This window comes from Pseudomonas sp. PA-5-4B (genome assembly GCF_021606215.1).
In the GTDB taxonomy this organism is placed as follows: Bacteria; Pseudomonadota; Gammaproteobacteria; order Pseudomonadales; family Pseudomonadaceae; genus Aquipseudomonas; species Aquipseudomonas edaphica.
This window is the reverse complement of record NZ_WKDB01000038.1, coordinates 1-57,162: the sequence shown is the minus strand read 5'-3', so window position 1 is coordinate 57,162 and position 57,162 is coordinate 1. Positions and strand designations below refer to the sequence as shown.

The window sequence follows — 57,162 nt, the reverse complement described above, 5'->3', positions numbered from 1 at the left end:
GCCAGCAAAAACCATTCCGCATGCCACTCGTTTGGCGGTCGTTTTGGTAGGCGTCGCCTATTTGATCATTATCTGGCTGATCATCGGTGAGGTTGGGTTTGACTCCATCAAGGACGAGGCAGCAATAGCGAAGGGCGGGTTGGTCATTAATTTGTTCACGACTCGTTTGGGTAGCACGATGGCGACAATTGTTTCTCTCATGCTGTGCACCAGCAACTTTTGCTGTTTGTTGTCACTGCATAATGCTGCGACGCGGTATGTTCAAGTTTTGGCCAAAGACAGGCACTTGCCGAATGTTCTTTCACATGTTCATGAAACGAAAAAATCTCCAGCCAATGCAAGTCTGCTTGTGACCGTGCTCGTTGCACTGACCATTATCGTCTCTTCCTCCCTGGGCTATGACGCTTTTGTATTTTTGTTTCCCGTAACGGTGGCATTGTCGACGCTTGGATTGATAGGGCTTCAGACATTTGTCACATTGGGGGTCGTTGTTCACTTCAAAAAAGCCAACGATAAACGGTATTTTAAAACGTTACTCAGCCCACTCATCGCACTGGCTGGGCTTAGTACTGCCGTTTATCTCATCTACGACAATTACGGCATGCTGACGGGCAGTGAATCTGCCTGGGTCAATGGCACTCCATTACTTCTAGTTGTCTTGTTTCTCTACGGGATAATCAAGGGACGCTTCAGGAAAGCCGACTCGTCCGGAATCAAATGATATAGGCCATGCCTACACCACCGTTAAGCTTGATCCAGGTGGGCTGACGCTTGTTGTCTTTAAAACAATAAACCTCTCGCGGTCGGCGGTTGATGAGCTGTGGGTGCGGGCTTAAGGTTATTTCAAAATAACTCTCGTGACATTGCGATAGAAAGGTAACTAATTGTGAGCGATTTAATTAACGTTGTCGGGCTTGATATGGAACCCGCAAGCTTGATCAAGCACGACCGCGTGCACACCTCGTTGTACACCGACGCCAAGCTGTTTGACATGGAACTGGAAAAGATTTTCTACAGTACTTGGGTCTGGGTCGCGCACGTCAGCGAGATCCCGGAGGCGGGCAGCTACAAAAGCACCTACATCGGTAAGCAGCCGGTGATCGTGGTGCGCGACCGCAAGAAACAGGTCCATGTGCACCTCAACCGCTGCCGCCATCGCGGCGCTACGGTATGCGAACACAAGAAGGGCAAGACCAACAGCTTTGTCTGCCCATATCACGGCTGGAGTTACGCGCTGGATGGTTCACTGCGTGGTGTGCCGAGCCCTGAAAGCTACGGTGATTGCCTGGATAAGGGCGAGCTGCCTCTGGTCAGCCTGCGTGTTGAAGAATATGCGGGCATGCTGTTTGCCACTCTCAAGGATGACATCGAACCACTGGTCGACTTCCTCGGGCCTGCCAAGAAATGGATCGACCTGTTCATGAAACAGGGCGCCGGTTACCCGATCAAGGTCCCAGGCGAGCACCGTTTCCGCTTTCCGGGCAACTGGAAAATCCAGTTGGAAAATACCACAGACGCTTACCACTTCCCGCTGGTTCACAAGTCGTTCCTGGCATCGGTTGATGAGCAAACCCTCAAACTGTTCGACTTCGTTGAAGGGCCGGGTTACGTCGAAGACCTTGGTAACGGGCACAGCGTAATGGTGATGATCCCCGACCTGGTGGATCTTGAAGCCGATCTCGACAAACCGATTCCGGAGCGCTTCGAGGAGCTTGCTGCGCAATTGCGCGAAGACGGTATCGAAGAGCAGCAAGTGCGCCGTATTGTTCGTGCTGTCGGTGGCTCGGGTTTCAATCTTAACCTGTTCCCCAACGTTGCCTGTTCCATGGCGTTTTTCCGCGCGCTGCAACCGATATCGGTGACAGAGACAGAAATTCATCACTCGGTAATCACCATGGACGGCGGCCCTGCTATAGCCAACCGCTACCGCCTGCGTTTGCATGAGCACTTCCAGGGTCCGATGGGCTTTGGTACTCCGGACGATTCCGAAGCCTGGGAGCGTGTGCAGAAAGGCGCCAGTGCTGGCGAAGACCTGTGGATCATGTTGAACCGTGGCCTGCCGGGTGAGATACCGACCGAAGACGGGCTGGTCAGCGACGTAAGCGCCGAGACCGGCATGCGAGCTGCTTACCAGCAGTGGAAAAAGATGATGACGGCAGAGACTAAGTAAATGAACCTGCAATTACTGAACCAAGTCACCGCTTTTATCTGGGCTGAAGGCGACATGCTCGACCATGGCGAATTCGACACCTGGTTGAGCCTGTGGAACGAAAAGGGTACTTACATTATCCCGATCAATCCCAAGGAAGAAGACTTCGAAAACACCCTCAACTACGCCTATGACGATCATCACATGCGTCAGTTACGAATCCAGCGTCTGACCGGAGGTGATTCGATTTCCACCAGCCCGCAGCCGCGTACCGTGCGCACCCTGTCACGTTTTCGTGTGCTGTTCGAAAGCGATGAAAAAGTGACGGTCCGTTGCGCGCAAAACGTGCGCGAGTTCCGTAAGGACTCGCTCAAACATTACAGCGCGGACATCGTCTACGAGCTTGAGCGCGTTAGTGACACTTTCAAAATTCAGCGTAAGTTGATTCGTTTGATCAACGCTGACGACGCACTCGCCGGGATAGGTTATATACTTTAAGTTAACAGTTCGGGTGCCGGAGACGAGGAGTGCCCGCACTGTTTCTGCCGGCTATAAGAGCGGTGCCTTCTGATACTCGCCAAGCGTTTTGATCGGAAGGCACTTTGTCGGGGTTGAACAGGGTCTACTGAGGGTGTCGGTTATAGATTTAAATATCAGTCTCTATAGAAGCGGGTGTTTTCTGTTGGGTCAGCATACTTAAATCTTTAGCCCTTCTTATACGTGGCACAGGCTCTACAGAAAAAGCACGTCAGACTCGATTGTTGTAAAGATAATAATGCTCATGTTAGGCCTGCTAGAGAGGTATTCAAGCAAGCTATCGCGAGGAGGTGAAGATTTAAAAAAACGCAACAGATGTTTAAAACTTAAACTACGCAACTATTAATCGGTAGCTCCCATTGACTACCCCAACGACTGCAGAATCCTGGCGGCATTTAAATGCAGGTGAGGAATAGCCCATTGAATGTATCGCTTAACCCAATAAAAAAAATGGAAATGCAACCATGCGTCGATATTCCCTGCTTCACTTTTGTACCCTCGCTGCACTGTTCAATGCAACAACTCCCGCGGGCGCTTATGAGCTTTTTTCCCGAGATGACACCCATCTCAATGCTAACCTGGATGCGGTTTTTGGCGTTTTCCACAGTCGTGAAAGTTATCCAGCCTCTGGCCGGTTAACACAGGGGGCGTCCTCATGGCGAGAGGGCTACATCAAGTACGGCGTGAGCGGCGATCAGGGATTGCGAGGCGCAGGGACGGCCTATGGTGCCTTCTCACTGGTCAGTTCGGCCACTTGGGGGGACGGGGACGCTGCTGGCTACACAGATGGATCTGAGCGCACCACCAAGATTGAAGATGCTTATTTGGGATGGCGCTCGGGCAACCTAGTTGAAGTCCTTGGCAAAGACGGCATCGACTTTTCATTCGGTCGACAGAATATTGCAGTGGGCGACGGCTTCCTTATTCAGGGCGATGCCTTCAGTGCAGGTCGCGGCCTCGGCGACGGACAGTACAATCGTGGAGGTGCTTTCTACGTGGCTGCCCGCAAAGCGTTCGATAAGACAGCCGTGTTGCGCATTGGCGGTAAAGAGGGCTGGCGTGGCGATCTGATGTGGCTTAAATCCGATAACCCCTCTCAGGCCAATACCGAGATGTACGTCGGTACGCTGGAACACGTGGCTGCAGCCGGTACGGTTGGCCTGACGTACATCAATACCACGAAAATCGCTGAACAGTACGCTTCGCCCCTGCAGCTTGAGCGTGAAGGCATGAAGACCTACAGCGTGCGCGCAGTGGGTAATGCGGGCGTGGAAAAACTGTTTTTGTCGGGTGAATACGCCAGGCAAAACAAACCGAATGCGGCGAATGAGGACGCTTGGTATCTGGAAGCAGGGTGGACCTTTGCTGATGCTCCGTGGAAGCCGAGCGCCAGCTATCGCTACAGCCGCTTTTCAGAGGGTTATGACACCTTGTTTTATGGGACGGGTCGTGGCTACGGCACATGGTTCCAGGGTGAAGTGGCCAGTAACTATGCCGGCCCCTTCAACAATAACGCTCGTATCCAGAATGTTACGTTCAAGGTCAATCCTTTGGAAAGCCTGACCCTCGGAGCCATGTACTTTAATTACGACACCATCGATCGTAACGTGAGTAACACCGATGGTCATGAAATCGACTTGTATGCCGAATGGCGCGTTAATCAGCACCTGACCGTTTTGCCGTTGTTAGGCATCTACCAGCCAGACAAGAGTGCAGAGAAGGGGGGGACGCAGTTGGGTAACAACGATACAAATGTGTACACCCAGTTGGTGTTTGCTACGACATTTTGATACCTGGCAGGTGACTGATGTCACCTGTTTTTGTTCCTCGCCGTTTAGATAAAGTTGTATCCCTGCACACGCCATAGCTCACCGTCGGATCGCCGAGTTTTGCCTGGCAAACGTTCTGTACTTCTTGCGAGATCTAGCTTGATCAAAGAAAAGCATGACGTAAATAACGCAGTCAGCACTAGAAACCGGCAGAGCGTTTCATCCGTGCGCCTGGAATAGTTTCCACTTTTGCTCCTTGGTGGAGGTGCCCTCGTTCCCGAGGGCACCCTTTTTAGACAGCCACTCTTTTTGAGCGGTTCTTGGCCGCTTTATTCTGGGGTCGCGTGGCCCAAGATTATTTCGTCTGGAGCACCCAGGATTTTAGCCCAATCGACTTTCCTGACAGCGTCGCCGCGACATCGCATCATGCCCCAGAATAAAAATCCGACGGTGCTGGAGTATCTCAAGGGGCGCAGCGGGCATATCGTCGGTCTGCTGATGGGGGGCGAGCATCAGCATCAAGGGAAGCAATTTCTCCCATACCGGCGACGGCGACCGGGAGGGCGCCCGTGGGTTCTGGTAGGTGGTGGAAGAAAGCCTGCGCTGCCTGAAACTCCTCTACCTGGTGTTGCGCAGCGCGGCGCCGAACATCGAGCTGGCACACTTGATAGTGCAGGAAGCGGATCTGTCGTTTCGCGAGGCCTATCACATGGTACGTGTGGTGGTGCGCAGAGCCATGGACGCAGGCCTGCTGACGCACCAGATCGACGCCGGCTGTGCTAAAGCTCATTCATGTTCCAGAGCTGCTTTCGCAAGCACCAGACCCTTGGTGGGCTCCGTTTCAAGCGATATCTAACGAGGCGTTGGCATCCTGCGCCAACGCCTTCCTGGTTCATAGCATGCGACGCAGCACGTCTTTGCGCGGGTCCTTGTCGAAAAACCGGTGCTTGAGCGCACCCACCACATGCAGCACGATCAGCGCCAGCAGGGTGTAGGCGAGGACTTTGTGCAGCCATTGGAACACGGCGAACCAATCGTCATTCTTGGGCAGCAGCTCCGGCAAATTAACCCCGAAAAAGAACACGCCGTCGCTCATCGTGTAGGTGCTCGACATGGAGTACCCCATCAAGGGCACGATCACTACCAGCGCATACATTGCACGTTGCGTCAGTCTGGAAAGGATCCGCTCGTACGGTGTCAGTGTCTCCAGCGGTTGCGGAATGCTCGGTGCCCGCCAGCGCAGGGTGATCTGGGTCAGCACCAGCAGAAACGTCAGTAACCCGAAGGATTTGTGCCAGGGGTAATACAGCTCGTATTTGCTCGGCACTTCATCGTTCAGGCCGGTCATGTGCCACCCTGCCCAGAGCAGGCCCAGGACCAGTACGGCACGTACCCAGTGCAATACGCGCAGGGCGGTTGGGTACCGATCTATTGTCGGTTGATCTAATGGGGTCATATAAGGCTCTCCACGGTTCTATGCACGTTTGAAGGGCCACCCTTGTCGAGGGTGGCGCGGTCAGTGCGGAAAGTACGCTCAGGCAGGCAGCAGCACGGTAATCACTTTTTCCTCGGTGTAGGCCAGCGCGCCGCTGAACCCGCCTTCACGGCCGATACCGCTGGTCTTGAGGCCGCCCCAGGGCAGGTTGGCGTCCAGCGGGCTCCAGCAGTTGATGCCCACGGCGCCGGCCTTCACCGCCGCCGCGACGCGGTGCGCGCGCGACAGGTCGGTCGTCCATACCGTGGCCGCCAGGCCGTAGCTGGAGTCGTTGGCCAGGGCGATCGCTTCCTCTTCGCTGTCGAAGGCGATCAGCGTGCCCACGGGGCCGAAGATTTCGTCCTGGGCAATCGCCATGTCATTGCGCGCATGGGCGAAGATCGTCGGCCGCACAAACCAGCCCCGTTCAGGACTCGATACCCCGCCGGCGAGTAGCACGGCGCCCTCGTCGATGCCGAGCTGGATGTAGCGGTTGACGCGCTCGAACTGGGCTTTCTTGGCCACCGGGCCCATCTGGACGCCGGGCTGGCGCGGGTCGCCCACGTTCACCGCCTGAGCAGCCTCGGCCAGCGCCGCACCGAAACGCTCGGCGATGCTGCGCTGCACCAGAATGCGCGAACCGGCGGCGCAGACCTGGCCCTGGTTGGCGAACAGGCCGAGTGCACAGCCGCGCAAGGCGTCGTCGAAGGACGCGTCGTCGAACACGATCTGCGGGCTCTTGCCACCCAGCTCCAGGGCCACGCGCTTGAACAGCACGCCGGCGGTGCGCTGGATCTCGCGTCCGGCCTCGGGGCTGCCGGTGAAGCTGATCTTGGCGATGCGCGGGTGTTCGCACAGGGCCCGGCCTACTTCGTTGCCGTAGCCGGTGACCACGTTGATTACGCCGTCCGGGAAACCCGCCTCCTGCGCCAGCGCCGCCAGGTGCAGCGCCGATTGCGGGGTTTCTTCCGAAGGCTTGATGACCACCGTACAGCCTGCCGCCAGCAAGGCGGCGAGCTTCCACACCGTTATCATCAGCGGCGAATTCCAGGGCACGATGGCACCCACCACGCCCACCGGCTCGCGTACCGTGTACGACAGGGTCCGGGTGCCGAAGTAGCCGCCGCTGGGAATGGTCCGGCCTTCAAGCTGGTTGGCCCAGCCGGCCGCGGCGCGCAGATTGGCGATCGCGTTGGGCAGGTCCATCCGGCGTGGTTCGATGGGCGAGCGGCCGATGGCGTTGGCGTCCAGGTCGGCGAGTAATTCGCTGTCGCGCTCTACCAGGTCGGCCAGCTTCGACAGCAGCCGGCCACGCTGTGCGCCGTCGAGCTGGCTCCAGGCGCCGCCCTCGAGCTGGCTGTACGCGGCTGCCACGGCGCGGTCCACGTCCTCGGCCGTGCCGCGCGCGGAGCTGGCGTACACCTGTTCGGTCACCGGGTTTATCAGGTCGAGGCGACGGCCGTCGGAACTGTCGACGGCCAAGCCAGCGATGAAATGCTTCAAGTGCTCAGTCATTTTTTGTGTTCCATAAGAGGGCAGGATCAGGCCTTGAGGGACGCCAGGGCGTCGCCGAAGATATCCAGGGCCTTGAAGAACAGCTCGCGGGAAATGGTCAGCGAAGGCATCACGCGCATCACGTTGCTGTAGCGGCCACAGGGGATCATCAGGACGCCGTGGTTGAGCAGGTAGCCCATCAACTGACCGATCTTCTCGCCCGCCAGGGGCGCTTTGCTGACGGAGTCTTCGACCAGTTCGATACCGATCATCAGGCCGCGCCCGCGCACTTCCCCCACGAGCGGGCTGTTGAAGCCACGGATACGTTCCTGGGCTTCCAGCCCCAGCGCGTGGGCACGGTTGAGCAGGTCGAGATCGGGGTCCTGGAGGATGCTGATGTTGGTCAGCGCCACGGCCGCGGACAGCGAGTTGGCGGCGAAGGTATTGGGCATAGAGCCGTCGGGAATCTTCGCCGCCAGGTCCGAGCGCATAATCAGGCCGGCCATCGGCAGGTCGCTGCCGATGCCTTTGCCGAAGGTGAGCATGTCGGGCTTCACGCCGGAATGTTCGACCGCCCACATCTTGCCGGTGCGACCCGCGCCGGATTGCACTTCATCGACAATCAGCAAGGTGCCGCTGCGGTCGCAGGCCTGGCGCAACCGTTGCAGGAACTCCGGCGAGGGCGGCACGTAGCCGCCTTCGCCCTGTACCGGTTCCACGATCACGGCCGCCACGTCATCGGCGGCGGTGTACGGGGTATTGAGCAGATAGTCGATGTAGTCGCCGGCGATCTGTTCGGCGCTTTTGTGGGTGGTGTCGAAGGGAAAGCGGTAGGCGTAAGGGTAGGGCGCGTGAATCACGCCGCACATCTGTGCGCCAAAGCCCTTGCGGTAGGCCGTGCCGGTTGTCAGCGAGCCCGAGGCGTTCCAGACACCGTGGTAGCCGCCATGGAAGGCGATGATCTGGTGCCGCCCGGTGATGCGCTTGGCGAACTTGATGGCGGCTTCCAATGCGTCGCTGCCGCTTTGCGTGAAGAAGGTAATGCAATCGCCACGCAGGCCGTCAGGGGCGATTTCGGACAGTTTGGCGGCCAGCTCGGTGCGGCGGGTGCTGTTGATTTCCAGGGCATGCATCAGCACTTCGGACTGTTCGCGAATGGCCTGCACCACTTTGGGGTGGCAACGGCCCACGCTGCTCACGCCGACCCCGGCGGACAGGTCGATGTAAGTGTTGCCGTCGGGATCCTTGAAGGTGGCGCCGAAGGCGCGGTCCATGGCGATCGGCATGCGCCCGCCGCCGCGTGCCATGGACTCGGTGCGCGCCGACAGTGCCAGGGCCTCGCACGTCTTGGGCCCGGGAAGCGCGCTGGAGGTGATTCGCGGTGCATCGGCAAAATGGAGGGCTGCAAGCTGGGCTTCACTCATGACGGATTCTCTGCAAGGGTGTTTTATGTGGGGTTGATCATCTCCGTAGCGGGCGCCAGGCAGGTAGCCCGAATCGGCACATGGGCGTGCTGGCGCAGGTCATTCGGCGTGCCCTTTAAATGGCGCTGGAATTTGCATAAATTGCTTTATGTGAGAATATAAAGAAATAAAAACGCCTTAAAAGAATAAATAATTAGTAGGTGTCGCTCATTATGAGAAATAATAGCACCGGTCATTTTAAGGACGTGCACGTTCATGCCGCCAACGTGCAGCAGTGGAACCAGGACTACAACCAGTTAACCGCCGGCTCGACCGAGAGTACGCTGATGCAGCTGACCACGGGCGGTTGCCACGTTTTCCTCGAACAGATCAACCAGCGTGTCGTGCAACACGGCGTCGCGCCGCGCGGCAAGATGTGCTTCGCGGTGCCGATCAACGTGCCGGGTTCGATGCGCATGCAGGGGCGTGAGGTGGACGACAGCAGCCTGTTCTTTCTGCACGGCGGCGAGGAGTTTATGTTCCATATGCCGATGGGCATGCAGCTGCTGTCGATTACCTTCGAGCGAGAATTGTTCGAGCAGGCACTGGCGCAAACGGCATCGGCGAAGGACGTCAGCCTGTTGCTGCGCCAGCCGGTTATCAGGGTGTCCAGCCAGCGTTTCTCCGAGGCCCGTCGGCGCTTGCTCGCGCTGTTCGCCCAGGCCATGGCCGATGGGACTCACGACAGCGTGCAGGAGCGGCAACATGAACAGGCGCTGGAACAGGCCATGCTCGATGAGCTGGTGCAACTGATGGCCGACCCGGCCTGCGACAAGCAGCAGCGCACGCCCAGTTCCACACGCAGTTTTATCGTCGAGAAATGCCACCGTATGGCGGCTGCCGGGCAGTTCGACGTGCCCAGTGTGTTCGAACTGTGCGAACGCCTACAGGTGAGCCGGCGCACCGTGCAGAACAGTTTTCGCGCCGTGGCCGAGACCACGCCCCTGAACTACCTGCGTTGCGTGCGGCTCAATGGCGTGCGCCGCAGCTTGATGTCCACCCAGGCCGCGGGCCTCTCGATTGGCGACGCAGCGGCCCAATGGGGGTTTTACCACCTCAGCCATTTCGCGGCCGAGTACCATGCGCTGTTCGCCGAGTTGCCGTCCCAGACGTCACGCGCCACCCTGGCGCCGTGCGCTATACGCGGAACTGGTCCATCAGTGTCATCTGTTGATTGGCCCGTGCGTTGAGCTGACTGCTGATCTGCGCCGACTCGGCGGCCTGCTCGGTAAGGGTCTCGGTCACCCCGCGGATGGTCGAGACGTTTCGGTTGACCTCTTCGGCCACCGCGCTTTGTTCTTCCGCCGCGCTGGCGATCTGCATGTTCATGTCGCTGATTACCGTGACCGCCTCGCTGATTTTGCTCAGGGCCTGCAGGGCCTGGTGGATCTGCCCGGCGTTGTCCTGGGCCAGTGTCTGGCTGGAATACATGGTGGCGACCACGCCGCGCGTACTGGTCTGGATGCGCTCGATCACCAGGCGGATTTCTTCCACTGAATCCTGGGTGCGCTTGGCCAGGTTGCGCACTTCATCGGCTACCACCGCAAACCCCCGGCCGCTTTCCCCGGCGCGCGCCGCTTCAATCGCCGCGTTGAGTGCCAACAGGTTGGTTTGCTCGGCAATGCTGCGGATCACTTCCAGCACCGAACCGATCTGCTCGCTGTTGACCGCCAGGGCCTCGACTTCATTCACCGCCTTACTGACCTCGCTGGCCAGGGCGGTGATGTCGCGGGTGCTGCGCTCGATAAGGCTGATGCCGTCCCTCGACGCCTGGTCGGCACCGTGTGCCGCCTGGGCCGCATTCGAGGCGCTGTGGGCGACTTCATGGGCGGTGGCGCTCATTTCGTTGGACGCGGTTGCCAACTGGTCGATCTCGCGAAATTGCACCTGCATGCCTTCACTGGTCTGCCGCGAGATTTCCGAGGATTGGTCGGCGGTGCCGCGCGCATCGGTGATGCTCTGCTTGATCTGCGCGATGGTCGGTTGCAGTTTGTCGAGGAAACGGTTGAACCAGTTCACCAGTTCGCCCAGTTCATCTTTCTTGCTGTAGTGCAGGCGTTGGGTCAGGTCGCCGTCGCCGCTGGCAATTGCCTTGAGCATCTGCGCGACACTGTTGATCGGGCGCGTCACGCCGGAGGCGGTGAGCCAGATAAGCAGCAGGCCCAGCAACCCGGCGCCGATGGCCACCAGCAGCGACTCCAGCGTGTCGCGGGTTTGGGTCTGGTCAAGCAAGGCCTGAAGCGCGATCGAGTCGGCCAGCAAGACTTGTTTGGGCAAATCGATGACCACGCCCCACGCCGCCGCGTCGGGGATGGGCGCGACGGGGTAGACGGCACGGATCAAGTCATTCTCGGCCAGCACCGCCGGTTTTTTTTGCGCCACAGCCGCGAGTATCGTCTTGCCTTGCTCGCCCAACGTGACGTTGACCGGTTTGGCGACCTGGCCTGCGTCCTTGCTGTAGGCCGCGAGCACGCCGCTGTCGGACACAATCAGCATGCTGCCCGAGCCGTTGAACAGCGTCCGCTGGGCATCGCTCGCCGCCGCTTGCAGGGCGCCGAGTGCGAGGTCCACACCGAGGGTGCCGATGACCTTGCCATCGGCAATCAGCGGTGTCGACAGCGTGGTCATCAGTTGCACTTGCCCGGCCTGGGTATCGGCGTAAGGCGACAACAGGCAGGTGCGTCCTGTGTCTCGCGGGCAGGTGTACCAACTGTTATAGGGGGTGCCGCTGATGCTCAGCTCGGTCTTGTGCAAATCGGCTTCGGGAATAAGGATGTTCAACGATTCGCCGCCACCGCGGTTCCAGGCGCTGGAAAAGCGGCCCTTTTCATTGGAGGCGCGCGCCGCGTCATTGACGAACTCGCTGTCCTGGCCTTCCAGCGCGTTCGGTTCGAAAACCAGCCACAGCCCCAATATCTGCGGGTTGTGCTCGAAGGTTGTCTTCAGGCTCTGGTTCACTTCCTCGCGCAACGTCGCGGCCGGCAAGCCGCGTTGGGCGGCCATGTTCCGTAATTGGATCGTCTGGTCGGAGAGGGCGGTTATCAGCAACAGGTTGTTGCCAAAGGCGCGCTGCAAATTGCCCGCCTGTTCCGCGGCCTTGGCCAGCAGCAGGTTCTCGCCGCTGTCGGTCAGCATCTTGCTGCTGGACGTACCGATCAACCGGCTGTTCTGGTTGCCCTGGTAGAGGTTCATGCTGACGATCAGGCCGATCACGCCCAGAAGGCACAAGCCGGACAGCAAGATGATTTTCAAGCGGATGGAGAGCGTGTCGAGCATCGGAGTATCTCGCTAGTGAACAGCGTGCCGGTTGACCAGTCATTGGCCTGGGCCACTGGCTTTTTATTGGGTATGTCATATATCGGCCGGCCTTGGGGTTTTAACGAGCCCGGTTCGGTCATTTTTCTACGCTCGCGGCATGACCGCTGCTTGCCGGCCGGGCCGGACCCGCAGCGCCGCGATCAACAGCAGGGCTGCCAGTACCGCGAGTACGGCCACGAAGCCCGTATCGAACGCCGAACGGGCCACCCCTGTCAGGAGCGCCGCGTCATCGCTCGATAACGTTGCCGACACCAGCAGCGCGTCGTCCAGGCTCTCGAACGTCAGGGGATTGAGGCTCAACCGGGCTGGCATGCTCAAACTGGCGGACCAGGCATATATCGCCGACAACAGGCTGCCTGCCAGTGTCACGCCGGCGGCACCGCCCAGTTCGAAGGAGACTTCCTCGATGGACGCGGCCATGCCGGCCTTGTCCGTGGACACGCTGAGCATGATGGTGCTGGACGCCGCCGTCAGCGCCGCGCCCATGGCCATGCCCAGCAGGGCGAGGCTGACAATTTGCAGCGGTACCGCCGCGTTGTGCAGCAACAGGTACGCCAGCATGGCGGCCGCCGAGAACAGCAAGGTCCAGAACAGCATGCGCCGGTTGCCCAGGCGCGACAGGTAGTAGCCGGCCAGTGGCCCGGCCACGAAGGAACCCAGGGGCAGCGGCAGGATAAACAGTGCCGCTTGCAACGGTGACATCCCCAGTACCAATTGCAGACGCTGGCTGAACACCAGTTCCATGCCGATAAACGCGACGGCTGAAGCGACGGCCGCAATCACCGCATTCCTGAACAGCGGCATGGCGAACAGTGACAGTTCCAGCATCGGCTGTGCGACCCGGTGCTGACGTCGAATGAACAGCGTCAGGAACAACGCACCCAGCAGCAGCGCCACCAGCATGGCCGCGAAGGAGGGCGACCGCTTGCCGAGTTCCTTGACGGCATAGGCCAGGCTTATCAAACCGATCATCACCTGCAGCGACCCCAGCCAGTCCCAGTGCCGCTGCGCATTGCCCGGATGGTCGTGGATCAACAGCGTTCCGAGCAGCAGCGCCGCCAGCACAATCGGCACGTTTATCAGAAACACCGAGCCCCACCAGAAATGCTCCAGCAGCAAGCCGCCCACGACCGGACCGAGCGCCGCGCCGCCGGAGGCCACCGACGCCCACACACCAAAGGCCATGGCCTGTTCGCGTGCGTCGCTGAACGTCAGCCGGATCAGCGCCAGGGTGGCGGGCATCATCATCGCCGCGCCGACGGCCAGGCCACCTCGGGCGCCGATCAAGACATTGGCCGAGGGCGAGAAGGCCGCGATGAGCGAGAACAGGCCGAACACAACCAGCCCGCCGAGGAACAGACGCTTGTGCCCCAGGCGATCCCCGAGTGTGCCCATGCCCAGCAACAGGCCGGCGGCAATCAACGCGTAGATATTCAGGATCCAGAGCTTTTGCGAGGCTGTCGCGCCAAGCTCGCGGGTCAGGGTGGGTAAGGCGGTGTACAACACAGTCATGTCAATGACGATGAGTAGCAATGCGCTGGAAATAATGCCGAGGATCAGCCAGCGGCGCTTGGCGGACATAGGGTGCACTCGATAATTGAATGGCCGACGCCGGCAACTTCAGGCTCAGGCAGGCGTAGGGTGGGTGATGCTAGCTTGCACGACTGCAGGCCCGTAGCGTTATCCCAAATCGGCGGGGAGTGAATCGGGCCCTGACCTGTTTTGGGGCGCCGCCCGCGATGTTACCGATTTGGGATAGCGAGGTGTTCGTGGGCGGGCATAGCATCGAATACAGCGCCCAACCTCAACAATAAAAGCGCTACCCGGCACCGATAGCGCCTGGATCGGGGCTACCCCACAGCGACTGCCTCATACAATAAGGTCAAGAACATGAGCGTAACTCTCCCGGTCAACAGCTCCACGGAGCTCAAGCGTGGCGCCCTGGGTGTCGGCTTCATCATCTTCTTCGTTATTTCCGCGGCGAGTCCGCTCAGTGTGATCGCCGGCGGCTTCCCGATCGGCATCATGCTGGGCAACGGCGCGGGCACCCCGGCATTGCTGATCCTGGCCTTGCTGGTGCTGATGGCGTTCTCGGTGGGTTACACCACCATGTCGCGTCACGTTACCAACGCCGGCGGTTTCTACGCCTTTACCTCCCGGGGCCTGGGTGGCCTGGCCGGCGGTTCGGCGGCGGTGCTGGCGATGTTCGCCTACAACATCCTGCAGATCGCCTTGTATGGCATGTTCGGTGGCGTGGTCGCCGGCACCATGGAGAGCGTGGCGGGCGTGGTCTTGCCCTGGTGGGCCTATTCGCTGATGGCGATGGCCAGCATTGCGTTTCTCGGCTATCGCAAGATCGACCTCTCGGCGCGGGTCCTGTCGTTGGTGGTGATCGCCGAATACCTGGCGATCCTGATTCTCGACTTCGCCATCCTGAAGACCGGCGGCGACAGCGGCGTCAATCTCGACTCGTTCACCAGCCAGCATGTGTTCAGCGGCACTCCGTCCATCGGCCTGCTGTTCTGCTTTGCCGCCTTCATCGGCTTCGAGGCCACGACCATCTACGGCGAAGAGGCGAAAGACCCGCAGCGCACCATCCCGATTGCCACCTACAGCTCGGTGCTGCTGATCGGCGGGTTCTACGCGCTGTCGGTATGGTCGATGGTGGTGGGCGTGGGCGCGGACAAAATCGTGCCGATGCTGCTGGCCTTGCAAGACCCCACCACCTTTATCTACGGCATGTCCGATCACTTTGTCGGCCCGCAGCTGACCCAGGTCATCCGCGTGCTGTTCATGGTCAGCATCTACGCCGGACTGCTGGCGTTCCATAACGCCGCGGCGCGCTATTTCTACGCCATCGGCCGTGACGGCCTGCTGCACAGCGTGCTCGGCACCACCCACCGCGTGCACCAGAGCCCGCACATGGGGTCGGCCTTACAGAGCCTGATCGCGGCGGTGGTGGTGTTGATCTTCGCCGCGATGGACGCCGACCCGATTCTGCAACTGTTCGCCTGGTTCTCCAACCTGGCAACCCTGTGCGTGATCCTGCTGATGGCGATGACCTCAGTGGCGATCTGCGTGTATTTCCATCGGCATCCCGAGCACAAGGTCGGCTTGCTGCGCGGGCGCATTCTGCCAGTGCTCTCGTGCCTGGCGTTGCTGGGCGTGCTGGTGCTGGCGGTGGCGCATTTCGATGTGCTCACGGGAGCCAGCCAGCTCTTGTCCTACAGCTTGTGCGCAGTGATTCCCGCAGCCCTGCTGAGCGGCCTGTACCTCGCCATGCGCCTGCGCAAGGTGTCGCCGCAGCGGTTTATGGCCCTGGGCAGCCACAAGCTCTAAGGTCTGGATCGATACCTCTCTACTGTGAATTGTTCGCTTGCCACTGTCCGGCAAGGCTCGTCTGCGTTAAAGGAAATTGCATATGCACCCTTACAAGATGTTCATCAATGGCGTTGCGGTTGGCGGTGAAAGCGGCCAGTTCGACGTGATAAACCCGGCGACCGGCGCCGTATTCGCGCAATGCCCGGCCGGTTCGCTGTCGCAGCTGGACGAGGCGGTAGCCGCCGCCCAGGCGGCTTTCAAGACCTGGCGCCACAGCGCCCACGCTCTGCGCTGCGAGCGCCTCAATGCGATCGCCGATGACATCGAGCAGGACGCCGACGCCCTGGCTCGGCTGATCGTGCAGGAACAAGGCAAGCCCCTTGAACTGGCGTTTTCCGAAGTCATGGGCGCCGCCGCCTGGACCCGCTACGCGGCCGGGCAAGAGATTGCCGTGGAATTGGTGGAAGAGACCCCGACCCAGCGCGTCGAGCTGCATCGCAAGCCCCTGGGCGTGGTGGCTTCCATCACGCCGTGGAACTGGCCGTTCATGATTGCCGTGTGGCACATCATGCCGGCGCTGCGCGCGGGTAACTGCGTGATCAGCAAGCCGTCGAGCCTGACGCCGCTGAGTACGTTGCGCCTGGTTGAAATCATCGGGCGGCATGTGCCCCACGGCGTCATCAACTCCGTGACCGGCGAGCAGGGTTTCGGCAGCGCGATCACCTCGCACCCGGGGATCCAGAAGATTGTGTTCACGGGCTCCACCGCCACCGGCCAGAGCGTGATGCGCGGGGCCGCCACCAACCTCAAGCGCCTGACGCTCGAACTGGGTGGCAACGACGCGGCGATTGTCTTGCCTGGCACGCCGGTGGAGGAGGTGGTCGAAGAGATCTTCCAGGCCGCCTTCCTCAACATGGGCCAGACCTGCGCCGCACTCAAGCGCTTGTACATTCACGAATCCCAGTACCAGGCGTTTGCCGAGGCCCTGACGCGGATTGCCGAGCGCCAGGTGGTCGGTGATGGCCTGGAGCCCGGCGTCAACTTCGGCCCGGTGCAGAACCTTGATCAACTGCAACTGGTGGACGCCCTGATTGCCGATGCGCGGGCACACGGTGCGCGGGTGCTGTGTGGCGGCGCACGCCTGAATCGTCCTGGTTTCTTCTACCCGCCCACACTGGTGGCGGATGTGACCGATGGCCAGCGTCTGGTCGACGAGGAACAGTTCGGGCCGGTATTGCCGCTGATCGCTTATCAGGATGTCGAGGATGTGTTGCGCCGCGCCAATGCCGGCGACATGGGCCTGGGCGGTTCGGTCTGGGGCCCGGACGTTGAGCAGGCGCAGGCATTGGCCAGCCGTCTGGAGAGTGGCGTGGCCTGGGTCAACTGCCACGCGCGCATTCAGCCGAACACGCCGTTCGGCGGCAGCAAGATGTCCGGCTTCGGCGTCGAGTTCGGCCTGGAAGGGTTGCTGGAATTTACCGGCCAGCAGTTGCTGTTCGTCAACAAGCGCGCAGCCGAATAACGCCTCAACAACTAAGACAGCCTCTCAAAAGGCGCACCCAAGGAGCTTCGATCATGCGGTATCCCTCCACGTCATTTCTCAGCGGTACGTTGGCCTGTACGTTGACGCTTTGCGCCATCAGCCAGGCCCGGGCCTATGAGTTGTACAGCGATGAGAGCCGGCATCTGAATGCCGACATGACCGCCGTGTTCGGCATGTTCAACAGCCGCAAGAACTATGACGGCACGCCGGGCGGTTCGACCTGGCGCGAAGGTTTCATCAAGTATGGTTTGAGCGGCGACCAGTCCCTGGCCGGCAATGGCACCGCCTATGGCGCCTTCGCGCTCGTCAGTTCCGCGACCTGGGGTGACGGCGACCCGGCCGGCAATACCCTGGGCAGCGAACGCACCACCAAAATCGAAGATGCAAACCTGGGTTGGCGCTCCGGCGACCTGTTTCCGGCCCTGGGCAAGGATGGCGTGGACATTTCCGGCGGTCGCCAGGTGGTCAAGCTCGGCAGTGGCTTCCTGATCAACGACGACGGTCCGAACCTGGGCAAGGGCCCGGCCAATGGCACGATGAACCGTGGCGGTGCGTATTACCTGGCCACGCGGCACGCCTTCGATCAAACCGCGTTCCTGCGGCTGGGCGGCAAGGATGGTCTGCACGGCAGCCTGTTGTGGCTCAAGTCCGATAACCGCGCCCAGGCTGAAACCGAAGTGGCCGCCGGTACCCTGGATTACACCACCAAGCCGGGCACACTGGGCTTGACCTGGGTGCACGGCATCGATGTGAACGAACGCTGGGCCAGTGATTTTCAGCGCCAGCGCAAGGGCATGAATGTCTACAGCGTGCGCGGCGAAGGCGACGCAGGTCTGCCGAATGTCAGCCTGGCGTTCGAATATGCCTGGCAGGACAAGGACACCGGCCCCGAAAAAGCCTGGTACGGCGAAGCCGGCTATACCTTTGCCGATGTCGCCTGGGCGCCAAAGGTCAGCTACCGCTACACCCGCTACTCACAGCAGTGGGATTCGCTGTTCACCGGCTTGAGCACTGGCTATGGCACCTGGCTGCAGGGCGAAGTCGCGGGCAACTATGCCGGGCCGTTCAATAGCAACACCAGCATCCAGCACGTGGCCCTCAAGGCCACGCCTCTGGAAAACCTGACCCTGGGTGCGTTGTACTTCGACTTCGACACCGTACGCAAAAGCAATGCGCTGAACCTCAATGCTCGGGAGCTGGATGTATACGCCGAGTGGGCCGTCAACCCGCACCTGATCGTCACGCCGCTGATCGGCCTCTACAAGCCCAAGCAGGACGCCATCACGGGCGGCAACCAGGTCGCCGGCAACGGCACCAACGTTTACAGTCAGTTGACCATCGCCGTGCCGTTCTAGCCCACCGCAGCCGCCGCGCCTGAACCTCAGGATGCGGCGGCGCCCGGCGGATTGCGCAGGTTCTCGGCAATCCGGCGGGTGGTGTCCATGACCATTTCAATCACGGTTTCCTGGCGCAGCAGCTTGAAGCTCTGGGTGCTGCCGACGGCGGACAGGCTGCCGATCACCTCGTCGATATCCGGCTGGATGATGGGCGCGGCGATGCCGGTCAGGCCGAGGTTGAGTTCATCATGGGTCATGCAGTACCCATCCTTGCGAATCTTCTTTGTGGCCTTGGCAAAGCTGGCCCAGTCGTACGGGCTTTCCGGGTCGCTGGCCATATGCTCTTCGAACAGACGCTGCAGGCGTCGACCTTTCTGGAAAGCGATCAATACCTTGGACTGCGCGCCGCGAAAAAAGGGCAGCGGATGCCCGCGCCCGAAGGAGAAGTGATACGTGTCGGAGGGTTCGGCAATGTAGGTGTTGATGATGCGTCCGTCGTAGAAGACGCTGGCGAACACCGCCAGGCCGGTCTGCGCCGACAGCTCGTGCATCAACTCGCGCCCCGCCAGAAGGATGGGGTCGTACTGGCGCATCATCCAGTCCAGCTCGATCACGCGCGGCCCCAGGCCGTAGTGGCCGGCGTCCACGCGGGTCAGCAGGCCGGCGTCGCACAATTCCTTGACATAGCGATACGCGGTGGCGCGCGACAGGCCCATGCGCTCGGCGATGGTGTCCGGGTCGATCTTCAACGTCGCCGGACCGAACAGGTCCAGGACATTCAGCAATTTACTCAGGCTGCTCATTTCGTTCCTAGAGAAGGGATGGCATGCGGGTAAGCACTATAGGCGAAAACAGCGCAGATCCAATGCGGGAGCGGTCTTGCGCGTGAAAGCGGTGGGCCAGTGATGGAAGTTACTGACAAACCGCATTCGCGAGCAAGCCCGACCCTGCAGGTCGACAGGCTAAGCTTTTCAGATTTTAAATTCACTTAAATCTCAAATAAAGAGATTTCAGTAATTAAATTCTTGCTTGGTGAGATATATTGTGTGATAAATCTCAACAAAGAAAACGCTCAAGCAAGAGGGCTGACAATGAATGGTGCGCAACTGATAGTGAATGCGGCAGCGGCAAGCGGTATCGAGTACTGCTTCGCCAACCCCGGGACCACCGAGATTCCTCTGGTGGCCGCCATGGCCAGCGCACCTGCTCTCAAGCCGGTGTTGTCGCTGTTCGAAGGGGTCTGCACCGGCGCCGCTGACGGCTATGGCCGGATCGCCGGCAAGCCGGCAATGACCCTGACTCACTTGGGCCCGGGCTTTGCCAATGGCATCGCCAACCTGCATAACGCGCGTCGGGCCAATACGCCGATCGTCAACGTCATCGGCGATCACGCCTCCTGGCATGTCAACTACGATCCGCCCTTGGCCAGCGACATCCAGGCCTTGGCCGGTGCTGTCTCCGGCTGGGTGCGCACCTCGCGCACCGCGTCGGGAATCGGTGAGGATTTACAGGAAGCCGTGCGTGCGGCTTGGCAGGCCAAAGGCCAAATCGCCAGTTTGATTCTGCCCATGGACCTGCAGGCTCACGCAGTGACGCACAACGGTGTGTTCGCACCTCTGCGCGCACCGGTTCGCCGGTTTGCCAGTGACCGGATCGAAACCGTGGCGCAGGTATTGCGTGACGGCAAGCGGCTGGTGTTCATCGTCGGCGATGAGGGCTTATCAGTCGCGGGACTGGAAGCGGCGGGGCGCCTGGCGCAACTGCCCGGCGTGCGCCTGTTTGCCGAGACCTTTCCGCGCCTGAGTTACCGTGGCGGTGGCTTGCCGGACCTGGATCGCCTGCCGTATTTCCCGGAGGTGGCGATTGAAATTCTGGAGCAGTACGACCTGGTCATTTGTGCAGGCGTGCCCGAGCCCATCAGCTACTTTGGCTACGAAGGCATCCCGTCGCGCCTCGCCGAACGTGAACGTCTGCTGACGCTGGCCGAAGTCGGTGACGATGTTTCCGCCGCGCTGACGGCGTTGGCCGATGCCCTGAATGCACCGGCCTATGTGCCGACCCCGGAGGGTATCGAACTGCCACCCGGCCACGCCGAGCTGACGCCACAATCCATCGGCCAAGTGCTGGCCGCGTCACTGCCCGACGACAGCATCGTCTCGGTTGAGGGCGGCACCTGCGGCTATCCCTTTTTTACCGCCTCCGCCCGCGCCGCGCGGCATCGGGTATTGACTAATACCGGTGGCGCGATTGGCCAGGGGATTCCGGTGGGGTTCGGTGCCGCCTTGGCGGAACGCGGCAATAGCGTGTTCTGCCTGCAATCGGACGGCAGCGCCCAGTACACCATTCAAACCCTGTGGAGCATCGCCCGCGAGCAGTTGCCGGTGGTGATCCTGATTGCCGCCAACCATCGCTACGCGATTTTGCAGAACGAGCTGCGTCGTTTCGGCATGACCGAAATGGAGCCACAAGCCCTGCGCCTGACCGTGCTCGACAGCCCGCGTATTGACTGGAAGGCCCTGGCCAAAGGCTACGGGGTACCGGCCTGCACGGTACAGACCAATGCCGAACTGCAACGGGCGCTGGCCAATGCCAAGGCCGACCGTGGTCCTTGCCTGATCGAAATGGCGCTGTGAAGGAGTCGACCATGAACCTGCCCCCATTATTGCCTGCCGTCCAGGCGTTCCTGGATCAGCCCGGTCGCCTGTTCATCGGCGGCACCTGGCAGGACGCCGCCAGCGGTCGGCGCTTTGCCGTGCAAAACCCGGCCACCGAGCAGACCCTCACCGAAGTCGCCCAAGGCGATGCGCGCGATGTGGATGCAGCCGTCGCGGCTGCCCGCGCGGCCTTTAGCGGTGCCTGGGCCTTGCAGTCGCCGGCACAGCGCGGCCTGTTGCTGTTTCGCCTAGCCGATCTGCTGGACCAGCACCGCGAGGAACTGGCGCAGTTAATCACCCTGGAGAACGGCAAGCCGATTGCCAACGCGCGCGGTGAAGCGGCCAGCGCGGCGAACATCATTCGCTACTTCGCCGGCTGGCCAACCAAGATCGAGGGCAGCACGCTGCCCGTCTCGCCGGCCAGCGGCGCGCCGATGCTCAACTACACCTTGCGTGAACCGGTGGGTATCTGCGCGCTGATCGTGCCGTGGAATTTCCCGTTGACCATGTGCGTGTGGAAGCTCGGCCCGGCGCTGGCCACCGGTTGCGTGGCGGTGCTCAAGCCCGCCGAGCAGACACCGCTGATCGCGATCCGCCTGGTGCAACTGATCGAGGCCGCCGGCTTCCCGGCCGGGGTGGTCAACCTGATTACCGGCCTGGGCGCCGACACTGGCGCACCGCTGGCACAGCACCCGGACGTGGACAAGATCGCCTTTACCGGCTCGACCCAGGTCGGGCGGCTGATCGCCCAGGCGGCCACCAGCAACATGAAAAAGGTCTCGTTGGAACTGGGCGGCAAGTCCCCCAACATCATCTTGCCCGACGCCGACATCGTGCGTGCCGCCAAGGGCGCCGCCGATGGGATCTTCTACAACCAGGGCCAGGTGTGTACCGCCGGCTCGCGCCTGTATGTGCACGCCAGTGTGCTCGACCAGGTGCTCGAAGAGCTGCAGCGTCATGCCGCCGCGCATGTGCTCGGCAATGGCCTGGACCCGGCGAGCAGCATGGGCCCGCTGGTGTCCGCGCGGCAGTTGAACACCGTCAAGGGCTACCTGCAGCGGGGCCAGGAAGAGGGCGCCGAACTGATCTGCGGTGGCGGCCGTCCCGCGCACCTGGAGCATGGGCATTTCATTCAACCGAGCGTGTTCCTCGACCGTGCCGAACGCGCCTGCGTGGCCCGCGAAGAAATCTTCGGCCCGGTACTGACCGTCATGAGCTGGACCGAAATCGATGAACTGGTGTTGCGCGCCAACGATTCGCCGTATGGCCTCGCCGCTGGCCTGTGGACCCGCGACTTGCGTTCGGCGCACCGCGTGGCTGCACAGCTCAAGGCCGGCTCGGTATGGATCAACTGCTGGAACGTGGTCGATCCCTCTTCACCGTTCGGTGGCTACAAACAATCCGGCTGGGGTCGGGAAATGGGCAAGAACGTGATCGACGCCTACACCGAGACCAAAAGCGTGTTTGTCGATCTCGCCTGAACTGAATAATCACAAGAGGAAATGGCAATGGATCTGGAATTGAAAGGCCGCGTGGCGATCGTCACCGGCGGCGGCATGGGCATCGGCAAGGAAGTCGCGCGTTTTCTGTCCGAGGAAGGCTGCAAGGTTGTGATCTGCGCGCGCCGCATGGCGTTCCTGCAGCTGGCTGCCGAAGAAATCACGGCACAGACCGGCAACGAAGTGCTGCCGCTGTTCTGTGACACCAATGACATGAAGGCCGTGTCGGAGATGGTCGATGCTGCGTACAAGCATTTCGGCCGTATCGACATCCTCGTCAACGGTGCCGCGGCCCCGTCCGGCGTGGTGCGTAATGACATCGAACACGCCGGCGACGATGAACTGCTGTCGGACCTCAACACCAAGGTGATCGGCTATTTCCGTTGTGCCAAGGCCGTGACGCCGCACATGAAGGCCGCCGGCTTCGGTCGCATCATCAACATCGGCGGGCTTACCGGGCGCAGCAGCAAAGTGCTTTCGGGCATGCGCAACCTGGCAATCGCGCACATGACCAAGACCCTGTCCGACCAGTTGGGCCCATTGGGCATCACGGTCAACCTGATTCACCCCGGCGTCGTCGATACCCCGCATATCCAGGAGTTGTACGAGCGCGAAGCGGTCAAGCAAGGCAAGACCGCCGAACAGGTCGAGCAAGCCTATATCGACGCCACGCCGATTCGCCGCACCCTGGCACCGATTGAAATGGGCTGGCTGATCGGTTTCCTGGCCTCGCCGAAGGCCGGCGCGGTGACCGGTGAGTCCATCGGCATCGACGGCGGTTTGACCCGTGGCATCTATATCTGAGGAGGATCACAGATGAGTAACGGAACCCTTTTGGTGGCCACCGTCGGGCAGGCGGTGATCCGCAGCGCCGACGACGGCAAGACCTGGCATCGCCTGGGCCTGGGGCAGGACCTCGAGTTCGATGCGATCACCCGCTCCCTCAGCGTGCACCCCGACACGCCCGAGCGCATCTATGCCGGCACCGACGTGGGCTTGTGTGTCAGCCACGACACCGGTGGCCATTGGCAGCGTGTCGATTCGCCGTTCAACGGGCAGACGGTGTGGAAAGTCGCCGTCGACCCGCAGGACGCGCAACGGATTTTCGTCGGCACCGGCGCGCCTTCGCGCGCCGTGTTGTGGCGTACCCTGGACGGCGGCCTGAGCTGGGATCGCGCGCCGGTGGAAATCCCCGAGTTCTGCGACGGCGTCAGTCGCCCACGCCTGCTGGCCTTCGCCTATGACCCCAGCGACCGCAACCAGTTGTGGTTCGGCCTGGAGGAGGGCGGGTTGTTCCATTCCCGTGACGGCGGTGACACCTGGACCCGTGTCGATGACCGCCTGTTGTGGGACTACAACTCGGACATCCACAACATCGTGGTCCTGCCCAATCACGGCGAGAAAGTCATCGTGGTGGTGTGCGTGAACGCGGTCTACCGCAGCCTGGATGAAGGCCTGACCTGGACCGGTATCATCGGCCGCGAAGCCTTCGGTTTGTACTACCTGCGCGCCATGAACGCGCCGCTGGGCACGCAAAACGAGCTGTACCTGAGCATTTCCGACGGTACGCCAGGCACCACCAGCAAGATCCTCGTTTCCCGCGATGCCGCGCTCAGCTGGAACGTCTTGCCCCTGCCACAGCAGCCCAACTCCTGCGTCTGGGCGCTTGCCTTCAACCCGGCCAACCCGCGCCAGATCGTGGCGGGCACCAAGTACGGGCACTTGTTCACGTCCGACAACGGCGGTGATGGCTGGCAGAAGCACTGGCGTGAATTCAGTGAGATCGCCGATGTGCTGTGGACGCCCGCCGTGGCGCAGATCAAGGCCGGGCATCAATCCATCGTCAAGAAGAACTGAGGTAACCGGTGATGAAAGTCAAAATCCTTCGGACCCACATATCGCTGTTTGTGAGTGATCCTGATGTGTCGGCGCGCTGGTATGCCGACATCCTGGGCATGCACGAAAGTGCCCGGGGCGAAAGCTGGGTCATGATGGCGTTTGGCACCAAGCACCACGATATCGCCTTGATTCGTGCAGAACCCGGCGCCCACCAGGGCGGCCTGGGCCTGCAGCACTACGGATTGGAAATCGACGGTGATATGACCACCTTGCGCCAGCTCTACGGCATGTTGCTGGAGAAGGGCGTCGAGGTGGTGAAAATCACCGATCACGAAATCGGCAACGGCCTGTATTTCAACGACCCCGATTGCAATCGCATGGAATTCTTTCTCGAGACCGAGCATGACGATGCGTGCGGCAAGGCCCGCTTCAAGGCCGCCGGCGCGCCGAGTCGCAACATCACGCTTGACCCCCTTGACCCGCTTTGAACCGAGGTTTACCTGATGAAAACTGCAAATTTCGCCAGCTATCACATCCGCAAATGGTACAGCTTCGTTGAAGAAACCCTGGCCAACGAGACCGGTCAACTGGCCGATGGCGAGCCGTTGTTCAAGTATGCCGTGGCCGCGGTGATCGACAACCCGTATGCCGGGCGCTTCAGCCAGGACCTGGCGCAATTGGTCGAGCCGTCGCCGCTGTTGGGCGAAGAATTCGGCCGGCGCATCCAGGCACTCGCCGGCAGCCGTGAAATCATCAGCTACGGCAAGGCTATCCTGGTGGGCAGCGCAGGCGAGTACGAGCACGGTAACGCGCTGCTGACCAACCCGGCCGCCGATCCCATCCGCGTGGCCCTGGGCGGTGGCAAGTCGTGGGTGCCGTCCACCGGCAAGCGTGGCGGCCCAGGTTCGACCATCGACGTGCCGCTGGCGCACAAGGACGCGTTGTATGTGCGTTCGCACTATGACAGTTTCTCCCTGACCTTCGGCGACGGCCCTTCGCCGGATGAAATCGTCGTGATCTGGGCCTTCGCCACGCGCGGGCGTTTGCATGCGCGGTTGGGCGGCCTGAAAGCCGAAGAGGTCAAGGGCCTGGACGGCCTGCACTGAAAACACCCATGTAGGAGCGAGCTTGCTCGCGAAGAACGTTAACGATCACGCGTTCGTTCTGGATAAATGCAGTGCCTATGCGTTCTTCGCGAGCAAGCTCGCTCCAACAGAAATGCGCATGCCCGGACTCAACTCACAACAAGAAAAGCGGTGAATAGCGATGAAGCAGGAGAAGACCCAGGTTGTCATCGTGGGCGGTGGCCCCAACGGGATCACCGCCGCGCACTATATGGGGACATACGGCATCGACTGCGTCGTCCTCGAACTGGCCGACGGCATCCTGCCGTATCCCCGTGCCGTGGGCATGGACGATGAGGCGCTGCGCGTGCTGCAGGGCATCGGCATCGCCGACCTGGCGGTGCGCGACATGATCTGCGATGTACCGCTGCGTTATTACAATGCGCGCGGCGTGTGCTTCGCCGAGGTCAAGCCGAGCACCGCGCATTATGGCTGGCCGATGCGCAATATCTTCATGCAGCAGCTGCTTGAAGGCACCCTGCGCGAACACCTCGGCCAGCACCCCTGCGTCGAGTTGCGCCAGGGCCACGAATTGTTCGAACTCGAGCAGGACGCAGAGGGCGTGACCCTGCAGGTGCGCGATGCCCACGGTGAGCTTTACCAGCTCCGGGCGGACTACGTGATCGGTGCCGATGGCGGGCGCTCCACGGTGCGCAAGCAACTCGGCGTCGAGCTGCTCGGGCTGACCCATCCGCGTAAATGGGTGGTGGTCGACACCGCCAACGACACCCTCGATGCGCCCTTTACCGCGCTGCATGCCGACCCGCAGCGGCCCTTCGTGTGCATCTACCTGCCATACCAGCAGCGCCGCTGGGAATTCATGCTGATGGAAGGCGAGGACGAAGCGAAAATGTGCGAAGAAGCGACGATTCGCCAGTTGATCCACGGGCATATCGGCGATGCCGTGAACGACCTCAATATCATCCGTATCCGTGCCTATACCCACCACTCGCGGGTCGCGGCGCGGTTTGTCGAAGGGCGTGTGGCGCTGGTGGGCGACGCCGCGCATATTTCCCCGCCGTGGGCCGGGCAGGGCCTCAACTCCGGCCTGCGCGACGTGGCCAACGTGGCCTGGAAACTGGCGGCGATCATCCAGGGTCGCGCGGCGCCGTCGATCCTCGCCAGTTACGACCAGGAGCGGCGTGGTCACGCAACCGAGCTGGTGTCCCTGGCCGACAACATGGGCGCGGTACTCGGCCTGACCAACCCGTTGATGGCCGGTGTGCGCGACTGGCTGTTCCAGGCCGTCAACACTGTGGATAACCTGCGCTCGCACTTGCTGGAATTCAAGTTCAAACCCAAGGCCACCATCACCAAGGGCCTGGTCCACCATGAACGGGCCGAGTTGCGTGAGGATGATCTGGTCGGGCAGTTGTTCATCCAGCCGAATATCGAAGACGCCCAGGGCCAGCGTCGGCGCCTCGATGAGGTGCTCGGCAATGGCTACGCCGTACTGGGTTATCGGGTGAACCCGCGCGACCACCTCAGTGAGCCGATGGCCGAGTATTGGGCGCGGTGGGAGACACGTTTCATCCAGGTCAATCGCTCGCGCAGCGGCGTGGGGCGCAACCAGCCGTTGACAGCCAACGCGGCCTTGAGTGTGGAGGACGTGGATAACCGCCTCGGCCAATGGTTCTCCAAGGTGCGCGACTGCATCGTTGTAGTGCGTCCGGACCGTTTCGTCGCGGCGATCACCACCCCTGAGCGGCTTGACGGCGTGCTGCGCAAGCTGGCGGCGCAACTGTCATGAGCAGCGCTGACGAGTTAACCGGCCAACTGCACGAGGCCGGGCGCAGCGCCCGGGCCATCGCGCCGTTGTCGCCCGAGGCGCTGGACAAACAGCAAGGCTATGCGCTGCTGCGCCAGGGTTTGGCGCAGCGCCTGGCAGGCGGCGAGCACCTGAGCGGCTGGAAGGTGGCCTTCGCCGGGCGCGCGGCGCAGGCGCGTTTTGGCCTCGACGAACCGGTATATGGCGCGCTTACGTCGGCCATGGTGGTCGCGCCGGGCAGCACGGTGTCGTTGGCGCGGCTGATCCAGCCCAAGCTCGAGGTTGAACTGGCGCTGGTGTTCGGGCGCACGCTGGTGCCGGGCGACTACAGTGATGCGCAGATTCTGGCAGCGATTGCCGAGGTGGCCCTGGCCTTTGAAATCGCCGATTGCCGCTGGCAGGGTTGGACATTCGGGCTGGGCGCGTTCCTGGCCGATAACGCTGCCGCCGGGCTTTACTGTGTCGGGCCGCGGGTGCCATTCGATGCGGCGCGGCATGCCTGCGTGGAATATCGCCTGGAGCATGCGGGCGCGCTGCTGGGCAGCGGCAATACCCAGGCACGCGAGGACAGCCCGCTGTTCAATCTCTGCTGGCTGGTGCGGCGCCTGTTGGCGGACGGTCATCCCGTGGCGGCCGGGCAGGTTGTGCTGTCCGGCGCGTTACTGGCACCGCTGGAGATACAAACGGGCGCTTATCGTCTGCAGATGCTTGGCACGGAACTGGCTTTGGATTTCCACGCCGGCCCCGCGCCTGCGCAAACGCCCGCTACCGTTATGGATGACTGAGCCCCCTTCAGGCCAAAAAACAAGCATCAGGCCGCCGAGGAATGACCAACATGCTCGCCGAAGTCCGCACCTTCAATGACTCTCAACAGCACGCCGGCTCGATCCAGGGCTGGCAGCAGGTCTATGACCAGCTCGGTCGCGGCTGCCTGACCAGTGAGCTGCGCCAGCTGTCCGGCGATCGCTTCCAGATCTTCCAGGAAGTGCTGGACAAGCGTGTGGTGCAGCATGGCCGCTCGCCCAAGGGCCGCTTGTGCGCGGCCATGTCACTGGGCAGCCCGCCGGTGGTGCAGGGCCAGCAGGTGGGGGCCGAGAGCGTGGTGCTGTTGCGGGACGGCGAGGAATTTGTGCTGCATGCACCGCAGGGCACACATTTCTTCGCCTTGAATGTGGACGCGTTGCGCTTTGCCAGACTGGCGGCGGTCGAGTTGTCCGGCGAGCAGCTCAAGCGTTTGACCAGCGTCTCGGCGCTCAGCGTGGATGAAGCGTTACTGTTGCGCATTCGCCAGCGTATCCATCCACTGTTTCGTCACTTTTTGGAACACGCCGACACGATCAGCCCGGCGGCGGAGAAGATGCTCGAGGATGAATTGCTCGGTGCGTTCCTTGATCTGTTCACCCACGCCGGCGATGAAGTGCGTGGCCGGCGTGGCAACTTCGCGGTCAGTGCGTATCTGGTCAGGCGCAGCCAGGAATTAATCATCGCCAGTGGCGATACCCCGTTGAGCATTCTTGACCTGTGCGAGCAACTGCGCGTGAGCCGCAGGACCTTGCAGAACAGTTTCCAGGCGGTGACCGACATGCGCCCGGTCGAGTACTTGCGCAATTTGCGCCTGAATGCGGTGCGCCGTCGACTGATCGCGACGTCCGCGAGCGAAAAAAACGTCGGCGAGATTGCTGTGGCCATGGGTTTTTTCCACCTGAGCCACTTCGCGACGCATTATCGCGAGCTGTTTGGCGAGTCGCCTTCGGAAACGCGCAGGGCGTCTTGCTGATGCTCCAAGGATCTGATGCACTGCAATCCAAATGTGGGTTCGGCGTGAGTTATCGGTCCAGGCCGGGGTCCACGCGTTTGCCGATGTCCTTGAGCCGCGCCAGTTGATCGATCATCGAGGGCGCTTCGTCCAGGCAACTGACGAAGGTCCACAAATAGGTCATCACCGCGTAGATGTGCCCGGCTTTTATCTGCGGTGCCAGGGCCAGTTGCGTAATCGCGACGACGAACAGCAGCGCCGCCAGCAGGCCAATGGACAGGAAGGCAATGGCCTCGCGGTCGGATAAGCCGATGCGCAGGCGCGACAGCAGGTGATAGTGACGGCGCAGGGTGTGTGCGCCGACTTTTTCCACCAGGCCGATCTCTTTTTCCAGGCGATTGTTCAAGCGCTCGTGCAAGCGCTGGTTGCGCCGCGCAAAGCCAGGCATGAACGTGACGCACAGCAACAGCGCGAGCAGGCACGCCAGGCCGACCCAGGGCTCGATCACCAGCAGCATCGCCGCCGCGCCGACGATCGACACCAGTGCGGTGGCGATGGTTGGTACGTGCTTTTCGAAAAAATCGACGAAATCCCGCGCCAGCACCACGCGCGCCGCTGCCCTGGAGGTGCTGTGGCGTTGCAGGCGCTGGTTGAGAATCACCGGTACCGCAAGGTCGGCGTAGATGCGCGTGAAGGTGCGCGTATCCAGGGCCCGGCGGGCCGCGCCGACCACCCAGAAACCGAGCACGACGGCGGCGTACCACACGGCACTGCCGGCATCGCCACGAATGATCGAGTCGACGGCAAACCCGGCGAACAGCGGATAGGCCAGCAGCAAGGCGTTTTCCAGCGCGACCAGCGACAAGGTGCCGGACAGTTTGCCGGGGTAGGCCCTGGCGATAGCCTTGAGGGTCTGGCTGGCGGATTGCTGCCCCAGCTTTTTACTTTCTTCGAGCAGAATCGGCGGCGTTACGGCTGGCATGGGGCGCCTGTGGGGTACGTGTTGCGTTGATAAATGTCACGGGTGACGTCGAGCAGGTAACGCACTTCGTCGGTCATCAGTAACAGATCAATCTGGACTTCTTCGACAATGATTTCCGCGGTAATCAATATACAAATAGCCGGGGCGATGACCAGCCAGTGGTAGTACGACAGTGTCACTAATGAAACGCACACGCCGATTAACCATAACGCCAAGACACTTTGCGGGGCGTACTTCTGCAGGGGAATCCAGAAGCGTTGCAACTTTCTCAATTTAAACTTGTAGAGCGAAAGTGACGCTTCCAGTTGTTTAAGGTCGATAGCGTTGCGAGCTGAATGCTGTGTCGGCATAACAGTTATCCACGTGAGAACGTTAAACATCAGAGCCAAGCAGGCGACAATGCGGCTATTCTCTGTCCCGGCGCTCATGGCCTGGCAGCGTTTGGCTGAGCCAGGCGAGATTGACTTCACTGACTTCCATCCATTCGCCCCTGGCGGGAATCCTTTCGCAACTCATGAAAGCAATACAACGTCCGTGTGTGTCCAGTAAGGCAAAGTGGCGGTATTTTCTTGCCCGCTTGAACAGGCCAATACACAAACGCATGCCATCACCTTGGTGGGTATTCATATACAGCGGGTTTGTTTCAGCGGGTATCAGGTCTGGGCAGTGAAACGTGATGCTGCGGGCCAACTGAGTTCAAACAATGTGCCGCTGTTTATCAATGTTCGACACGTCACCGCGCCGCCGTGGGCGATGGCTATCGCGCGCACCACCGCAAGACCCAGTCCACTGCCGCCCTGGGCGCGCGAGCGTGAACTCTCGCCACGCTGGAACGCCTCGAAAATATGCTCGGCGAACGCCGCATCGATCCCCGGACCTTCATCCGCGACCCTCAGGAAGTGACCGCGCTCGTCACTGCCCAATTCAATGCTGACAGTGCCCGGCGTGGCATGCCGGCGAATATTGTCGAGCAGCGCCAGCAAGCCCTGGCGGATGCGACCGGGGTCGCAGTAGACGGGGCCCTTGCGCAGGTTCAGCTGCAGGCTAAAGCCGGCGCTGTTCAAGCTCGGCTCGAACAGCCGCGCTTCGGCTTCCAGTGCGTCGGCCAGTTCCACCTCACTGAGTGCCAGGACCAGGTGGCCGTTATCGCCCATGCCTACCACGCGCAGGTCTTCGACCAGGCGGGTCAAGCCTTCGACCTGGCCGAGCAGGCTGTAGAACTGCGCGGTGTCCGGCTCGAAAACGCCCTCGGCCAACCCCTGCAGGCGGCCGCGCAGGATCGTCAGCGGGGTGCGCAGTTCATGGGCAATGGCGGCATTCCAGAAGGCTTGCTCCTCGGCCATGTGTTTGAGTCGATTCGCCATGCTATTAAAGTCATCCACCAACAGAGCGGCTTCGCCCAGGGAAAGATCGGGCGCCACGGCGCGTGCATCCAGGTCGCCGGCAGCCAGGCTGCGCAGGCTCGTTGCCACCGAATTGAGCGGCATCAGAATGCGCTTGGACAACTTGACCGCCATCGCCACGCCCAAGCTCAGGCTGACGCAGGTAATCAGGCTCATCCACAGCCATTCCACGCCACTGGGCAGCCATTCATCCGCTTCCAATTCCAGCTGCGTGGGCGGCGACAGGCTCCAGAGCACGGCGTAGAACACATAGGAGCCCACGACCGCGAGCGCAATCACGCACAGGACCACAGCCGACATCGACAAAATGATCTGCCGGCTCAAACTGTTGGGCACTCTCATGCCTGGCTCCCGAACCGGTAGCCGACGCCACGGATGCTGGTTGGTACGCCGTGCAGGCCGAGGTCTTCGATCTTGCGGCGCAACTTGCTGATATGGCTGTCGACGGTACGTTCCAGGCTGTCGCTCTCCGGCGAGCAGAGCACCAGCAGTTCGGCACGGCTGAACACGCGGCGCGGTGCCTTGGCCAGCTGTGCGAGCAGGTTGAATTCGGTCACCGTGAGGTGCAACGGCTGTTTTCGCGTGCCGATGTAGACGTTCACTTCATGGCTGTCGATGTCGATTTCAAAGGCGTCGACGCGCACCACGCTGTGGCCGGCGCCGCGGTCACCGCAACGGCGCAGCACCGCCTGGATCCTGGCGATGACTTCCGCCGGGTTGAAGGGTTTGACGATGTAATCGTCCGCGCCGATGCGCAGGCCCATCAGCTTGTCCATGTCCTGGTCGTGTGCCGTCAGCATGATTACCGGTGTATTGCCGCGATGACGCAATTCCGCCAGCACCATCCAGCCGTCCAGCTTGGGCATCATCACGTCGAGCAGCACCAGGTCGGGCTTGAGCTGTTGATGCAGTTCCAGCGCGCGCCGTCCGTCCTGCGCATGCGCGGTGCGAAAACCGGCGCGCTTGAGGTAGGCCGTGAGGATATCGGCGATTTCCGGCTCGTCTTCGGCGATCAGCACCAGCGCCTGGTTGGCGGGCGATGCGAGGAGTGATTCAGTCATGGTCTGCTCGTTCGATGTGCGGTGTTGCGGGTCAATGCGCTAAACATGCACTGTTTTCCAGCAACGGAGTGAATGATGCACCGCAAGCATGCACGTTCAGCGAAGGGTTTGTGGAGAATTGATGGAGAGGCGAATTATTGTTTTCGCAGCCCGGGGGGGCGGGCGCTCAGGCGAAGCGGATGCGCTCGTTGTAGGCGCTCTGCAGCATTTTGCGCTGGTAATCGCAGGGCGTGGTACTGACCAGCTTCTTGAAGTCGCGCAGGAAGTGCGACTGATCGGAAAAGCCCAGGTCCAGGGCCAGTTCCGAGAACGATACATCGTGCCGGGTATTCAGGCTTTCCAGCGCCGCCTGGCAGCGAATGATCCGGCAGAACGTCTTGGGCGAGAGGCCGGTGTCCTGGCTGAACTGGCGGTGAATGGTACGGCTGGTGTAGCCGCTGAGGTCTTCCAGGTGCTGGATGCGCAGGTCGCCGCGATGGGCCAGCGTCTGCTGGATGACCATCGCGGTGAGCTTCGAGGTACGGCCCATCAGGCGCGGGGCGAGATAGTCGTTGAACAGCTTGATCTGGTCCTGCAGCAACGGGGCGTTGACGATGCTTTCGAAAATGCGCTGGGCGAACGCCGACACTTGCAGCAGGTCCCATTCCTGTTCGGTCAGGTCCTCGGCCATCACATTGATGAAGCCCGGAATCACCCCCGGCGCAAAGCGCACGCCGAAATAATGATGGCCCTGCAGCAGTTCGACCCGCTGGGCCTCCAGCGGGGTGCCGCAGATCCTCACGCTGGGACGCGTTGCGTCGCAGTCGAACACGATGTCCACGCAGCCGTCCGGCACCGCCAGCAGGTCAGCCGAGTGGACGACATCGAAGGCGTAGAAATGCGAAATCGCCGGGTGTTCGGAGGGCATGACCGAATACCGAGATGAGTTGAGTACGAACCAGGGTTGTTCGTAAGCAGTGTGCTGCCGCAGGGTCGGTGAACACAGGTTGAGCATGACCGGACCTTCAGGTGGATATATGCGGGAATATTCACGCATTTTTCACGCCAACTCCGAGGGCCCGCTCGAAACTTGATGTCCGAAATTTACAATACCGTCACCCACCGCACGCCGATACTCGACCTCGATAGCGTGGGAGCAGCGCCTACCGCTGCGATATCCCTTTCAGTCGAGAATAATAATGTCCAGTACTACAAACATAGACTTCATCTACTTGTCCGAGCAGGACATGATTCGGGCTGGCGTCACTGACATGCTCGCCTGTGTTAATACCATGGAGGAAATGTTCGGCCTGCTCTACAGCGGCGACTACCGCATGGCCGGGCCGAACAACGATTCCCACGGCGCAATGGTGGTGTTCCCGAAGGATTCGCCGTTCCCGAACATGCCCAAGCCGACAGCCGACCGCCGCATGATGGCGATGCCGGCCTATCTGGGCGGCAGCTTCTGCACCGCGGGCGTCAAATGGTATGGCTCCAACATCGCCAACCGCGACAAAGGCCTGCCCCGTTCGATCCTGATGTTTACCCTCAATGACCCTGACACCGGCGCCCCGTTGGCGCATATGTCGGCCAACCTGTTGTCGGCGTATCGCACCGGTGCGATACCCGGTGTTGGCGCGCGCCACCTGGCCCGCAAGGACTCGAAAGTGGTCGGTCTGCTCGGCCCGGGCGTGATGGGCAAGACCACGCTCGCCGCGTTTATCGCCGTGTGCCCGCAGATCGACACCTTGAAGATCAAGGGGCGGGGTGAGAAAAGCCTGAATGACTTCCTGGGCTGGGTGAAGGAAACCTACCCGCAGATCACCACGATCAACGTGGTCGACAGCCTCGAAGAAGTGGTCCGTGATTCCGACCTTGTTACTTATTGTAGCTCCGGTGAGACCGGCGACCCCTCGATCTACCCAATTGTGAAGCGCGAGTGGGTCAAGCCAGGGTGCTTCATGGCAATGCCGGCGTCCTGCTCGCTTGATGAAGGCATGGAGCTCGGCGACGTACGCAAAGTGCTCGATAACACCGGTCTGTACGAAGCCTGGTTCGAAGAGCTGCCGAAGCCTGCGCACCACTGCGTGCCGGTAATCGGCGTGCGCTTCATGGACATGATTGCCGAAGGCAAGATGCAGGCCGATGAGCTCGAAGACATTGGCAAGATAGTCGCCGGCGATGCCCAGGGCCGCCGCAACGATGAAGAGATCATCATCATGTCGGTCGGCGGCATGCCGGTTGAAGACGTGGCGTGGGGCACCGTGGTGTACCGCAATGCCATCGAAAAAGGCATCGGCGTGAAATTGAACCTGTGGGAAACCCCGGTACTGCGCTGAGCCATTCCTTACCCAACTGACGAGGCCTTCGACATGACAAAAATCATCAAGCTCAAGACCGGTTCGCCGTTTGAAGACCAGGCCAGCTATTCGCGCCTGGTGGTGGTGGACAACTGGATCTATGTGTCCAATACCGCCGGCCGTAATCCGCAGACCAAACTGATCCCCGAAGATATCCTGGAGCAGACGCACCAGGTGTTCGCCAACATCGAAAGCGCCCTGGCTGCCGTGGATGCCAGCCTGGCCGATGTGGTGTGTTCGCGGGTGTTCATCCAGGACCCCAAGGACGTGCCGACGGTGATGGCCCTGATCGGCGAGAAGTTTCGCGGCGTCGACCCGGCCAGTACCGTGACGTGCCCGCCGTTGGGCTCGACGGTCTACAAGGTTGAACTGGAAGTGACGGCTTACCGCAACGCCTCCAAGGCGCAGGTCGAAGTGATTCGCCTGACGCAGTAATCCGCTACGCAGCCGTGCGCCCGCGCGGCCGACCTTTATTGTTTTGCGAGTCTTGACCATGGCCCCGACTATTGCGCCCGTGAATACCTGCACCGAATGTCCCACCGCCACCTCCGTCGTCATCATTGGCGGCGGAATCATCGGCCTGACGGCTGCGCTGACTCTGGCCGAACGCAACATCCCGGTGGTGGTGCTGGAAAAAGGCCGTATCGCTGGCGAACAGTCCTCACGCAACCTTGGCTGGGTGCGCAAGACCAGCCGCCACGCCTATGATATTCCGCTGGCCCTGGCCGCAGATCGCTTATGGGCGCAGATGCCCGAGCGGGTGGGCGCGGACGTGGGCTACCGGCAAGAGGGCATCATGTTCGTCGCGCGTAACGAAGCGCAAATGGCGATGCATGAAGGCTGGCTCAAATCGGTCGAGCACCTGTCCCTGGATTCGCGCTTGCTGAGCAATAGCGAGATCGCGCAGCGGGTACCGGGCGGGGCGGGCGCGTGGGCCGGCGGGATCTATACGTCGTCCGATGCGCGTGCCGAACCGACCCTGGCCAGCAGCGCGATTGCCAAGGCCGCCATGGCCCTGGGCGTGGTTATCATCGAACAGTGCGCGGTGCGTACGCTGCAGATGTCCGCCGGCAAGGTCAGCGGCGTGGTCACGGAAAAGGGCGAGATCCGCTGCGACCAGGTGTTGCTGGCCGGTGGCATGTGGTCGCGGCGCTTCCTGGGCAACCTCGGTGTGTCCTTGCCGACCCTGGCCTTGACCTGTTCGGTGTTGCGTACCCATCCCATGCAAGGCCCCACTGAAATTGCCGTGGGCGCTCCGGACTTTTCCTTTCGCAAACACAAGGACGGCGGTTTCATCATCACCCAGCGCGGCAAGCTGGACGCCTTCCTGACCTTGGACCACCTGTTGCTGGCCAAGCAATACATGCCTCAATTCCGTGCGCAGCGTAGTGTGTTGAATGTGTCGCTGGGGCGGTATTTTTTCAAGGACCTGGCCTTGTCCCGACGCTGGTCGGCCGACAGTGTCAGCCCGTTCGAACGCGTGCGCGTGCAGGACCCGGCCGCCAACCCGCAGCTCAATAACGACGCGATGAACAACCTCATCGCGGCCTGGCCGGTGTTCGAGCAAGCCAAAATAGCCCAGGCCTGGGCCGGCACGATCGACGTGACCCCGGACTCCAACCCGGTGATCGGCCCGGTCGCGCAGATCCCAGGCCTGACCGTGGCCACCGGTTTCTCCGGGCACGGTTTCGGCACCTCGCCGGCGGCCGGCCAGTTGGCGGCCGATATTGTCAGCGGGCACACCCCGATCATTGATCCGAGCCCGTATCGCTTCGATCGTTTCTGATCCGAACCAGGCCCATGCCCCTGTAGGAGCGAGCTTGCTCGCGAAGAACGTCAACGAAAACGCAGGCAGTCTGTATGACCGCGGCGCACTTGAGTTTTTCGCGAGCAAGCTCGCTCCTACGCAGATTAGCGGAGCGAAGTTATGCACTCAGTCAGTAGTTTCTTCACCAACCGTTCAGGCCTGAACCTGCATGTCCTGCGCTGGGGCAACCCGAGCGGCGTGCCTCTGGTCCTGCTGCACGGCTTGCGTGCCTACGCACAGACCTGGGAGTCGCTGGTTGCGGCGCTCGGCCCGGGCTTCTGCGTGTACGCCCTGGACCAGCGCGGTCGCGGCCTGAGCGATTGGGCGCCGTCCGCCAGCTACCACACGCAGTCCTATGTGGACGACCTGCAGGACTTCGTCGCCCACGCCGGTCTGCAGCGCTTCGTCTTGCTCGGGCACTCGCTGGGCGGCGCCAACGCCCTGGAATACGCACGGCAAAACCCGGGCCGCCTGTTGGGCCTTATCATCGAAGACATCGGCCCCGGCTCCTCGATCCAGGGTGACGGCGCCGCGCGCATTCGCCGCGAGATGAACCAGACCCCACTGCAATTCGACAATTGGGACGCCGCCCGCACGTTCTGGCAGACCTCACGCCCCGGCTTGTCGGAGCAGGGCCTGGCTTCCCGGCTGGCACACTCGATGAAGGAAAGTGCCGGCGTGATTACCTGGCGTCACGATCAGCAAGGCATCGCCGAGGCGCGCCTGAGTATCGAGCCGACCGACCTGTGGCCGGCGGTGCGCGCCCTGGATTGCCCGACTCTGTTCATTCGCGGCACGCGCTCGGATTTCTTGCCGGCGGCGACGCTGCAAGCCATGCGCTACAGCAATGCTCTGGTGCGCACCGCCGAAGTCGCGGACGCCAGCCACTATGTGCATGACGACCAGGGCGAGACGTTCAACCGGCTGGTCATCGCGTTCCTTGACAGCCTTGCGATTGCTGCTCGATGAAACCGCGGGCCCGCTTGATCGTGCTGCTTTCATCGCTGACGGCCTTCGGGCCGTTTTCGATTGACACTTACCTGCCCAGCTTTCCGCAAATCGCCGAGGACCTGGGGACCAGCACCGCGCAAGTGCAGCACACCATCAGCGCGTTTCTTGCCGGGCTGTGCCTGGGCATGCTGTGCTACGGGCCATTGTCCGACCGCTATGGCCGGCGCCCGTTGCTGCTCGGCAGCCTGGTGTTGTACGTGGCCGCGACCCTGGGCTGCCTGTTTGCCGGCAGCGTCGAGCAACTGATTGCCTGGCGCTTTTTCCAGGCTTTGGGTGGCGCGGGCGCGCTGGTGCTGGCCCGTGCCGTCGCCAGGGATCTGGTCGGCCTGGTGGAGGCGGCCAAAGTGCTGTCGTGGATGCACGTGCTGACGATGATGGCGACCCTGGTCGCGCCGATGATCGGCACCTGGTTGGTGCTGATCCAGGGCTGGCGCACCATCTTCGCGGCGTTGTTCATCCTGTCCAGCCTGTGCCTGTTGCTGGTTGCCTTGACCCTGAAGGAAAGTTTGCCCGTGCAGCAGCGCGGTGCGTCCGTGCCGGCGGCCTTCGCGGCGTACCTTGCCATTGCCCGGCAACCCAGGGCAGTGGCGCTGATCCTGTGCATGGCCTTGGGGTTTGGCGGCATGTTCGCCTTTATCACCGCGTCGCCTTTTGTCTACGTGGTGTACTTCGACGTCTCGCCACGGGTGTTCAGCGCATTGTTCGCCCTGAACATCCTCGGCATCATCCTGGTGACCTTCATCAACGCCCGTTGGGTGGGCCGTTTCGGACCGCAACGCATGCTCGGGGTGGGCACGGTACTGGCGAGCGGGGCAGGGCTGGCGATGATGCTGGTCGGCTATACCGGATGGGGCGGGCTGGCGAGCATCGTGTGTTGCATGGTGCTGTACATGGGTGTGACCGGTTTGATCGGCGCCAACTGCATGGCCAGCCTGATGACGCTGTTTCCACGCCAGGCCGGCGCGAGCGTGGCGCTGGGGATTTCGGTGCAATTCGCTACCGGGGCGCTGGCCAGTCTGTGGGTCAGCCATTTGGCTGATGGCACCGCATGGCCGATGTGCCTGGTGGTGGGGTGTTGCGGGTTGGGCGCGTTGGTTGCTTATGGGGTGACCCTCCGCCTGCCTGCCCGGGCGGTCGCCGTGAGGACCGTCGTCAAGCAAATGTGAACCTCTGTTCAAAAACCAGGATACATACATGAAAACTATAAAAATAAATCCGATCGATAGAACTTCCGTCTATGTGTGTGCAGGGCTGGTCTCCGGCGCGGGGGCCTTGTTATTGAATGTGCTCCCCGTACTGTTTGGTGCGCTTGCCGAACGTTTCGGGCTTGGCGAGCACCAATTGGGCAACCTAGCGATGGCCATGAACCTGGGGTTTGGCGCGTTCGGGCTGGCGTCCCTGCTGTGGATCCACCGGCTCAGCTGGCGGCTCATTTCGGCGCTGTCGTCGGCTGTGGTGGTGGGCGCGGTGCTGACGGTTATGCGCGACCCGTCCTATGAAATGCTGCTGCTGATAATGGCCCTGGCGGGCGCCGGCACAGGAGCGTTGTATGCCCTGGCCATGACGATTTTCGGTGACAGCTCCCAGCCTGAGCGTGCGTTCGGGTTCAAGCTGGGTATCGAGACCGTGCCGGGGGCTCTCCTGCTGATCGTGCTGCCGGTAGCGGTGGCGCCGGTGTGGGGCTTTGAAGGTATGTTGATAACCATCGCCCTGGCCATGGTGGCGATGGGAATCCTGCCGCTGCCCTGGGTACCGCGCCGCAGCGAACGCCAACTGGATGCGTCCGAGGCCGCCGTGCGGATAGCCAGCACTGAAAGCCGCGCCATTGTGTGGTTGAGTCTGTTGGCCAGCCTGGTGTTCCTGACCGGCATTATGTCGGTGTGGGCGTTCCTGGAACTGATGGGCAAAAAGACCGGCTTGACCTCGGATACGATCGGGCTGGTCCTGGCGCTGGGCTTTTTAATCAATGCCGGCGGGGGCTTCATCGCCTCGGCGATCGGCCTGAAAATGGGACGCTTCCTGCCGGTGGCGGCGGTCATCCTCGCGGAGTTGCTGGGCCTGGTGGCCCTGGCGCAATTCTCCTCGCTGACGAGCTACGTGACCGGGGTTATCTGCTTTCTGTTCTCGATCAGCTTCGTGCTGGCCTACACCTTTGGCGTCATGGCCGAATTCGACCTGTCGGGCAAGCTCGTCGCGCTGGGCGCGTTGTGCCTGTCTCTGGGTGCGGCGTTCGGGCCGGCCGCGGGTGGGTTCCTGATCGAGGCGTTTGGCTACTGGGCGGTGTTGGTGTTCTCCGGGGCCTGTTCGGTGGCGGTCCTGGTCATCTATGGGGTGGCGGTGTTGCGGGCTCGGTTGGCGTTCAATCGTGTCCAGGTCTCATGCGCCGCCGTTATGCCGGGTGTGTGACGCAAGCGAGCAGGGAGGTTACCCATGAACGGTCAAGCCTTGTCGGCCTGGAACGAGCGTGTGCACGCGGCCTGCGGTCGTTTCGACACGCGCTATGACCACTGCCAGAGCCTTTTCATCGGTGAAATGCAACAAACACTGATGGGCAGTACGGCGGTGGCGCACATTCGCAGCAATGCCAGTGTGATTGCCAAGGCTGCCCGCTCAGGCGAGCGTGATTCCTCGGGGCGTTGTTTCCTTGTGCTGCAACAGCAAGGCTCAATGGCCATCGAACTCGGGGACCGAGTGGTCGACCTGCGCCATGGTGACCTGGCGTTGCTGGACTTTTCCGGCGCGGTGAAAATGACCCCCAACGGCTTGTTTTCCCACGTGTCGATCCCTCTGCCGCGTGAGTTGTTCAAGGGCCTGGAGCGTAGCCGCTTCGGCAAGCTGTCGACCACCGGTGTCTGTGGTCAACTGCTTTGTACGCTGGTGCGGCAGGTCGCTGGCGGCGAGTTGGCCCAATGGTCTTGCCCGCAGGATGGCGATGGCGTGCAGAGGGCGTTGGTGGCCTTGCTTGAATCGGTGCTGGAGTATCAAGTCGGCGCCGACTCCCCGGGCTGGCAGTTGCATGAAGTGCAATCCGTCATCCGGCAGCGGCTTGACTCACCGAGGCTTTCGCCGGCGTCGCTGGCCGAGGAACTGGGCACTTCCAGCCGCCAGCTTTACAGGCTGTTCGAAGCCAGCGGCGACAGTGTCTGTCGCTATATCCTGCGTGAGCGGCTGTTGAAGGCGGCGCAGGACCTGCGCGATCCGGTTTGCGCGCAACGCTCGATCACCGATATCGGCAGCTATTGGGGGTTTACTGATTCGGCGCACTTTTCCAAGACGTTCAAGAAGCAGACCGGGATGACCCCGAGTCGCTATCGAAGCCTTGGGCACTGAACCACGGATTGCCCTAATGCTGTTCAGTCAGGGTGGGCGTTCGCCATTTTCTCATCTAGCACAAAACCACTGTGGGAGCGGGCTTGCTCGCGAATGCGGTGGTTCAATTGATGCAGTGTTGCCTGGCCGCCCGCTATCGCAGGCAAGCCAGCTCTCACCCATTTCTCATCTAGAATGCTGCGAAGAATTCACAGGCGCCGCGTTCAGCCAGGAAACACGCGTTATCGTTGACGTTTTTCGCGAGCAAGCTCGCTCCTACAGAGAGCGTGTTCAGTAGCGGATGATTACCGATTTCAGCTCGGTGTAATCGTCGATAAACGCACTGCCGAACTCACGCCCGACACCCGATGCCTTCATCCCGCCAAACGGCACGCTGGGGTCGACGAAGGTGTGCATGTTGACCCACACCGTGCCCGCTTCGATTTGCGGGATCAGGCGCAAGGCCTTGGACAGGTCGTTGGTCCAGATACTGGCGGTGAGGCCGAACGGGCTCTCGTTCATCAGCTCGACCAATTCTTCTTCATCATCGAACGCCAATACACACACCACCGGGCCGAAGGCTTCCTCGTGCAGCAGTGGGTCGTCCTTGCCGGTGGCCACGATCAGCGTCGGCTCCACGTAGTAACCGGCGCGGTCCACGGCCCGCGCGCCGCATGCCACCTGGTTGCTCTGCAGGGCACGCTCGAAAAAGCCGAGGATTTTGTCGAAGTGCGGCTTGTTCGACAGTGGGCCGAACTGGGCGTGTTCATCCAGGGGCGAACCGATGACCATCTGCGACAGCATCGCCGCCATCTTTTGCGTCACTTGCTCGACGATTGAGCGGTGCACGAACAAGCGCTCGGGTGATGCGCACACCTGGCCCTGGTGCACATAAGCCGCTTGCACGAAGCGAGCCACAGCGTCATCCACGTTGGCGTCGGCCAGCAGCGCGGCGGCGTTCTTGCCGCCCAGTTCCAGGGTCACGCGGGTCAGGTCGGCGCCCATGGCGGCCTTGCCCACGGCAATGCCGGTGGGCACCGAGCCGGTGAACGACACCTTGCGTACCTGCGGGTGTGCGATCAGTTGCTGACCGACCTGGCCGCGGCCGTTGACCACGTTGATTACGCCAGCCGGAATCCCGGCCTCGATCGCCAGTTCCGCCAGGCGCAGCAGGGACAGCGGCGTGTATTCGCTGGGTTTGAGCACGACGGTGCAGCCGGTGGTCAGCGCGGCGCCGAGTTTCCACACGCCGATCATCAACGAGAAGTTCCAAGGCACGATGGCTGCCACCACGCCCACCGGCTCGCGCAGGGTGTAGGCGCTGTAGTGCTCGCCGTCCATGGAGGGAAACGACGGGGTCATGGTCTGGCCGCCGATTTTGGTGGCCCAGCCGGCGAAGTAACGCAGGAACACCGCGCTCTGGCCCACTTCGATATGTCGCGCCAGGTTGATCGATTTGCCGGAACTCAGGGTTTCCAGCTGCGCCAGTTCTTCGCCGTTGGCCTCGATCAAATCGGCCAGGCGGTTGAGCAGCACCCCACGTTGGTAGGGCGTGACGTGTGCCCATGCGCCCTTGAAGGCGGTGGCGGCGCTGTCGACGGCCAGGTTTACATCCTCGGCCTGGGCGTCACGCAACTGCGCGATGGTCTGGCCGGTACCCGGATCGACGATGCCGATGCGCTGCGCCGACGCGCTGGTGTGCACGGCACCCTCGATGAAGTTGGAATGGTCACGATCCAGAAAAGTAACGACTGAGGGCAATAAGGCAATGTGCATGGCGGCGCTCCAATGATGGGTTCGTCGCGCCCGTTGGGCGCTCGAAAGACCTCTGCATTAGAAGCGCATACACGCTTGGCCGCTTGTTCGAGCCTGCCAGGAAGTTGGTGATGCGCGACACGCCGTGTCGCGGCGCGCCTAGGGCTCACCGAGGTTGTCGAACACCGTTTCGAGCAAGCGGCTCAGGCGCTGGATCTGCGGTTCAGTCATGCTGGTGAAGCTGCGTTTGAACACGTCGCTGGTCGCCACCTGGATACGTTCGATCGCCGCGCGGCCTTCGGCGGTGATCCGCACCTGGGTCACCCGGCCGTCGTCTTCGCAGGGCGCGGTATCCACCAGGCCGTCTTCCTTCATGCGGTAGACGGTCTTGGTGATGGTCGACAGCTTGGCGATCGCATGGGTGGATATCTCGGAAATGCTCGACTGGCCGTTCTCCTTGAGAATCAGCAGTACGCGCCAGCGCGGGATATCCAGGCCGATTTTCTTCAGCGCTTTTTCCATGTACTGGCTGTAACGGCCATGCACCATGGCCAGCCAGTAGAACGGAAAGTCTTCCTTGTGAAAATTTTCGCTGGCGGGGTCATAGCGGTTTGCGGATTTTTTTGCGGAAGTCATAGCGTGCTCATCTCAGAGGATGCGGGCAATCATAGACTTTTCTCGTGAAATCGGCACGGTTATTGACCACAGTTATGGACGAGTGCGGCCAGGCCAGGGCGCAGAAATATAATTGACAATTCACGTAATATTCGGTGAGTGTGAAAAAAGGCAAGGGCGCATCGGGCGTCCGCATTGCGCATTTTGCACTGAAGGTGACGTGACATGACCCTGGTGATTGAACAGCTTTCCCTTGGCGCCGACGGACCGACCGTAATGGTTAAGGACACCCTCGATATCGCCGGTCTGCCAACCCGTGCGTCGAGCCAGGCGCTGGACGATGCCGCGCCGGCCACGGCCCACGCTGATGTGGTGCAAGCCCTGCTGGACAAGGGCTGTCGACTGGTAGGCAAGACCCGCCTGCACGAACTGGCGTTTGGCACCACGGGGATCAATCACTGGACCGGCACCGCGCCGAACCCGCGTTTTCCGGGGCGCATTCCCGGCGGATCGTCCAGCGGCTCGGCAGCCGCCGTGGCCGCCGGGCTGGTGGATTTTTCCTTGGGCACGGACACCGGCGGCTCGGTGCGCATTCCCGCCTGTTGCTGTGGCGTGTTCGGCTTTAAACCGACGTTTGGACGGGTCAGCCGCCGTGGCGTGATGCCGGCGCACAGCAGCCTCGACTGTGTCGGCCCGTTTGCCGCGAGTCTGCCAATGCTGGTCACGGCCATGCAGGCGATCGACCCGACTTTCACACCCGCACCCGCGCCCGCCGCGCCACGCCTGGGCGTTGTGACCGTGCAAGCCAGCGCAGCGGTACAGCGCGTGATCGATGCCGCGATCACCGGCAGCCAACTGCCCAATGAAGCCCTCACGTTGCCCAGCCTTAAGGCGGCCTATGACGCGGGCATGGTGGTTATCAACCGCGAGACCTTCGATGCCTGCGGGCACTTGCTGGCCACCGGCAAGGTCGGCGCCGACATCGCTGCGCGCCTGGCCGCCGCCGGTAACACCACCGCCACGGCGCTGGCCGAGGCCGAGCAGGTGCGTCTGCGCTTCACTGCCGAAGTCGATGCGGCGCTGCAGCAGGTCGACGTGCTGGTGCTGCCGACCATGCCGGAGTTTCCCTTGGCCCTGGCCGAGGCGACCGACACCCAGGCAGTGCTGGGCATGACCGCCTTCGTACGCCCGTTCAACCTGTCGGGGCATCCGGCGCTGAGCATCCCGTTGGCCAGTGCCGAGGGCCTGCCGGTTGGCCTGCAGCTGGTGGGGGCCAAAGGCGCGGATGAGCAAATGCTGGCCATCGCTGGCCGCCTGCTTGAACGCCTGTACGCCGGGTATGAGGCCTAAGATGAGCACACCCATTCCCCGCGCAGACCTGGAACAACGCCTGCGCCGTTTTGAAATCCAGGACAGCGCGCGCGCCTGCATGAACCGCTACATGGTACTGTGTGACGCTCTTGACGCTCACACACCGCTCGACGAACTGGCCGGCCTGTTCACCCAGGATGCGGTGTGGGAGGGTAAAGGCGCCAAGTACGCCCAGAGCTTCGGCGGCTATCGTGGACGCGAAGCCATCGCCGCGATGTTTGCCGGCTACATGAAAACCCCGGCGCACTTTGCCCTGAACGTGCATTTCCTCACCAGCGAGCTGATCGAGGTGCGGGACGATGCCGTGCTCGGCAGTTGGGTGATGTTGCAGACATCCACGTTCGCCAGCGGCGCCTCTCATCTCAACGCCGCGCGCCTGACGGTACGTTTCGCCGAAGAAGGCGGGCAGTGGCGCATGGCGCATTTCCAGACCGAAAACCTGTTCAGCCGCCCGGTGCAGGCGTGGAACAGTGACGCCGAGTTGCCGGTGCCCAAGCCTGTCGCACAGTGAGCGATAACGCTCACTGATTATTCCCACCGTTCTTTTTCCATGACTGGCCGACAAAGGCGGTCATGCCGTGCGCGTCGCGCTGGAGACTGCCATGAAACACTTCGAACTGTTGACCTTCACCCTGCGTGTACGCACCGTGCCACAAGCCTTGCCGCGCTTGGAGCAGAGCCTGCGCGAGGCGGGCGAGGGCGTGCACCTGATGGGCTGCTGGGTGTCGGAAATCGGCGCGCAGAATCGTATTGCAGTACTGCGCGGGTTCGACGATAGCGGGTGTCGCGAACGCGAACGCGAGCGCTATCTGCTGGCGCCCGATGGTTTTGCGATCGGCGAATTTCTGCTGGAGCAGCAAGTGGATGATTACAGCGCCTTCGCCTTTGTCGAACCGCTTGCTCCCGGTGTTCATGGTCCGTTCTATGAGTTGCGCGAATACAACCTCGTGCCCGGCGGGTTGGCGCCGACATTGCGCGGTTGGAGCAAGGCCGTGGGGCGTCGCACCGGGCCGGACTATTCCCAGGTGTATGCCGCGTTCTACGCCACCAGCGGGCTGCTTCCGCGCTACCTGCACATCTGGCCCTACAGCTCACTGGAGCAGCGCCTTGAAGTACGCACTCGCGCCGTGACCGACGGCGCGTGGCCGCCGGAAAATTCCGCGCCGCAATTGCTGCAGATGCATTCCACGGTGTACCTGCCGGCGCCGTTCTCACCGTTGCGCTGAAAAAACGGCTCAGATCCAGTGTGGGAGTGGGCAAGCCAACTCCCACTTTTTTGTGAAAAAAATAAATCCAATTAAAAAATATTTAGAAAATACCCAAGGTTAAAAAAAGAATATTACTCAAAAATAACAACGAGATAATCGGCCATTCATTCGTTTTCCTTCAATAATTTACATGATTAGTGGTGTTTTTAAGCACGATAATTCAATTGACAATTCACGTAATTTCGCTCAAATTCTCCCCAACGGCACCCACAAAAAAAAAGGTAACCACTATGCCGATCCATCGCCCTCGCTCCGCCCCGCGTCTCAGCTCGACGCTGACTTCCTGCCCAGCCCAATACCGTTCCTGACAACGGAGTTAATCTATGCATTCGCTTAAAAAACCAGCGGTTGATACGGTGAGCTCGCTTGCCAGTGGCCCCGCCTTCGAAGCCTTGCTTGTCGATGTGCGCGAACGTGCCCGAGCCGGTGAGTTCGACGGTCAGCGCCACATTTCGCAGGACGTGATCGAAGCGTTCAAACAGCACGGTGTTTACCGGGCGCTGGTGCCCAAGCGCTTTGGTGGCCTGGAATGTTCGCCCGCCGAGTTCTGCCAGATGATCGAGCGCATCGCCCAGGCCGACGGCTCGGCCGGCTGGGTTGCCAGTTTTGGCATGAGTCCGGTCTACCTCGCGGCGCTGCCGCTCGACAGCATCGCCAAGGTATATGCGAACGGTCCGGACGTGGTGTTCGCCGGCGGTATCTTCCCGCCGCAACCGGCTGAGGTGGTCGAGGGTGGTTTCGTCGTCAATGGCCGCTGGAAGTACTCCAGCGGTTCCCTGGGTTCCGACATCGTCGGTGTCGGCATCGCCCCGAAAAGCGGCGACACGTTTGGCCTGCCGCGCATCGCGGTAATGCCGCGCAGCGCGATCCGTATAGACGAAACCTGGGACACCGTCGGCCTGCTGGGTACCGGCAGCCACGACCTGGTCGCCGACAATGTGCGGGTCAGCGAGGAGTGGACCTTCGTGCGCGGCGGCCTGCCCAACCTGGACGAACCGTTCTTCCGCTACCCGTCGCTGTCATTCGCCACCCAGGTGCTCTCGGTGGTTGGCCTAGGCGTGGCGCGTGCCGCACTCGATGCCCTGGCTGACATGGCCAGCGGGCGTGTCTCGGTCACCGGTGCCCCGGCGATTGCCGATCGGCCCCTGGCCCAGGTCGACATTGCTCGGGCGGAAGCCGAGCTGCGTGCCGCACGGGCGTTCTTCTACGAATCCATCGAACACGCCTGGGATTACGTGCTGGCCGGCGATGCGGTGCCCGTGGCCGCGACCAACCTGCTGCGGTTGTCGTCGACCCATGCCACCCGTGTCGCCGCCGATGTGGCGCGTACCGCGCAGATGCTCTCGGGCATGAGCGGCGTGTACAACGACAGCCCGCTGGCGCGCTGTGTCAACGACGCCCAAGTGGTGACCCAGCACGCATTCATGGGCGACATCACCTATCAAAACGCCGGAGCCATGTTCTTCGGCAAACAGCCTTTGCCTGGCTACCTCTAACCGTCGAGGAAATAAAATGAGCGATAAAAAGACCTTGCGCGTGCTGTTTTGCATGGGCATCAACCAGAATTTTTTCGATGCCGCGCGCGATGAGCAATTGCAGGTGTGGGCAGCGTTCAGTGCAATGTGGAACGGTATCCACGACCTCGCCGGCGTCAAGGTGCTGGGCAACATGGATGACGACCAGAGCATGGTCGGGCCTTCCGATGGCTTCCCATGGACCACGTACCTGCTGGCCGACGTGCCGGACATCGAGACCGTGCACGCCGCCTGCAACCTGTTTCGCACAACGCCGGTGGGCGATGGCCCGTACAAGCTGTGGCGCTACACCAAGGTTGAAGCCCGGGTTGGGCGCGAGCTGATTATTCAGCGCACTTGATGCCGACGAGGACATTCCCATGAGCAAGCTGATTCCCGCTGTAAACCTTGACGTCGACCCCGCCGACCTGGTGCAGGCTGACCGCGTCCACACCTCGATGTACACCGACGCACAATTGTTCGACGCCGAGCTGGAAAAGATTTTCTACAGCACCTGGATCTGGGTCGCCCACGCCAGCGAGATTCCCGACAACGGCAGCTACAAGACCACCTATATCGGCAAGCAGCCAGTGATCGTGGTGCGTGACCGCAAGAAAGACGTGCACGTGCTGCTCAACCGCTGCCGCCACCGTGGCGCCACTGTGTGTGAACACAAGAAAGGCAAGACCAACAGCTTCGTCTGCCCGTACCACGGCTGGGGCTATGCGCTCGATGGCTCGCTGCGCGGTATTCCGCACCCGGAAAGCTACGGCGACTGCATCGACAAGGCCGAGCTGCCGCTGGTCAGCCTGCGCACCGAAAGTTATGCCGGCATGATCTTCGCCACCTTCAAGGACGACATCGAGCCGCTGGAAGACTACCTCGGCGCCGCGAAAAAATGGATGGACCTGTTCATGAAACAGGGCGCCGGCTACGGCATAAAGGTTCCGGGCGAGCACCGTTTCCGTTTTCCCGGCAACTGGAAGATCCAGCTGGAAAACACCACGGACGCCTACCATTTTCCGCTGGTGCACAAGAGCTTTCTGTCGTCGGTGGATGAACAGACCCTTGAGCTGTTCGACTTCGTCAAGGGCCCCGGCTACGTTGAGGACCTGGGCAACGGCCACAGCGTGATGGTGATGATCCCGGACCTGATCGACCTCGAAGCCGACCTGGACAAACCGATCCCCGAGCGCTTCGAAGGCCTCGCGGCCGAGTTGCGTGAGGAAGGTATCGAAGAGCAACAGGTGCGGCTAATCGTGCGTGCGGTCGGCGGCACCGGCTTCAACCTCAACCTGTTCCCCAACGTCGCCTGCTCGATGGCGTTCTTTCGGGTGCTGCAACCGATCTCGGTGACCGAGACCGAAATTCACCACTCGGTGATCACCATGGACGGCGGTCCGGCCGTGGCCAACCGTTATCGTCTGCGTCTGCATGAGCACTTCCAGGGCCCGATGGGTTTCGGCACGCCGGACGATTCCGAGGCCTGGGAGCGGGTACAGAAGGGCGCCAGCGCCGGTGAAGACCTGTGGATCATGCTCAACCGCGGCTTGCCCGGCGAGCAGGCCAGTGCAGACGGGCTGGTGTCCGATGTGAGTGCCGAAACCGGCATGCGCGCCGCCTATCAGCAGTGGAAAAAGATGATGTCGGTCTGATCCGTGGAGAACCTTATGAACCTGCAATTACTGCAAGAAGTGACCGCTTTCATCTGGCAGGAAGGCGACATGCTGGACCACGGTGAATACGACGGGTGGTTGACGATGTGGACCGACAAGGGCACCTACATCATTCCCATTGACCCCAGGGAAACCGATTTCGAGAACACGCTCAACTACGCCTACGACGACCATCATATGCGTGAGCTGCGGGTGCAGCGCTTGACCGGCGGCGAATCGATTTCCACCAGCCCGCAACCGCGCACGGTGCGCATGCAGTCGCGGTTCCGGGTGTTGGCCGATGACGGGGTGCAGGTGACGGTGCGCTGCGCGCAGAACATCCGTGAGTTCCGCAAGGAAAGCCTGAAGTTCTACAGCGCCGACCTCACCTACCAACTGATCCGCAGCGAGGGTGGTTTCAAGATCCAGCGCAAAGTGGTCAGCCTGATCAACAGTGACGATGCCCTTGCCGGTATCGGCTACATCCTTTAAGGAGCGCCGACATGAACCAGATCGCATTGGTGACGGGCGCGGGGCAGGGCCTGGGGCAGCATTTTTGCGCTAGCCTGCTGCGGGCGGGGTACTCGGTGGTGATCACCGACCTCAACCTTGAAGCCGCGCAAGCCTGCGCCAAACAGCTGGACCCGGCCGGTGAGCGCACGCTCGCGCTGCAACTGGACGCCGGCAGCAAGGCCGATTTCGAAGCGGGGCTGGAGCAAGTGCTGATGCGTTTCGGCGCGTTGCACGTGGTGGTCAATAACGCTGCCGTGACCAAGACCACGCCGCTGATGCAGATCAGCCCCGAGGAGTTCGACGCTGTGGTCGGCCTGAACCTGCGCAGTGTGTTCCTCGGTTGCCAGGTGCTGGGCGCGTACATGGCCGAGACCGGCTATGGACGCATCATCAACATGGCGTCCCTAGCCGGGCAGAACGGCGGCACTGCGACCGGCGCGCATTATGCCGCGAGCAAGGGCGGCATCGTCACGCTGACCAAGATCTTCGCCAAGGAATTTGCCGCGCGCGGGGTAACGGTCAACGCCATCGCCCCGGGCCCTATCGAATCGGCGGCGGTGCGCGCGGCGATTCCGGCCGAACGCTTGCCGAGCCTGCTGGCCAATATTCCGGTGCAGCGCCTGGGCGATGCGGATTTTCTCGGTGACTTGATTGTGCAGCTGGCACGCCCCGAGGCCTATTTCACTACCGGAGCTACCTGGGATGTGAATGGCGGCCTGTTCATGCGCTGACTGATAGCGGCCGCTACGGCGGTCTTTGCGAACTCCATGGAATAACGGCCATGACTGAAGAACTGTTGGACGTAATCGTGCGCAAGCGCGAGCTGCAAGGGGGCGGTGTTGTCGTCCTGGACCTGACCCGCCGTGACGGCGCGCCGCTGCCGATGTTCGATGCCGGTGCGCACGTCGATATCCATATCGGGCCGGGGCTGGTGCGCCAGTACTCGTTGTGCAGCAACCCTGCCGACCCGAGCCTGTATCGCCTGGGTGTGCTCAGGGACCCGGCCTCGCGCGGTGGTTCGGTCGGGGTGCATGACATCCTGCTCGAAGGTCACGAGGTGCAGATCAGCCTGCCGCGCAACCTGTTTGCGCTGGCGGCCGAGGCGCGGCGTTCAGTGCTGTTGGGTGGCGGTATCGGTGTCACGCCGATGATTGCCATGGCCTATGCGTTGCACGCGGCCGGCCAGACCTTCGAACTGCACTACTGCGGGCGTGAGCGTGAACGCAGTGCGTTCCTCGCGGAACTGGCCAGCGCACCGTTTGCCGCGCAGGTGTTCACCCACTTCGATGACGAAGGGCCAGAGCAGAAGCTCGATCTGGCCAAGGTGCTGGGCAAGGGCGAGGCCGGCGTGCACATGTATACCTGCGGCCCCGCAGGCTTCATGGACTGGGTGATCCAGGGCGCGCGCAGGCAGGGCTACAGCGAGTCGCACATCCACAAGGAATATTTCCAGGTGGACGTGGATAGCTCGGGTGGCAGTTTTGAAGTGGTGGCCGCGCGCAGTGGCAAGACCGTGAAGGTGGCCGAAGGGCAAAGCATTCTCGCCGCGCTGGCGCAGGTGGGCATCAAAATCGAGATTTCCTGCGAGCAGGGGGTGTGCGGGACCTGCCTGTGCGACGTGCTCGAAGGCGAGCCGGACCATCGCGACGTGTACCTCACGGACGATGAAAAGGCCGGCAATGACCAAGTTCTAGTGTGCTGTTCACGAGCCAAATCCAAAAAACTCGTGCTGGATATCTGAGGGGAACGACCATGGTAGACATAGGCAGCTTTCGCAATGCAATGGCCATGCTCGGCGGCGCCGTGACGGTCATCACCACCGATGGCGAGGCGGGCCGGTTCGGCTTTACCGCCTCGGCGGTGTGCAGCGTCACCGACTCACCGCCCACGCTGTTGGTGTGTATGAATCGATCGTCGCATTCCAACGAGCACTTCAAGCGTAATGGCGCGGTGTGCGTGAACATTCTGCGTGGCGATCACCAGGACATGTCCGGGACGTTCGCGAACCGGGCGCTGAGCATGGATGAGCGCTTTGCCGTGACGCAGTGGATCACCCTGGAAAGCGGTGCGCCAGTGATGCTCGACGCGCTGGTCAACTTCGATTGCCGTATCGCGCAGGTACACGAAGTGGGGTCCCACAGTATTTTCTACTGCGAGATCCAGACCATCCGCCAGGGTGAGGCAGAAGAGGGCCTGGTATATTTCAACCGCGCCTATCACCGCCTGAGTGAAGCCTCCAAGGCTTGCTGAATGCCATGTTCGCTGGAGGGGCGAACGGCAGCCGAATTCAGACAAGCCCGGCCAGAGGAACTCAGATCAATTCTTCCACCAAGTGCAGGCAATGTGTAAGCCCCGGCGACTGGTCATTCACCCGCCGGCTCAGAATGATCGGCGAGGTCGCGGTGGTTTCCACAACCGGCGTGTAGCCGATGTCCGCGCGGTGCAGGATCTGCACCGAGGCCGGCACCAGCGTTACGCCCATGCCCGCGCCGACCAGGCCGATGGCGGTCTGCAATTCGTTGGTCCATTGCGCCACCTTGAGGCTCAGGCCATGGGCGTCGAACAGCGCGATCACATGGTCGGCATAACTGGGGCGCGGGTTGCCGGGGTACAGCACAAACGGTTCGGCGGACAATTGCGCAAGGGTGGCGGGCGCGTCGAGCAAAGGGTGGCCGGAGGGCAGTACCGCCACCAGACGGTCCTCTACCAGGACGCGCTGGACGATGGCCGTGTCGTCAATACGGATCCGCCCGAAGCCCACATCGATGCGCCCGGCCTTGAGGGCTTCGACCTGCTGCAGGGTGGTCATCTCCGACAGCCCCAATTCCAGCTCCAGCGCCTCGTGGCTGCGCAACCGCCGAATCAGTTCCGGCAACACGCCGTACAGGGTCGACGGCGCAAAGCCGATGCCCAGCCAGGTCTTCTCGCCCTGGCCGATGCGCCGGGTGTTGGCGCACACCGTGTTCAGTTGTTCCAGCAGCACATTGGCGTGCTCATAGAAAAACCGCCCGGCCTCGGTCAGCCGCAGCGGCCGGCCGCGTTCGAGCAGAATCACCCCCAGCTCATCCTCCAGTTGCTGGATCTGCCGGCTCAAGGGCGGCTGGGCAATGTGCAGGCGTTCGGCGGCGCGGGTGAAGTTAAGGGTTGCCCCCAGCACCTGGAAATAACGCAGGTGACGTAATTCCATGATCACTCCTTTCATACCCTAAAGGTATTATTTGAGACCCATTCTATATTGGATGCCATGAAAAATAGGGAACAGAATCAGCTTAAATCTAAAAAGAACTCAACAGGTATCACCATGCCCATTTGCGCCATAGAGTCGACGGAAGCGTGGCAGCAGTAGCTTCCATGACCATTATCAGAGAGATGCAAAATGAACCTTCGCAAGCTTGCCATTATTTCACTGCTCAGCATCAGTGCCACTAGCGCGCTCGCTGAAGGCGGTGCTGACCGTTTGATACAACGAAATTTGGAACAGCAGCAGGCCCATCTGGCCGCTCAAAAGTCCGCAGAGACAAAGTCAGAAATCGCAAAAAAACAGCCGAGTGTTGATGCCCCTAAAACTCAGTCGAGTTCAAACGATAGCTGACATCTGGCCGCTGGTAGGTCGCCCTTAGGTGGCTTGCCACAAGCATATGAGACAACCGCTACCCGATCGCTGGAGCCCAGCTTCGCTCCCCTAACAGCTAGTGCTCCCAAAGGCTGCCCTGGCTTCAGTGAAACTCAGGCAATAAAATCTATGGTCACCCCCATTTTTGCAATACTGGGTGACGTGGTTGGCTTGCTTAAATCTATCCGGCGTCTGTTTGGGGCAGGCCCCAGCGCCACGATGAGAGTCGCGCCTGACGATCTTTAAAAAACCGTCGGCTTCTGAAGCTGATTTTTATGTCAGGATTTTCGTCAGGCCGGTGCGCCGTTCACATCATCTGTTGTTCAGCTATCGCAAAACCTGAAGGTGAATCGTTCTACTGCAACAACCGCAGGGTCAGGCGTTCAAGGCGTCTGGCCCTGTTTCATATTGCGTATGGTGAGCGGCTATTGCCCGAGCGATACGCGCCAGTTTGTTAGCCAGTGCACAAGCCACGTAAGCGCCTGGGCATCACACCTTGCGTGATGAAACCGGCTGCCACCATGCGGCAGCAACTGATCGATTTCACTCGCCCGCTGCGTCGGCAGACGCGTAAGCACATCCTTCAGATAAGCATACGGATCATGACCATTCAGCCGCGCAGACTGGATCAAGCTCATGATCGCCGCCGCCCGTTTTCCGCTGCGTAGCGAGCCTGCAAAGAGCCAGTTCTTGCGCCCAAGAGCCCATGGCCTGATTTGGTTCTCAGCCCAATTATTGTCTATGGGCACGGCCCGTCATCGAGGTAGCGCGACAGCGCTGCCCAGCGTTTTAGGCTGTAATCGAGTGCATCTGCTGATGCCTGAACCTTCGGGTACAAGCTCGCGCTGGGCGCTCATCCAGGCATGTAGCGTGTCCATTACCGGGACGGCTTTTTCTTGCCGTATTCGGCGCTGTAAATCCGGTTCCAGGTCGCGGACTTCGCTCTCGATTTCGTACAGCAACTGGATATAGCGCAAGGCTTGCTCAGCAAGCGTGCTTTTATTCGTAGCATGCAGCTCGAAGAATTTGCGCCGCGCATGGGCCATGCACCCGATCTCGGTCACGCCGAGTTCGAAACTGGCTTTGTAACCGCCAAAATCATCGCAGACCAGTTTGCCCTTCCAGTCTTTCAGGAAGTTGCGAGCGTGCTCACCGGCGCGGCTGGGGCTGAAATCGTAAACCACCGCTGACAGATCCGAGAATTGGCTGGTGGCGTAGGCCCAAACATAGGAGTGATGGGTTTTCTTTGTTCCCGGCATGAGCATCTGCACCGGTGTTTCATCGGCATGAATAACCTGCTGCCCGAGTACCGCTTCGTGTAGCGCATCGACCAGCGGCTGCAACTGAACCCCAGTAACGCCAACCCATTGAGCCAAGGTTGAACGGGGAATCGCCAGGCCCGCTCGACCGAAGATCGATTCCTGACGGTAAAGCGGCAGATGGTCAGCAAACTTGGCAATCATGAAGTGGGCCAGCAGCCCGGCGGTTGGGATACCCTTGTCGATGATCTGAGCCGGAACCGGTGCCTGGATAAGCGTTTCGCAGTCAGCGCAGACCCATTTGCCACGTATATGACGCTCGACGGTGAACACGCCCGGTGTGTAATCCAACTTCTCACTGACATCTTCACCGATGCGTTTGAGCGCGCAGCCGCATGGGCAGTGAGTGTTGTCGGGTTCGTGATGGATCAGTGTGCGTGGAAACTCAGCCGGCAATGCAGTGCGCTTGGGCTTCTGCTTTTTCTCGGTCGATGCGGGTACTGTTTGCAAGGCTTGAAGCTCGGCTTCAATTGCGGCGATATCGGTATCGATCAGGTCATCGAGCAAGCTGGCCTGCTCAGGGTTCATCTGCTCGCTGCGCTTGGCAAATTTCAAGCGTTTGAGCTGCGCGATCTCGAAGGTCAGCTTCTCGATCACCGTCTGATCGCGGTTGATCTTCTTGCCCATGGTTTCGACCGTCTTACCCATTGCTTCGACTTGCAAGAGCAACTGCGCAGCTAAGGCACGCAGTTGGTCGGGGGACATTTGGTTGAGGTTGGGTGAAGAAGTCATGCTGCGGATTTTGCCAGAGCAGGCCGTTCGCAGCGATACACCGATAGGCTAATAGCCGCCGTTAAAGCAGTGTGATCACACCGCCAGCCCCAGCGCGCTGCCAAGGCAAGCCCAGCACTAAAGCCTGAAGTTGCTCGGTATCCAACTCAAGTTCAGAGCCTTGACGAATTCCTGGCCAGTGAAACTTTCCTTGATTCAATCGGCGGGCAGCCAGCCAGATGCCAAACCCATCATGCACCAGGACTTTCATGCGAGTGGCGCGGCGGTTGGCGAATAGATAAGCACAGTGCAGCTTCGCCGCACCGACACCGCGATCACCCTGGCCAACGCCGTGTCGGTGCCAGCACGCATGTCCATGGGTTCGGTGGAGAGCCAGATGGCATCGATGCGGATCATTGGGTGAGCCCTCGAATGAGTCGGGCGCATCCTTCGGGATCGTAAATTGGCCACTTCACCGTAAGCGTTTGCTGGCCAATCGGTAATTCAATGATCGCCGACGCTTGAGCTACTGGTTTCGATTCGACTTTCAAAGGAATGAACGCTGGCAAGGTGGCGACCGGCTGATCGCGGTAAAGCGGTAGCCAACGGCGCACGACATTAGCGTTGATACCATGACTCATCGCGATGGCTGCCACGGAAACGCCAGGTTGCAGGCATTCCTGGACGACTTGGGCCTTGAAGGATTTTGTGTAGGAATTACGTTGGCGCATGGCGATCCTGACATTAAGGGTAGTTGTGTCCGCATAAAATTACGCGGACACAATTGCCCTTATTGGTTGGCCGGGGTCGGAAGGTGGGTTTGCCGGTCCCTTACTCCTAGGCGACCATCAAAAATGAGAATGTCATCTTGCAATATCAGGGACTTAGATAGACCGTGTCATTTGAATCGAGGAACACAGTGCAACAGAATTGAGAGTTAGGTCGTGGATTTTTTCAGATTTGAGAATCACAAGTACGGGATGATCCTCCTCGTAATACTCTTTTAAAAAACGGAATCTCGTTGTACGCATCCAGTTGCGTCACGACTCCTCCATGAACGTCTGCAGCGTGCCCCTGGGTGTTATGGACGGAGGATTAATTAGAGTGAGCATATGTGCTCGGTTTTTTAGAAAGGTGGGCGCGCCTAGCTGAAAGGCTAAACGGTGCGACCCGATTACCGACACTGCCGACCGAGGTAGCGGATGCGTTTGTCGCTGTGTGGCAGAGGTCGATCTATCTAGCCCAGGGCGTCGCCGAGAAGGCGCTAACTGAGCAACGGCAAGTGATGATTGCCGAGCATGAGCGAGTACGAGCGTATTGACGAGTGGATAGATGGTCTGAGGTATGTGGCCGACTAGGAAAAAGGGAGTCCTTGCTGAGTAGTTGTGCCTGATGTATCCAGGCCACGAGAGCTGACCGTGTTTGCTAAGGGATCTCAAATTGCACTGGTCGCTGCGTTTTTTGCTGCATCACCATGGCTCGTGACGATACGTGCTCGCCAAGGTCTGTAGCCTGTCGATACGGCAGAACCGTGTTTCTGCTCGATGCCCTGAAAAAAGCTAACCGCCAATCACTCCAGCCATAACATGGTCGGGATGATTGGCGGTTTCGCATTTTTATCGCTTTCCAAACTTCGAAACCAGCACCGCTCTCAGTCTGGGAATCGGGGCGCCGCGATGCCTGTCGATCCTTGTTTCGCCTGCAGCCTCTGTCCATTAGGCAGGTAAGGCCGCGCGCCGCAGCGAGGTGCTTGCTCGGCGCGCGGAGCGGCAGATCACCAGTTGAAGTTCACCGAGGTCAGCAGGGTGCGCTCGTCACCGTAGAGACAGGTGGAGAAACTGCACTGCGCGTAGCGCTTGTCGGTCAGGTTG

The 57,162-nt window shown here is 61.1% G+C and carries 51 protein-coding genes and 5 pseudogenes (1 of these 56 only partly in view); 37 read left to right on the top strand and 19 right to left on the bottom strand.

The window, feature by feature from the left end; genetic code table 11:
• From GIW28_RS19170 to GIW28_RS19150, 5 genes are all read left to right on the top strand, one after another.
• Positions 1-721: the 3' portion of an APC family permease gene (locus GIW28_RS19170; protein WP_236447443.1), read on the top strand. Its footprint begins 704 nt before the window's first position; the window shows 721 of its 1,425 coding nt (coding positions 705-1,425); its start codon lies off the left edge, out of view; its stop codon occupies positions 719-721.
• A 165-nt stretch (positions 722-886) separates the two neighbouring features.
• A complete protein-coding gene (locus tag GIW28_RS19165; RefSeq protein WP_065873523.1) occupies positions 887-2,170 on the top strand; it encodes an aromatic ring-hydroxylating oxygenase subunit alpha in 1,284 nt (427 codons plus the stop codon).
• A complete protein-coding gene (locus GIW28_RS19160; RefSeq protein WP_003232726.1) occupies positions 2,171-2,647 on the top strand; it encodes an aromatic-ring-hydroxylating dioxygenase subunit beta in 477 nt (158 codons plus the stop codon).
• A 503-nt stretch (positions 2,648-3,150) separates the two neighbouring features.
• Positions 3,151-4,476, top strand: a complete 1,326-nt coding sequence (locus GIW28_RS19155) for an alginate export family protein (RefSeq protein WP_236447444.1) — start codon at positions 3,151-3,153, stop codon at positions 4,474-4,476.
• 565 nt (positions 4,477-5,041) lie between these two features.
• Positions 5,042-5,311, top strand: coding sequence for a hypothetical protein (locus GIW28_RS19150; RefSeq protein ID WP_236447445.1), 270 nt, complete (start codon positions 5,042-5,044; stop codon positions 5,309-5,311).
• Positions 5,312-5,347: 36 nt separating this feature from the next.
• Here the strand turns inward: GIW28_RS19150 and GIW28_RS19145 are convergent, their stop codons facing one another.
• From GIW28_RS19145 to GIW28_RS19135, 3 genes are all read right to left on the bottom strand, one after another.
• The gene (locus GIW28_RS19145) at positions 5,348-5,911 is read right to left on the bottom strand and encodes a cytochrome b (protein ID WP_236447446.1); all 564 of its coding nucleotides are present in this window, start codon (positions 5,909-5,911) and stop codon (positions 5,348-5,350) included.
• Between the two features lie 78 nt (positions 5,912-5,989).
• On the bottom strand, positions 5,990-7,444 hold the full coding sequence (locus tag GIW28_RS19140) for an aldehyde dehydrogenase family protein (protein ID WP_056858410.1): 1,455 nt from the start codon (positions 7,442-7,444) through the stop codon (positions 5,990-5,992).
• Positions 7,445-7,470: 26 nt separating this feature from the next.
• A complete protein-coding gene (locus GIW28_RS19135; RefSeq protein WP_236447447.1) occupies positions 7,471-8,847 on the bottom strand; it encodes an aspartate aminotransferase family protein in 1,377 nt (458 codons plus the stop codon).
• Positions 8,848-9,059: 212 nt separating this feature from the next.
• Here GIW28_RS19135 and GIW28_RS19130 point away from each other — a divergent pair, with 212 nt between their 5' ends.
• On the top strand, positions 9,060-10,076 hold the full coding sequence (locus tag GIW28_RS19130) for a helix-turn-helix domain-containing protein (RefSeq protein WP_236447448.1): 1,017 nt from the start codon (positions 9,060-9,062) through the stop codon (positions 10,074-10,076).
• On the opposite strand, the pseudogene GIW28_RS30845 reads toward GIW28_RS19130, so the two are convergent.
• The 3 genes and pseudogenes from GIW28_RS30845 to GIW28_RS19120 all read right to left on the bottom strand — a co-directional run.
• Positions 10,024-10,539, bottom strand: a pseudogene (locus tag GIW28_RS30845) (methyl-accepting chemotaxis protein); the annotation flags it as partial. The gene GIW28_RS19130 and the pseudogene GIW28_RS30845 overlap by 53 nt on opposite strands.
• 342 nt (positions 10,540-10,881) lie before the next feature.
• Positions 10,882-11,889: pseudogene (locus tag GIW28_RS30840) on the bottom strand (PDC sensor domain-containing protein); the annotation flags it as partial.
• Between the two features lie 399 nt (positions 11,890-12,288).
• On the bottom strand, positions 12,289-13,785 hold the full coding sequence (locus GIW28_RS19120) for an MFS transporter (protein ID WP_236447977.1): 1,497 nt from the start codon (positions 13,783-13,785) through the stop codon (positions 12,289-12,291).
• A gap of 309 nt (positions 13,786-14,094) precedes the next feature.
• Between GIW28_RS19120 and GIW28_RS19115 the strand changes: the two genes are divergently transcribed.
• The 3 genes from GIW28_RS19115 (at position 14,095) to GIW28_RS19105 (ending at position 18,423) form a co-directional block, all read left to right on the top strand.
• On the top strand, positions 14,095-15,543 hold the full coding sequence (locus tag GIW28_RS19115) for an APC family permease (protein WP_065873517.1): 1,449 nt from the start codon (positions 14,095-14,097) through the stop codon (positions 15,541-15,543).
• Between the two features lie 82 nt (positions 15,544-15,625).
• On the top strand, positions 15,626-17,047 hold the full coding sequence (locus tag GIW28_RS19110; RefSeq protein ID WP_236447976.1) for an aldehyde dehydrogenase family protein: 1,422 nt from the start codon (positions 15,626-15,628) through the stop codon (positions 17,045-17,047).
• A 53-nt stretch (positions 17,048-17,100) separates the two neighbouring features.
• On the top strand, positions 17,101-18,423 hold the full coding sequence (locus GIW28_RS19105; protein ID WP_236490405.1) for an alginate export family protein: 1,323 nt from the start codon (positions 17,101-17,103) through the stop codon (positions 18,421-18,423).
• Between the two features lie 26 nt (positions 18,424-18,449).
• On the opposite strand, the gene GIW28_RS19100 is transcribed toward GIW28_RS19105, so the two are convergent.
• A complete protein-coding gene (locus GIW28_RS19100) occupies positions 18,450-19,208 on the bottom strand; it encodes an IclR family transcriptional regulator (RefSeq protein WP_056858417.1) in 759 nt (252 codons plus the stop codon).
• Between the two features lie 288 nt (positions 19,209-19,496).
• On the opposite strand from GIW28_RS19100, the gene GIW28_RS19095 reads away from it, so the two are divergent.
• From GIW28_RS19095 to GIW28_RS19055, 9 genes are all read left to right on the top strand, one after another.
• Positions 19,497-21,038: an acetolactate synthase large subunit gene (locus tag GIW28_RS19095; protein WP_236465570.1), complete on the top strand. Its 1,542-nt coding sequence runs from the start codon at positions 19,497-19,499 to the stop codon at positions 21,036-21,038.
• Positions 21,039-21,049: 11 nt separating this feature from the next.
• Entirely contained in the window at positions 21,050-22,540 is a 1,491-nt protein-coding gene (locus GIW28_RS19090) for an aldehyde dehydrogenase family protein (RefSeq protein ID WP_065873513.1), read from the top strand.
• A gap of 27 nt (positions 22,541-22,567) precedes the next feature.
• Positions 22,568-23,362 carry an SDR family NAD(P)-dependent oxidoreductase gene (locus GIW28_RS19085; RefSeq protein WP_056858420.1) on the top strand — a complete coding sequence of 265 codons (795 nt, stop codon included), beginning with the start codon at positions 22,568-22,570 and terminating at the stop codon, positions 23,360-23,362.
• Positions 23,363-23,374: 12 nt separating this feature from the next.
• Positions 23,375-24,415: a VPS10 domain-containing protein gene (locus GIW28_RS19080; RefSeq protein ID WP_056858421.1), complete on the top strand. Its 1,041-nt coding sequence runs from the start codon at positions 23,375-23,377 to the stop codon at positions 24,413-24,415.
• An 11-nt stretch (positions 24,416-24,426) separates the two neighbouring features.
• A complete protein-coding gene (locus GIW28_RS19075) occupies positions 24,427-24,885 on the top strand; it encodes a VOC family protein (RefSeq protein ID WP_056858422.1) in 459 nt (152 codons plus the stop codon).
• 15 nt (positions 24,886-24,900) lie between these two features.
• A complete protein-coding gene (locus GIW28_RS19070; protein WP_056858423.1) occupies positions 24,901-25,503 on the top strand; it encodes an amino acid synthesis family protein in 603 nt (200 codons plus the stop codon).
• Between the two features lie 160 nt (positions 25,504-25,663).
• Positions 25,664-27,271, top strand: coding sequence for a bifunctional 3-(3-hydroxy-phenyl)propionate/3-hydroxycinnamic acid hydroxylase (locus tag GIW28_RS19065; RefSeq protein WP_056858424.1), 1,608 nt, complete (start codon positions 25,664-25,666; stop codon positions 27,269-27,271).
• Positions 27,268-28,074 (top strand): 2-keto-4-pentenoate hydratase, encoded by an 807-nt coding sequence (locus tag GIW28_RS19060; RefSeq protein WP_056858425.1) that lies wholly within the window; start codon positions 27,268-27,270, stop codon positions 28,072-28,074. Before GIW28_RS19065 ends, GIW28_RS19060 begins: the two co-directional genes overlap by 4 nt.
• A 50-nt stretch (positions 28,075-28,124) precedes the next feature.
• Complete coding sequence (locus GIW28_RS19055) at positions 28,125-29,066, top strand: helix-turn-helix domain-containing protein (protein WP_065882047.1); 942 nt, start codon at positions 28,125-28,127, stop codon at positions 29,064-29,066.
• Between the two features lie 49 nt (positions 29,067-29,115).
• Here GIW28_RS19055 and GIW28_RS19050 read toward each other — a convergent pair whose 3' ends face one another.
• The 5 genes from GIW28_RS19050 to GIW28_RS19025 form a co-directional block, all read right to left on the bottom strand.
• Entirely contained in the window at positions 29,116-30,027 is a 912-nt protein-coding gene (locus GIW28_RS19050) for an ABC transporter six-transmembrane domain-containing protein (RefSeq protein WP_056858426.1), read from the bottom strand.
• A complete protein-coding gene (locus GIW28_RS19045; RefSeq protein ID WP_329606454.1) occupies positions 30,015-30,497 on the bottom strand; it encodes a hypothetical protein in 483 nt (160 codons plus the stop codon). The genes GIW28_RS19050 and GIW28_RS19045 overlap by 13 nt, the downstream gene beginning before the upstream one ends.
• Before the next feature lie 183 nt (positions 30,498-30,680).
• The gene (locus GIW28_RS19035; RefSeq protein WP_056858427.1) at positions 30,681-31,772 is read right to left on the bottom strand and encodes an ATP-binding protein; all 1,092 of its coding nucleotides are present in this window, start codon (positions 31,770-31,772) and stop codon (positions 30,681-30,683) included.
• Complete coding sequence (locus GIW28_RS19030; RefSeq protein ID WP_065873509.1) at positions 31,769-32,491, bottom strand: response regulator; 723 nt, start codon at positions 32,489-32,491, stop codon at positions 31,769-31,771. Before GIW28_RS19030 ends, GIW28_RS19035 begins: the two co-directional genes overlap by 4 nt.
• Before the next feature lie 166 nt (positions 32,492-32,657).
• Positions 32,658-33,485: an AraC family transcriptional regulator gene (locus GIW28_RS19025; RefSeq protein WP_056858429.1), complete on the bottom strand. Its 828-nt coding sequence runs from the start codon at positions 33,483-33,485 to the stop codon at positions 32,658-32,660.
• A gap of 184 nt (positions 33,486-33,669) precedes the next feature.
• Here GIW28_RS19025 and GIW28_RS19020 point away from each other — a divergent pair, with 184 nt between their 5' ends.
• From GIW28_RS19020 to feaR, 8 genes and pseudogenes are all read left to right on the top strand, one after another.
• Complete coding sequence (locus GIW28_RS19020) at positions 33,670-34,809, top strand: tyramine oxidase subunit B (RefSeq protein ID WP_056858430.1); 1,140 nt, start codon at positions 33,670-33,672, stop codon at positions 34,807-34,809.
• A 33-nt stretch (positions 34,810-34,842) separates the two neighbouring features.
• Positions 34,843-35,265 carry a RidA family protein gene (locus GIW28_RS19015; RefSeq protein ID WP_056858431.1) on the top strand — a complete coding sequence of 141 codons (423 nt, stop codon included), beginning with the start codon at positions 34,843-34,845 and terminating at the stop codon, positions 35,263-35,265.
• Positions 35,266-35,323: 58 nt separating this feature from the next.
• Positions 35,324-36,616: an NAD(P)/FAD-dependent oxidoreductase gene (locus tag GIW28_RS19010; protein WP_236459105.1), complete on the top strand. Its 1,293-nt coding sequence runs from the start codon at positions 35,324-35,326 to the stop codon at positions 36,614-36,616.
• Between the two features lie 34 nt (positions 36,617-36,650).
• Positions 36,651-36,737 (top strand): annotated as a pseudogene (locus GIW28_RS30835) (outer membrane lipoprotein carrier protein LolA); the annotation flags it as partial.
• Between the two features lie 20 nt (positions 36,738-36,757).
• Complete coding sequence (locus GIW28_RS19005; RefSeq protein ID WP_236447831.1) at positions 36,758-37,606, top strand: alpha/beta fold hydrolase; 849 nt, start codon at positions 36,758-36,760, stop codon at positions 37,604-37,606.
• Entirely contained in the window at positions 37,603-38,814 is a 1,212-nt protein-coding gene (locus tag GIW28_RS19000) for a multidrug effflux MFS transporter (protein WP_065873508.1), read from the top strand. Before GIW28_RS19005 ends, GIW28_RS19000 begins: the two co-directional genes overlap by 4 nt.
• A gap of 28 nt (positions 38,815-38,842) precedes the next feature.
• Positions 38,843-40,054 carry an MFS transporter gene (locus tag GIW28_RS18995; protein ID WP_236447832.1) on the top strand — a complete coding sequence of 404 codons (1,212 nt, stop codon included), beginning with the start codon at positions 38,843-38,845 and terminating at the stop codon, positions 40,052-40,054.
• A gap of 24 nt (positions 40,055-40,078) precedes the next feature.
• On the top strand, positions 40,079-40,978 hold the full coding sequence (gene feaR, locus GIW28_RS18990) for a transcriptional regulator FeaR (RefSeq protein ID WP_056858435.1): 900 nt from the start codon (positions 40,079-40,081) through the stop codon (positions 40,976-40,978).
• 270 nt (positions 40,979-41,248) lie between these two features.
• Here feaR and GIW28_RS18985 read toward each other — a convergent pair whose 3' ends face one another.
• Both GIW28_RS18985 and GIW28_RS18980 read right to left on the bottom strand, forming a co-directional pair.
• Positions 41,249-42,733, bottom strand: coding sequence for an aldehyde dehydrogenase family protein (locus GIW28_RS18985; RefSeq protein WP_236447833.1), 1,485 nt, complete (start codon positions 42,731-42,733; stop codon positions 41,249-41,251).
• 138 nt (positions 42,734-42,871) lie between these two features.
• Positions 42,872-43,348, bottom strand: a complete 477-nt coding sequence (locus GIW28_RS18980) for a MarR family winged helix-turn-helix transcriptional regulator (RefSeq protein ID WP_056858437.1) — start codon at positions 43,346-43,348, stop codon at positions 42,872-42,874.
• 204 nt (positions 43,349-43,552) lie between these two features.
• Between GIW28_RS18980 and GIW28_RS18975 the strand changes: the two genes are divergently transcribed.
• The 10 genes from GIW28_RS18975 to GIW28_RS18930 all read left to right on the top strand — a co-directional run bounded on the left by GIW28_RS18975 (position 43,553) and on the right by GIW28_RS18930 (position 51,898).
• The gene (locus GIW28_RS18975; RefSeq protein WP_056858438.1) at positions 43,553-44,677 is read left to right on the top strand and encodes an amidase; all 1,125 of its coding nucleotides are present in this window, start codon (positions 43,553-43,555) and stop codon (positions 44,675-44,677) included.
• A gap of 1 nt (position 44,678) precedes the next feature.
• On the top strand, positions 44,679-45,209 hold the full coding sequence (locus GIW28_RS18970; RefSeq protein WP_056858439.1) for a nuclear transport factor 2 family protein: 531 nt from the start codon (positions 44,679-44,681) through the stop codon (positions 45,207-45,209).
• A 91-nt stretch (positions 45,210-45,300) separates the two neighbouring features.
• The gene (locus tag GIW28_RS18965) at positions 45,301-45,924 is read left to right on the top strand and encodes an NIPSNAP family protein (RefSeq protein WP_056858440.1); all 624 of its coding nucleotides are present in this window, start codon (positions 45,301-45,303) and stop codon (positions 45,922-45,924) included.
• Between the two features lie 365 nt (positions 45,925-46,289).
• Positions 46,290-47,462, top strand: coding sequence for an indole-3-acetate monooxygenase (iacA, locus tag GIW28_RS18960; RefSeq protein WP_093541439.1), 1,173 nt, complete (start codon positions 46,290-46,292; stop codon positions 47,460-47,462).
• A 16-nt stretch (positions 47,463-47,478) separates the two neighbouring features.
• The gene (locus tag GIW28_RS18955) at positions 47,479-47,841 is read left to right on the top strand and encodes a hypothetical protein (RefSeq protein ID WP_003232696.1); all 363 of its coding nucleotides are present in this window, start codon (positions 47,479-47,481) and stop codon (positions 47,839-47,841) included.
• A 19-nt stretch (positions 47,842-47,860) separates the two neighbouring features.
• Positions 47,861-49,135, top strand: a complete 1,275-nt coding sequence (locus GIW28_RS18950; protein WP_056858442.1) for an aromatic ring-hydroxylating oxygenase subunit alpha — start codon at positions 47,861-47,863, stop codon at positions 49,133-49,135.
• Positions 49,136-49,150: 15 nt separating this feature from the next.
• Complete coding sequence (locus GIW28_RS18945; protein WP_056858443.1) at positions 49,151-49,627, top strand: aromatic-ring-hydroxylating dioxygenase subunit beta; 477 nt, start codon at positions 49,151-49,153, stop codon at positions 49,625-49,627.
• An 11-nt stretch (positions 49,628-49,638) separates the two neighbouring features.
• Positions 49,639-50,379: an SDR family NAD(P)-dependent oxidoreductase gene (locus tag GIW28_RS18940; RefSeq protein WP_236448041.1), complete on the top strand. Its 741-nt coding sequence runs from the start codon at positions 49,639-49,641 to the stop codon at positions 50,377-50,379.
• Between the two features lie 50 nt (positions 50,380-50,429).
• Complete coding sequence (locus GIW28_RS18935; protein ID WP_056858445.1) at positions 50,430-51,389, top strand: PDR/VanB family oxidoreductase; 960 nt, start codon at positions 50,430-50,432, stop codon at positions 51,387-51,389.
• An 11-nt stretch (positions 51,390-51,400) separates the two neighbouring features.
• Entirely contained in the window at positions 51,401-51,898 is a 498-nt protein-coding gene (locus GIW28_RS18930; RefSeq protein ID WP_236459139.1) for a flavin reductase, read from the top strand.
• A gap of 61 nt (positions 51,899-51,959) precedes the next feature.
• Here the strand turns inward: GIW28_RS18930 and GIW28_RS18925 are convergent, their stop codons facing one another.
• Entirely contained in the window at positions 51,960-52,835 is an 876-nt protein-coding gene (locus GIW28_RS18925) for a LysR family transcriptional regulator (RefSeq protein ID WP_236448079.1), read from the bottom strand.
• 189 nt (positions 52,836-53,024) lie between these two features.
• Between GIW28_RS18925 and GIW28_RS18920 the strand changes: the two genes are divergently transcribed.
• The gene (locus tag GIW28_RS18920; RefSeq protein WP_133257329.1) at positions 53,025-53,240 is read left to right on the top strand and encodes a hypothetical protein; all 216 of its coding nucleotides are present in this window, start codon (positions 53,025-53,027) and stop codon (positions 53,238-53,240) included.
• A gap of 596 nt (positions 53,241-53,836) precedes the next feature.
• Here the strand turns inward: GIW28_RS18920 and tnpC are convergent.
• From tnpC to GIW28_RS18895, 4 genes and pseudogenes are all read right to left on the bottom strand, one after another.
• Positions 53,837-55,108: pseudogene (gene tnpC / locus GIW28_RS18915) on the bottom strand (IS66 family transposase); the annotation flags it as partial.
• Positions 55,109-55,373: 265 nt separating this feature from the next.
• Complete coding sequence (tnpB, locus tag GIW28_RS18910) at positions 55,374-55,604, bottom strand: IS66 family insertion sequence element accessory protein TnpB (RefSeq protein ID WP_256534346.1); 231 nt, start codon at positions 55,602-55,604, stop codon at positions 55,374-55,376.
• Between the two features lie 100 nt (positions 55,605-55,704).
• Positions 55,705-56,022 (bottom strand): IS66-like element accessory protein TnpA, encoded by a 318-nt coding sequence (tnpA, locus tag GIW28_RS18905; RefSeq protein WP_065873493.1) that lies wholly within the window; start codon positions 56,020-56,022, stop codon positions 55,705-55,707.
• Positions 56,023-56,599: 577 nt separating this feature from the next.
• Positions 56,600-56,791 (bottom strand): annotated as a pseudogene (locus tag GIW28_RS18895) (integrase); the annotation flags it as partial.
• Positions 56,792-57,162 lie beyond the last annotated feature (371 nt).

Coding starts and splice junctions, on each gene's coding strand:
- GIW28_RS19160 (WP_003232726.1), top strand. CDS start 2,171: ATGAACCTGCAATTACTGAACCAAGTCACCGCTTTTATCTGGGCTGAA.
- GIW28_RS19155 (WP_236447444.1), top strand. CDS start 3,151: ATGCGTCGATATTCCCTGCTTCACTTTTGTACCCTCGCTGCACTGTTC.
- GIW28_RS19145 (WP_236447446.1), bottom strand. CDS start 5,911: ATGACCCCATTAGATCAACCGACAATAGATCGGTACCCAACCGCCCTG.
- GIW28_RS19140 (WP_056858410.1), bottom strand. CDS start 7,444: ATGACTGAGCACTTGAAGCATTTCATCGCTGGCTTGGCCGTCGACAGT.
- GIW28_RS19135 (WP_236447447.1), bottom strand. CDS start 8,847: ATGAGTGAAGCCCAGCTTGCAGCCCTCCATTTTGCCGATGCACCGCGA.
- GIW28_RS19130 (WP_236447448.1), top strand. CDS start 9,060: ATGAGAAATAATAGCACCGGTCATTTTAAGGACGTGCACGTTCATGCC.
- GIW28_RS19120 (WP_236447977.1), bottom strand. CDS start 13,785: ATGTCCGCCAAGCGCCGCTGGCTGATCCTCGGCATTATTTCCAGCGCA.
- GIW28_RS19115 (WP_065873517.1), top strand. CDS start 14,095: ATGAGCGTAACTCTCCCGGTCAACAGCTCCACGGAGCTCAAGCGTGGC.
- GIW28_RS19110 (WP_236447976.1), top strand. CDS start 15,626: ATGCACCCTTACAAGATGTTCATCAATGGCGTTGCGGTTGGCGGTGAA.
- GIW28_RS19105 (WP_236490405.1), top strand. CDS start 17,101: ATGCGGTATCCCTCCACGTCATTTCTCAGCGGTACGTTGGCCTGTACG.
- GIW28_RS19100 (WP_056858417.1), bottom strand. CDS start 19,208: ATGAGCAGCCTGAGTAAATTGCTGAATGTCCTGGACCTGTTCGGTCCG.
- GIW28_RS19095 (WP_236465570.1), top strand. CDS start 19,497: ATGAATGGTGCGCAACTGATAGTGAATGCGGCAGCGGCAAGCGGTATC.
- GIW28_RS19090 (WP_065873513.1), top strand. CDS start 21,050: ATGAACCTGCCCCCATTATTGCCTGCCGTCCAGGCGTTCCTGGATCAG.
- GIW28_RS19085 (WP_056858420.1), top strand. CDS start 22,568: ATGGATCTGGAATTGAAAGGCCGCGTGGCGATCGTCACCGGCGGCGGC.
- GIW28_RS19080 (WP_056858421.1), top strand. CDS start 23,375: ATGAGTAACGGAACCCTTTTGGTGGCCACCGTCGGGCAGGCGGTGATC.
- GIW28_RS19075 (WP_056858422.1), top strand. CDS start 24,427: ATGAAAGTCAAAATCCTTCGGACCCACATATCGCTGTTTGTGAGTGAT.
- GIW28_RS19070 (WP_056858423.1), top strand. CDS start 24,901: ATGAAAACTGCAAATTTCGCCAGCTATCACATCCGCAAATGGTACAGC.
- GIW28_RS19065 (WP_056858424.1), top strand. CDS start 25,664: ATGAAGCAGGAGAAGACCCAGGTTGTCATCGTGGGCGGTGGCCCCAAC.
- GIW28_RS19060 (WP_056858425.1), top strand. CDS start 27,268: ATGAGCAGCGCTGACGAGTTAACCGGCCAACTGCACGAGGCCGGGCGC.
- GIW28_RS19055 (WP_065882047.1), top strand. CDS start 28,125: ATGCTCGCCGAAGTCCGCACCTTCAATGACTCTCAACAGCACGCCGGC.
- GIW28_RS19050 (WP_056858426.1), bottom strand. CDS start 30,027: ATGCCAGCCGTAACGCCGCCGATTCTGCTCGAAGAAAGTAAAAAGCTG.
- GIW28_RS19035 (WP_056858427.1), bottom strand. CDS start 31,772: ATGAGAGTGCCCAACAGTTTGAGCCGGCAGATCATTTTGTCGATGTCG.
- GIW28_RS19030 (WP_065873509.1), bottom strand. CDS start 32,491: ATGACTGAATCACTCCTCGCATCGCCCGCCAACCAGGCGCTGGTGCTG.
- GIW28_RS19025 (WP_056858429.1), bottom strand. CDS start 33,485: ATGCTCAACCTGTGTTCACCGACCCTGCGGCAGCACACTGCTTACGAA.
- GIW28_RS19020 (WP_056858430.1), top strand. CDS start 33,670: ATGTCCAGTACTACAAACATAGACTTCATCTACTTGTCCGAGCAGGAC.
- GIW28_RS19015 (WP_056858431.1), top strand. CDS start 34,843: ATGACAAAAATCATCAAGCTCAAGACCGGTTCGCCGTTTGAAGACCAG.
- GIW28_RS19010 (WP_236459105.1), top strand. CDS start 35,324: ATGGCCCCGACTATTGCGCCCGTGAATACCTGCACCGAATGTCCCACC.
- GIW28_RS19005 (WP_236447831.1), top strand. CDS start 36,758: ATGCACTCAGTCAGTAGTTTCTTCACCAACCGTTCAGGCCTGAACCTG.
- GIW28_RS19000 (WP_065873508.1), top strand. CDS start 37,603: ATGAAACCGCGGGCCCGCTTGATCGTGCTGCTTTCATCGCTGACGGCC.
- GIW28_RS18995 (WP_236447832.1), top strand. CDS start 38,843: ATGAAAACTATAAAAATAAATCCGATCGATAGAACTTCCGTCTATGTG.
- feaR (WP_056858435.1), top strand. CDS start 40,079: ATGAACGGTCAAGCCTTGTCGGCCTGGAACGAGCGTGTGCACGCGGCC.
- GIW28_RS18985 (WP_236447833.1), bottom strand. CDS start 42,733: ATGCACATTGCCTTATTGCCCTCAGTCGTTACTTTTCTGGATCGTGAC.
- GIW28_RS18980 (WP_056858437.1), bottom strand. CDS start 43,348: ATGACTTCCGCAAAAAAATCCGCAAACCGCTATGACCCCGCCAGCGAA.
- GIW28_RS18975 (WP_056858438.1), top strand. CDS start 43,553: ATGACCCTGGTGATTGAACAGCTTTCCCTTGGCGCCGACGGACCGACC.
- GIW28_RS18970 (WP_056858439.1), top strand. CDS start 44,679: ATGAGCACACCCATTCCCCGCGCAGACCTGGAACAACGCCTGCGCCGT.
- GIW28_RS18965 (WP_056858440.1), top strand. CDS start 45,301: ATGAAACACTTCGAACTGTTGACCTTCACCCTGCGTGTACGCACCGTG.
- iacA (WP_093541439.1), top strand. CDS start 46,290: ATGCATTCGCTTAAAAAACCAGCGGTTGATACGGTGAGCTCGCTTGCC.
- GIW28_RS18955 (WP_003232696.1), top strand. CDS start 47,479: ATGAGCGATAAAAAGACCTTGCGCGTGCTGTTTTGCATGGGCATCAAC.
- GIW28_RS18950 (WP_056858442.1), top strand. CDS start 47,861: ATGAGCAAGCTGATTCCCGCTGTAAACCTTGACGTCGACCCCGCCGAC.
- GIW28_RS18945 (WP_056858443.1), top strand. CDS start 49,151: ATGAACCTGCAATTACTGCAAGAAGTGACCGCTTTCATCTGGCAGGAA.
- GIW28_RS18940 (WP_236448041.1), top strand. CDS start 49,639: ATGAACCAGATCGCATTGGTGACGGGCGCGGGGCAGGGCCTGGGGCAG.
- GIW28_RS18935 (WP_056858445.1), top strand. CDS start 50,430: ATGACTGAAGAACTGTTGGACGTAATCGTGCGCAAGCGCGAGCTGCAA.
- GIW28_RS18930 (WP_236459139.1), top strand. CDS start 51,401: ATGGTAGACATAGGCAGCTTTCGCAATGCAATGGCCATGCTCGGCGGC.
- GIW28_RS18925 (WP_236448079.1), bottom strand. CDS start 52,835: ATGGAATTACGTCACCTGCGTTATTTCCAGGTGCTGGGGGCAACCCTT.
- GIW28_RS18920 (WP_133257329.1), top strand. CDS start 53,025: ATGAACCTTCGCAAGCTTGCCATTATTTCACTGCTCAGCATCAGTGCC.
- tnpA (WP_065873493.1), bottom strand. CDS start 56,022: ATGCGCCAACGTAATTCCTACACAAAATCCTTCAAGGCCCAAGTCGTC.